The organism is Streptomyces solicavernae, assembly GCF_029968095.1.
Classification (GTDB): domain Bacteria; phylum Actinomycetota; class Actinomycetes; order Streptomycetales; family Streptomycetaceae; genus Streptomyces; species Streptomyces solicavernae.
In genome coordinates, this window is sequence record NZ_JASCIR010000001.1 from 1 (window position 1) to 57,671 (window position 57,671).

The 57,671-nt window shown below is 69.3% G+C and carries 47 protein-coding genes, 1 tRNA gene and 3 pseudogenes (1 of these 51 running past the window's edge); 24 read left to right on the plus strand and 27 right to left on the minus strand.

All coding sequences use genetic code 11. From position 1 onward, the window contains the following. Nucleotides 1–374: 374 nt before the first annotated feature. Together QIS99_RS00005 and QIS99_RS00010 are read left to right on the plus strand one after the other, a co-directional pair. Nucleotides 375–614, plus strand: coding sequence for a hypothetical protein (locus QIS99_RS00005; protein ID WP_282509055.1), 240 nt, complete (start codon nt 375–377; stop codon nt 612–614). A 328-nt stretch (nt 615–942) separates the two neighbouring features. Then, a tRNA-Met gene (locus QIS99_RS00010) sits at nt 943–1,016 on the plus strand. A 47-nt stretch (nt 1,017–1,063) separates the two neighbouring features. Here QIS99_RS00010 and QIS99_RS00015 read toward each other — a convergent pair. Continuing rightward, the gene (locus QIS99_RS00015; RefSeq protein ID WP_282509056.1) at nt 1,064–2,053 is read right to left on the minus strand and encodes a restriction endonuclease subunit S domain-containing protein; all 990 of its coding nucleotides are present in this window, start codon (nt 2,051–2,053) and stop codon (nt 1,064–1,066) included. Further along, entirely contained in the window at nt 2,053–3,723 is a 1,671-nt protein-coding gene (locus QIS99_RS00020) for a restriction endonuclease subunit M (RefSeq protein WP_282509058.1), read from the minus strand. Before QIS99_RS00020 ends, QIS99_RS00015 begins: the two co-directional genes overlap by 1 nt. A gap of 1,134 nt (nt 3,724–4,857) precedes the next feature. On the opposite strand from QIS99_RS00020, the gene QIS99_RS00025 reads away from it, so the two are divergent. The 3 genes from QIS99_RS00025 to QIS99_RS00035 are packed head-to-tail and all read left to right on the plus strand — an operon-like array spanning nt 4,858 to nt 12,107. After that, the gene (locus QIS99_RS00025; protein ID WP_282509060.1) at nt 4,858–6,024 is read left to right on the plus strand and encodes a pPIWI_RE_Y domain-containing protein; all 1,167 of its coding nucleotides are present in this window, start codon (nt 4,858–4,860) and stop codon (nt 6,022–6,024) included. Next, entirely contained in the window at nt 6,014–9,352 is a 3,339-nt protein-coding gene (locus QIS99_RS00030; protein WP_282509062.1) for a pPIWI_RE_Z domain-containing protein, read from the plus strand. The genes QIS99_RS00025 and QIS99_RS00030 overlap by 11 nt, the downstream gene beginning before the upstream one ends. After that, nucleotides 9,339–12,107, plus strand: a complete 2,769-nt coding sequence (locus tag QIS99_RS00035) for an RNaseH domain-containing protein (protein WP_282509064.1) — start codon at nt 9,339–9,341, stop codon at nt 12,105–12,107. Before QIS99_RS00030 ends, QIS99_RS00035 begins: the two co-directional genes overlap by 14 nt. A gap of 734 nt (nt 12,108–12,841) precedes the next feature. Here QIS99_RS00035 and QIS99_RS00040 read toward each other — a convergent pair. After that, entirely contained in the window at nt 12,842–13,378 is a 537-nt protein-coding gene (locus tag QIS99_RS00040) for a hypothetical protein (RefSeq protein ID WP_282509066.1), read from the minus strand. A 77-nt stretch (nt 13,379–13,455) separates the two neighbouring features. Between QIS99_RS00040 and QIS99_RS00045 the strand changes: the two genes are divergently transcribed. Further along, complete coding sequence (locus tag QIS99_RS00045) at nt 13,456–14,736, plus strand: HEPN-associated N-terminal domain-containing protein (protein ID WP_282509068.1); 1,281 nt, start codon at nt 13,456–13,458, stop codon at nt 14,734–14,736. 714 nt (nt 14,737–15,450) lie between these two features. Here the strand turns inward: QIS99_RS00045 and QIS99_RS00050 are convergent. The 5 genes and pseudogenes from QIS99_RS00050 to QIS99_RS00070 all read right to left on the minus strand — a co-directional run. Continuing rightward, nucleotides 15,451–15,664: pseudogene (locus tag QIS99_RS00050) on the minus strand (YnfA family protein); the annotation flags it as partial. Nucleotides 15,665–15,832: 168 nt separating this feature from the next. Next, complete coding sequence (locus QIS99_RS00055) at nt 15,833–17,041, minus strand: MFS transporter (RefSeq protein WP_282509070.1); 1,209 nt, start codon at nt 17,039–17,041, stop codon at nt 15,833–15,835. A gap of 66 nt (nt 17,042–17,107) precedes the next feature. Next, nucleotides 17,108–17,518 carry a MerR family transcriptional regulator gene (locus tag QIS99_RS00060; protein ID WP_282509073.1) on the minus strand — a complete coding sequence of 137 codons (411 nt, stop codon included), beginning with the start codon at nt 17,516–17,518 and terminating at the stop codon, nt 17,108–17,110. Nucleotides 17,519–17,582: 64 nt separating this feature from the next. Beyond that, nucleotides 17,583–17,954, minus strand: a pseudogene (locus tag QIS99_RS00065) (helix-turn-helix domain-containing protein); the annotation flags it as partial. Nucleotides 17,955–18,051: 97 nt separating this feature from the next. After that, on the minus strand, nt 18,052–19,194 hold the full coding sequence (locus QIS99_RS00070; RefSeq protein WP_282509075.1) for an acyltransferase family protein: 1,143 nt from the start codon (nt 19,192–19,194) through the stop codon (nt 18,052–18,054). A gap of 667 nt (nt 19,195–19,861) precedes the next feature. On the opposite strand from QIS99_RS00070, the gene QIS99_RS00075 reads away from it, so the two are divergent. From QIS99_RS00075 to QIS99_RS00085, 3 genes are all read left to right on the plus strand, one after another. Further along, entirely contained in the window at nt 19,862–20,029 is a 168-nt protein-coding gene (locus QIS99_RS00075) for a hypothetical protein (protein ID WP_282509076.1), read from the plus strand. 424 nt (nt 20,030–20,453) lie between these two features. Beyond that, nucleotides 20,454–22,316, plus strand: a complete 1,863-nt coding sequence (locus QIS99_RS00080; RefSeq protein ID WP_282509077.1) for a S9 family peptidase — start codon at nt 20,454–20,456, stop codon at nt 22,314–22,316. Between the two features lie 261 nt (nt 22,317–22,577). Then, a complete protein-coding gene (locus QIS99_RS00085) occupies nt 22,578–23,456 on the plus strand; it encodes an SURF1 family protein (RefSeq protein WP_282509079.1) in 879 nt (292 codons plus the stop codon). Nucleotides 23,457–23,633: 177 nt separating this feature from the next. Here the strand turns inward: QIS99_RS00085 and QIS99_RS00090 are convergent, their stop codons facing one another. Further along, nucleotides 23,634–24,878 (minus strand): hypothetical protein, encoded by a 1,245-nt coding sequence (locus QIS99_RS00090; RefSeq protein ID WP_282509080.1) that lies wholly within the window; start codon nt 24,876–24,878, stop codon nt 23,634–23,636. A gap of 15 nt (nt 24,879–24,893) precedes the next feature. Here QIS99_RS00090 and QIS99_RS00095 point away from each other — a divergent pair, with 15 nt between their 5' ends. Continuing rightward, the gene (locus tag QIS99_RS00095) at nt 24,894–25,154 is read left to right on the plus strand and encodes a hypothetical protein (RefSeq protein ID WP_282509081.1); all 261 of its coding nucleotides are present in this window, start codon (nt 24,894–24,896) and stop codon (nt 25,152–25,154) included. Here the strand turns inward: QIS99_RS00095 and QIS99_RS00100 are convergent. The 6 genes from QIS99_RS00100 to QIS99_RS00125 form a co-directional block, all read right to left on the minus strand. Then, nucleotides 25,100–25,675, minus strand: a complete 576-nt coding sequence (locus QIS99_RS00100; protein WP_408909463.1) for a SigE family RNA polymerase sigma factor — start codon at nt 25,673–25,675, stop codon at nt 25,100–25,102. The genes QIS99_RS00095 and QIS99_RS00100 overlap by 55 nt on opposite strands. 502 nt (nt 25,676–26,177) lie before the next feature. Further along, nucleotides 26,178–27,257 (minus strand): aspartate-semialdehyde dehydrogenase, encoded by a 1,080-nt coding sequence (locus tag QIS99_RS00105; RefSeq protein ID WP_282509082.1) that lies wholly within the window; start codon nt 27,255–27,257, stop codon nt 26,178–26,180. Then, a complete protein-coding gene (locus QIS99_RS00110) occupies nt 27,257–28,549 on the minus strand; it encodes an aspartate kinase (protein WP_282509084.1) in 1,293 nt (430 codons plus the stop codon). Before QIS99_RS00110 ends, QIS99_RS00105 begins: the two co-directional genes overlap by 1 nt. Before the next feature lie 283 nt (nt 28,550–28,832). Beyond that, nucleotides 28,833–29,537 carry a DUF5063 domain-containing protein gene (locus QIS99_RS00115; RefSeq protein WP_282509086.1) on the minus strand — a complete coding sequence of 235 codons (705 nt, stop codon included), beginning with the start codon at nt 29,535–29,537 and terminating at the stop codon, nt 28,833–28,835. Then, on the minus strand, nt 29,530–30,129 hold the full coding sequence (gene recR, locus QIS99_RS00120) for a recombination mediator RecR (RefSeq protein WP_282509087.1): 600 nt from the start codon (nt 30,127–30,129) through the stop codon (nt 29,530–29,532). Before recR ends, QIS99_RS00115 begins: the two co-directional genes overlap by 8 nt. 154 nt (nt 30,130–30,283) lie before the next feature. After that, nucleotides 30,284–30,628 (minus strand): YbaB/EbfC family nucleoid-associated protein, encoded by a 345-nt coding sequence (locus QIS99_RS00125; RefSeq protein WP_282509851.1) that lies wholly within the window; start codon nt 30,626–30,628, stop codon nt 30,284–30,286. 303 nt (nt 30,629–30,931) lie between these two features. Here QIS99_RS00125 and QIS99_RS00130 point away from each other — a divergent pair, with 303 nt between their 5' ends. From QIS99_RS00130 to QIS99_RS00150, 5 genes are all read left to right on the plus strand, one after another. Further along, nucleotides 30,932–31,720 (plus strand): SLATT domain-containing protein, encoded by a 789-nt coding sequence (locus QIS99_RS00130; protein WP_282509088.1) that lies wholly within the window; start codon nt 30,932–30,934, stop codon nt 31,718–31,720. Between the two features lie 206 nt (nt 31,721–31,926). After that, nucleotides 31,927–32,247, plus strand: coding sequence for an ArsR/SmtB family transcription factor (locus QIS99_RS00135; RefSeq protein WP_282509090.1), 321 nt, complete (start codon nt 31,927–31,929; stop codon nt 32,245–32,247). Between the two features lie 38 nt (nt 32,248–32,285). Further along, nucleotides 32,286–32,951, plus strand: a complete 666-nt coding sequence (locus QIS99_RS00140) for a GntR family transcriptional regulator (RefSeq protein WP_282509092.1) — start codon at nt 32,286–32,288, stop codon at nt 32,949–32,951. Next, complete coding sequence (locus tag QIS99_RS00145) at nt 32,948–35,428, plus strand: glycosyltransferase (RefSeq protein WP_408909453.1); 2,481 nt, start codon at nt 32,948–32,950, stop codon at nt 35,426–35,428. The genes QIS99_RS00140 and QIS99_RS00145 overlap by 4 nt, the downstream gene beginning before the upstream one ends. 77 nt (nt 35,429–35,505) lie before the next feature. Further along, entirely contained in the window at nt 35,506–36,156 is a 651-nt protein-coding gene (locus QIS99_RS00150) for a hypothetical protein (protein WP_282509094.1), read from the plus strand. 93 nt (nt 36,157–36,249) lie between these two features. Here the strand turns inward: QIS99_RS00150 and QIS99_RS00155 are convergent, their stop codons facing one another. After that, a complete protein-coding gene (locus QIS99_RS00155; RefSeq protein ID WP_282509096.1) occupies nt 36,250–37,641 on the minus strand; it encodes an aspartate aminotransferase family protein in 1,392 nt (463 codons plus the stop codon). 100 nt (nt 37,642–37,741) lie between these two features. Beyond that, entirely contained in the window at nt 37,742–38,275 is a 534-nt protein-coding gene (locus QIS99_RS00160; RefSeq protein ID WP_282509098.1) for a hypothetical protein, read from the minus strand. A gap of 362 nt (nt 38,276–38,637) precedes the next feature. Here QIS99_RS00160 and QIS99_RS00165 point away from each other — a divergent pair, with 362 nt between their 5' ends. Both QIS99_RS00165 and QIS99_RS00170 read left to right on the plus strand, forming a co-directional pair. Further along, nucleotides 38,638–39,339, plus strand: coding sequence for a response regulator transcription factor (locus tag QIS99_RS00165; protein ID WP_282509099.1), 702 nt, complete (start codon nt 38,638–38,640; stop codon nt 39,337–39,339). Further along, nucleotides 39,339–40,637, plus strand: coding sequence for a HAMP domain-containing sensor histidine kinase (locus tag QIS99_RS00170; RefSeq protein ID WP_282509100.1), 1,299 nt, complete (start codon nt 39,339–39,341; stop codon nt 40,635–40,637). The genes QIS99_RS00165 and QIS99_RS00170 overlap by 1 nt, the downstream gene beginning before the upstream one ends. Before the next feature lie 25 nt (nt 40,638–40,662). Here QIS99_RS00170 and QIS99_RS00175 read toward each other — a convergent pair whose 3' ends face one another. Together QIS99_RS00175 and QIS99_RS00180 are read right to left on the minus strand one after the other, a co-directional pair. Beyond that, nucleotides 40,663–41,511, minus strand: coding sequence for a VTC domain-containing protein (locus QIS99_RS00175; RefSeq protein ID WP_282509101.1), 849 nt, complete (start codon nt 41,509–41,511; stop codon nt 40,663–40,665). Continuing rightward, nucleotides 41,508–42,179: a DUF4956 domain-containing protein gene (locus QIS99_RS00180; protein ID WP_282509103.1), complete on the minus strand. Its 672-nt coding sequence runs from the start codon at nt 42,177–42,179 to the stop codon at nt 41,508–41,510. The genes QIS99_RS00175 and QIS99_RS00180 overlap by 4 nt, the downstream gene beginning before the upstream one ends. Before the next feature lie 155 nt (nt 42,180–42,334). Here QIS99_RS00180 and QIS99_RS00185 point away from each other — a divergent pair, with 155 nt between their 5' ends. The 4 genes from QIS99_RS00185 to QIS99_RS00200 all read left to right on the plus strand — a co-directional run bounded on the left by QIS99_RS00185 (nt 42,335) and on the right by QIS99_RS00200 (nt 47,098). Continuing rightward, nucleotides 42,335–42,967, plus strand: a complete 633-nt coding sequence (locus QIS99_RS00185) for a DJ-1/PfpI family protein (protein ID WP_282509105.1) — start codon at nt 42,335–42,337, stop codon at nt 42,965–42,967. A gap of 29 nt (nt 42,968–42,996) precedes the next feature. Continuing rightward, on the plus strand, nt 42,997–43,470 hold the full coding sequence (locus tag QIS99_RS00190; RefSeq protein ID WP_282509855.1) for a MarR family winged helix-turn-helix transcriptional regulator: 474 nt from the start codon (nt 42,997–42,999) through the stop codon (nt 43,468–43,470). A gap of 25 nt (nt 43,471–43,495) precedes the next feature. Continuing rightward, nucleotides 43,496–45,490: a protein kinase domain-containing protein gene (locus QIS99_RS00195; RefSeq protein WP_282509107.1), complete on the plus strand. Its 1,995-nt coding sequence runs from the start codon at nt 43,496–43,498 to the stop codon at nt 45,488–45,490. A 63-nt stretch (nt 45,491–45,553) separates the two neighbouring features. Further along, nucleotides 45,554–47,098 carry a PstS family phosphate ABC transporter substrate-binding protein gene (locus tag QIS99_RS00200; protein WP_282509109.1) on the plus strand — a complete coding sequence of 515 codons (1,545 nt, stop codon included), beginning with the start codon at nt 45,554–45,556 and terminating at the stop codon, nt 47,096–47,098. Nucleotides 47,099–47,173: 75 nt separating this feature from the next. Here QIS99_RS00200 and QIS99_RS00205 read toward each other — a convergent pair whose 3' ends face one another. Further along, on the minus strand, nt 47,174–47,761 hold the full coding sequence (locus QIS99_RS00205; protein ID WP_282509111.1) for a Uma2 family endonuclease: 588 nt from the start codon (nt 47,759–47,761) through the stop codon (nt 47,174–47,176). Between the two features lie 127 nt (nt 47,762–47,888). Beyond that, nucleotides 47,889–49,172, minus strand: a complete 1,284-nt coding sequence (locus QIS99_RS00210) for an adenylosuccinate synthase (RefSeq protein ID WP_282509115.1) — start codon at nt 49,170–49,172, stop codon at nt 47,889–47,891. Nucleotides 49,173–49,357: 185 nt separating this feature from the next. Between QIS99_RS00210 and QIS99_RS00215 the strand changes: the two genes are divergently transcribed. Then, complete coding sequence (locus tag QIS99_RS00215; RefSeq protein WP_282509117.1) at nt 49,358–50,413, plus strand: diacylglycerol kinase family protein; 1,056 nt, start codon at nt 49,358–49,360, stop codon at nt 50,411–50,413. Nucleotides 50,414–50,428: 15 nt separating this feature from the next. Here the strand turns inward: QIS99_RS00215 and QIS99_RS00220 are convergent, their stop codons facing one another. Further along, a complete protein-coding gene (locus QIS99_RS00220; RefSeq protein ID WP_282509119.1) occupies nt 50,429–50,935 on the minus strand; it encodes a GbsR/MarR family transcriptional regulator in 507 nt (168 codons plus the stop codon). Nucleotides 50,936–51,027: 92 nt separating this feature from the next. Between QIS99_RS00220 and QIS99_RS00225 the strand changes: the two genes are divergently transcribed. Both QIS99_RS00225 and QIS99_RS00230 read left to right on the plus strand, forming a co-directional pair. After that, entirely contained in the window at nt 51,028–52,077 is a 1,050-nt protein-coding gene (locus QIS99_RS00225) for an ABC transporter ATP-binding protein (protein WP_282509121.1), read from the plus strand. Next, nucleotides 52,074–53,735 (plus strand): ABC transporter permease, encoded by a 1,662-nt coding sequence (locus tag QIS99_RS00230; protein ID WP_282509123.1) that lies wholly within the window; start codon nt 52,074–52,076, stop codon nt 53,733–53,735. The genes QIS99_RS00225 and QIS99_RS00230 overlap by 4 nt, the downstream gene beginning before the upstream one ends. 54 nt (nt 53,736–53,789) lie before the next feature. Here the strand turns inward: QIS99_RS00230 and QIS99_RS00235 are convergent, their stop codons facing one another. The 5 genes and pseudogenes from QIS99_RS00235 to QIS99_RS00255 all read right to left on the minus strand — a co-directional run. Beyond that, nucleotides 53,790–54,386, minus strand: coding sequence for a Uma2 family endonuclease (locus QIS99_RS00235; protein ID WP_282509126.1), 597 nt, complete (start codon nt 54,384–54,386; stop codon nt 53,790–53,792). Nucleotides 54,387–54,502: 116 nt separating this feature from the next. Beyond that, complete coding sequence (locus tag QIS99_RS00240; RefSeq protein ID WP_282509128.1) at nt 54,503–55,195, minus strand: response regulator; 693 nt, start codon at nt 55,193–55,195, stop codon at nt 54,503–54,505. Next, nucleotides 55,192–56,566, minus strand: a pseudogene (locus QIS99_RS00245) (sensor histidine kinase). Before QIS99_RS00245 ends, QIS99_RS00240 begins: the two are co-directional and overlap by 4 nt. 108 nt (nt 56,567–56,674) lie before the next feature. Then, nucleotides 56,675–57,280: a Uma2 family endonuclease gene (locus QIS99_RS00250; protein ID WP_282509857.1), complete on the minus strand. Its 606-nt coding sequence runs from the start codon at nt 57,278–57,280 to the stop codon at nt 56,675–56,677. A 116-nt stretch (nt 57,281–57,396) separates the two neighbouring features. Next, on the minus strand, nt 57,397–57,671 hold the 3' portion of the coding sequence (locus QIS99_RS00255; RefSeq protein ID WP_282509129.1) for a cytochrome P450. It continues 964 nt past the right edge of the window; only the last 275 of its 1,239 coding nucleotides appear in the window; its start codon lies off the right edge, out of view; it ends in the stop codon at nt 57,397–57,399.

Consider the following 57,671-nt stretch of genomic DNA (forward strand, 5'->3'; position numbering starts at 1 on the left):
GAAGCTCCGCCCGGACCATCTGCACTGCAGGTCAGAACGCTCCCGCGCACCCCAGAACCCTCGGACGAAGACTTGGAGGGCGTGTTGGGGGGCAACCCCTCATGAGTTCGAATCTCGTATCCTCCGCCAGTGCCTTACCGGGCACGATGTCGAAGGGCCCCACCGTTCGTGGTGGGGCCCTTCCACGTGTGTGGTCTCACTTGCGCGGGGCGGACAGCCGTGCACGTCCACGGACAGACTTCGGCCAGCTGCCTCCGTCGAGGCTGGCCTAGACGCGGCTGTCCAGGCGAGCCTGGACACGCTGGACCAATCGCCGCTGATTCCAGGTGCGGCCCGGCAGCTGACGGCAGACGCGCTTGCCGATCAGTGGCCTTTTGGACCGCAGGTACGGCACGCGGTTGCCACAGCCGCACCTGGAGCTGACTGGTCGGCGAGGTTATCCGCCGGGTATCCGGCCGCACGCCAGCCACATCTTCGCCGATGAGGTCGCCGCTCCCCGCGGTCTGGCCCTCTTCATCGGGCTGCCAACGAGCAAACGCAAGCGGGTCATCAAGATGGCCTACCAGCAGCCCGAGATCGGCTTCACCACTGTGCCCGAAGAGGCAGTCCACTAGGAACTTCGCGCGTAGGTCGCCGCTTGGCGCGACCGCGAACTCCTTTGGCAACAGGGTCTTACACGTGACCGACCCGGTTGACATCGGCCTCAACTTCCCTGCGCAGGCTGCGGAACTCCTCGCCTCCATCGGTACCACCCGTGGTTGCCACGCATGTACGCCGCTCTGGTCGGGAGGTGGACGGCATACGACTGCCCGAGCCAAGCAACCCTCGCATCGGCAAGAAGGTAACGCTCGCTCCGGTTCACTGACGCGCAGCATGTGCGAACGTTCGCTGCCGTGGTCGGCTCAGTGCACGGATGAGGTGCTGTAGTGTTGCGCTCAACGGCGCGGGGTGGAGCAGCTCGGTAGCTCGCTGGGCTCATAACCCAGAGGTCGCAGGTTCAAATCCTGTCCCCGCTACTAAAATTGAGTCGCCCGACAATTTTGTCGGGCGACTCAATTTTCTTCTAGGCTGATTCTTCTTCCTCTTGCGTTTCGATATCACCCTCAGAGTCCGACACGAAGAAGTGGTGATCACCGGAATCAGCTAGATACTGCCCTAGGTTTGTCCGGGCCTTCGCCACTGTCTGATAGTAGCTACGGAACTGCTGCGACACCGAAGCCGCCGTCTCTGGATCGTTGGGCACCGGGATTTCGATCTCTCGGAAGCGATCCCCGACGTCCTCACGGTTAGTCTGCATGAAGATGACGCGCTTCCACTGCTCGCGCACAATCTTCAACGTCATTGCCCAGAGCAGATAGAAGGAGTCAAAATCTGCTCGTGCACCTGGGCGAATCACGATGATCTCCTTGGTCAGGAGCAACTGCTCCTGACCAGGCATCAAGACACAGAAGTCACCGATGTTCTTGCTGGTGCGCTCCGGACAAAGAATGTCGAAAGCTTGGAGCTGGGAGCTGGGTCCCTTCCAGAACGCTTCGGCGATCGACCGTGGCACTCGGTTCGTGGGGTTGATGTTCACGAATCCAGCCCGCAGATCGGAAACTTTGATATAGGGCACATTTCCGATTCGCTGGCCAGACGAGGGGGACCCATGGCCGCCACGAATGCTGATGACTCCACTCTCTGCCAGTTCGGCAAGAGTCGCACTACGGAACCCCTGGAAGCGTTCCGTTTGCATCTCAGAGATGAAATGCTCGTGATAACGACGGTCATAATAAACTGGAACGCGAGTTCGCGGCAGTACTTTTGAAGCCGGAATGTCACGCATGGTACTGGTTCGCTCTCCGCGCTGGAGAGCGAGTGCGTCACTGAGGAGGATGTCGTTGATGGCGGTCACCGACTGACCTGTATCAGGGTCGGTCGTCATGACGCGCGCCCCAGTCCTGGGGTTGAGGAGCGGCAAGAGCCGCCCGCCCTTAGTGAGCCCGCATGTCGGTGCTGTTGAGACTGTGACCGTTTCCTCGGAGAACCAGGACGGCGCGTTGATCGCGGGCATCAGACTTCCACTCCCTCTGTCAGTTCCTCCTGCACCATTCCTTCCGGGCCATTGCCAATCTTCTCGAACACATAGAAGTTGGTCTTGGCCCGACAGAACTCTTCGAAGGCTTCCATCGCGATGTTGAACATGCCGCGGAGCTCGAACCTTCCCTCCATCCAGGAGGGCAGCCATCGGTACTTGTAGGAGAAGAAATAGGTCTCCGGCAGGACGATTCCAACTCGGCCACCCACCTGCAGGAGGCGATGAGCCAGCTCCAAATACATCAGACCGATTTCCAGGTCGACATACTCCTTGCGGCCGCTCGCCGCCGCCCGGGAAATCGTGTATCCGGCAGCTCGGGCATCTGATGCCCTTACCTTCAGGTCCTCACCAAAGGGCGGATTGGTTAGGACAACAGTGAATGACTCCGCTACGAGATCATCGCCATTTCCCCCCAGCTCTTCTTTCAAGCGAGGGAACTTGGCCGGCCACGTGTGCTGGCGAACTGCGTCGCCCAAGAGAACGTGCGTGGAGCCGTCGCGCATGGCGATCATCATGGCCCGTGCCAACTTGACGCTGAGCTGGTCCAGATCCACGCCATACAGGTTATCGTTGGCGAACTTGACCAATCGCCACGTTTCGTCGTCGCCGGGGAACTCTCGCTCTTGAACCTGCCGCAGAGCTTCGACGATAAATCCGCCGGTGCCGCATGCCGGATCGATCACCTTATCGCGAGAGGTAATCTCCATGATGGAGACACATGGGCGAATTACACGCTGCGGCGTGAGGAACTGGCCCTCTCCTGACTTTAGCGCGTTAGTCCGGAAGATTTGGAAAGCCTTTGACAGCAGGTCGACCTGATCACCCAGGATTCGCCACGGAGACAGTATGTCAACCACGGCAAAGATGGTTTCCTCCCTGAGGAGGATCTCATCGCGATCGTCCGGGTTGAAGACTCGGTTCTTCTGCCGTGCGAAATAGCTCTTGAACTGCTGCCGAATCTGATCCGCTGTCACATGGATCATCGACGCCTTGTCGCCATAGATCCTGAAAGGCACCGGCTGGTGCTGATTCGCCGAGCTCGACGACCAGGCGTCGGACTCAACCTTAACCAGGACAACGTGCAGCAGCTCCCGCAGCTGATCCTCACGGCGGGTCGAGCGCGAGTCACCTACAACCACAGTGGCCACGAGGCGGCGCAAGGCAGCCGACAGCTGGGCCTCGGTGGGGACCACCAAGTCCTTCCACGTGGGCGGCGTGGCCGGCGGAGCGGTCAGGTCATCGCCCGGGTGCGGGAGATGCGCGTTCTTGACCTCAAGCCAGTCATTGGTGTGCGACTTATAGACCGCCAGGCTCTCATTGCCGTTGGTCCAGTACCCCATGCGGACAACTGGCTCCGATGCCAGATAGCGCATGAGCTGTTCCTTGCCCTCGGAGATCGAGGGTGCCTTGAACTCGAACAGCACCTGAAGTGCGTGCGATTCGCCGGAGTCGTCTGCGAAGGCAGCCAGGTCGGCTCGACCGCAGGCTTCAAACGACTGCCCGCGTTCGCGCTTCGTCAGCTCATGCGGGGTGGCCGGCACGCGCCACTCCTTCTTCAGCTGGGTGTCCTTCCAACCCAACTTCTTGAGGTCGGCCTGCACCCGTTGGCGCACGACCTCCTCTGGGGCGCTGCTCTTGGCGCTCAAGATAGAGATGTCCTTTCTGTACCGCAATGCCCGGCATCAAGGGCGAGTACCGCAACCCTAGCGCAAAACGAGTAGCTCTTTTTCTCGCGTGGGTGGTCGTGGAGGTCCCTGCGCTCGACGGCCCAAAGTCCGGGAGGCGGAGGCCAGCCGGTGCCTCTCACCACAGGAACCGGCGCCCGCGGCACTACCATCCGAGCACGCACCAGCGACCGCAGAGCCGCGACGATGCATCGTCTGGGCCTCGCACACGGAGCGGGACCTGGCAACCGCGGCGTCCCCATCGCATCGCATAAGTCCTCCGTCGGTACACGCTGATTCCGGTGGGTTAGCCGTGCGACTCCACCGTCGCCTGCATCGAAGCGAGCTACCTCGTCGACTGACGAATACGCAGAGGCCCGGCATCCTGTAGCGGTTGCCGGGCCTCGTCGCGCTGTTCGGGCCCTGGTCCATCGGAGGACCACACCCCTGGCAGGGGTCGAGGTCTCCGTGTCTTCCCGGGGCCCGCGCCCGACCTCAGAGTGCGTACTAGGTGCGGGCCTCGGCTGCGCCTTGCGGTACACGAGCACCGGTTCCTGCCAGGACCGGAGGCAACGCTGCACGCAGCGCTGGGGGCCAGGATCTGCCATGACCAGCCAACACGCCTGCCTAGCTTCGCGAGTCCGACCGTTCAGAAGGAGTGGCGCATGCCCAAAAGACACAAGCTGAAGAAGCTCATGCGTCAGCGCAAGGCCGAAACAGGAGAGAAGTTCACGCGGGCCCTTGACGCTGTCCCGGTGGAAGAGGCAGGGCTCAAGGGTTCCGGATCCGGACAGCCACTGCCACTGCCACTGCCACCAGGACACGTCGTCGCCCCCACCCGCCTCACCTCTTGAGAAGAAGCACTGGGCCAGTAGATCTGTAGGCGCGACCCTGCGCAGCGGGCGATCGTCGCCCGTGGCTTCGAACGCCCGGCTGCAGAACCAATTGCAAGAATGGCGGCGGACCAAAACGCCCGTTCATAATTTCCACATTCAACAAATCCCGGGTAAATGAGCCCTCCGTGGAGTTACCTCACCTTCCTTCGATTAGGTGAAGGAATCCTTGACGAATCGGTACTGCAACTCTCGGCTGGGCAAGCGGCCCTAGCTTGTCCGCATGATCACGGACACGCTCCCCGAGTTCGTCAAGCGAGGCAGTCCTGAGCGCGATTCCGAGCTGATTCTCAGCCTCGTGGCTTCCGGCCTCGTCGGGATGGTCCATTGGCGTGGTGACGTCGATCGGCGCCGTCCGTACGACGGGCGACTCCAGTTGGGACTGGATCGTCTGGCCGTGGCGTGTTCCCGAGAAGGGCTGAAGCCGCCGACCGGCGTTGCCGACCTGGTGTGGGACTGGAGCGCCGAAAGGTCAGTACGGCAGTGGCCGTTGCGCTTGGACGAGGACGCCGAGGTCGGTGACGAACGGCTCCTGGTGGGGGGCGAGCCCAGCGAGTTCTGCCGTGAGTGGGTCTGCGCTGCATCCGATGTGATGGCCGAGATCCATGAGAGCGCACTTGTCGAGCACGTGAAGGACGTCGCTCGGGCCCTGGGGAGACCGGAGTTGTACGCGCAGTGGCGGCTGATCCTCACGGAGCACTCAGTGCTATCAGCGACGGAACTCCTTCAGTGGAAGAACGCCCACCTGGACGTAGCCCCCTGGCCCCTGTGGCTGGACGACTCGTACGAGCCGATCCCCGTAGAGGCAACAGTGGACGGGCAGAACGCCATCTGCCGCGGCTGTCACCAATCGATGACGCCGAATGTCACCACGCGGCGGTGGAGTTGCCCGAGCTGGCGGTGCGACGTACGCCAGGACTTGCGCGACCCGGTCTTCAAGCCTTCGGACGGGATGTTCAGGCTGCGTTCGGACCTGGTGCGCTTCGTGGCCCTACCGGGACAGCCCGAGCTCGGGCTGGCGAGGGCATTGGCCCGCAGGGGCGCCCGCGTCGTGCTCTATCCGGGGCTCGATGCATTGGATCTGTTGGCCACATGGCCTGACGGCTACGCGATCGGCGTGGACCTCAAGGACTGGCGCTTCTCCTCGCTCCTCGCCAAGAAGATCAAGCAGTTCCCGAGGTGGCCCAAGGGGCACCCATATGCGTACAGCGACGGCTTCGTAGCCATCCCCAACGATCGCACGCGCGGTCACCCGGAGTACCTGAAGACCCTTCGCAAAAGGAGCACGGCGCTCAGGGCACAACCGCATGTCCACGCCATCACAGATGCGCAACTGATCAGCCAGTGTCCAAACGTTGCACCCCCAGGTGAGGTGACCTGTGGCCCGTAGTCGCGTCGATTGGCGGCGCTCACTGATCAAGCAGCTGAAGAAGCCGGCACGTCAGGCCGGGATCAGCTTGGAGTCGCTGCGCCGAGCCATCGCGGTGGAGTTCGGGCTTTACGCCTTGTCGATGTGGGCTCCCGAGACCGCCGCACGGGATGGTTGGGCGCTGCTCAAGGGGTACGACTTCCGTCCTCACAGTGCTCTGGGATTCCGGACCAACAGTTCGGTCCGCTGGCTCATCGGCGAGCTCAAGAAGGACCAGGACTGGCATGAGGCCCTGGAACAGTACGAGGCGTTCCCCGAGCACTTGCGCCTGTACACGATCAAGGATTCAGCGCGGCCTGCAGTGCGCCGTGAACTCACCCACGCGCGAGACCGAGTCGATGCTTACGCCAAGGCCCTCTCCGGGCCACCGAAGCACCAGCTCCAGTCGATCGACCTCGCAGAACCGGATGTCGTCTACCGGTTCACCGTCAACGGGGAGGAACACCGACTGCAGATTCCCCGATGGCTGATCCCTGAAGTCCAACGTGGGCACGGCGAGGGCCGCAAACGCCGCGGGATCACGCTCACCTGGTCTGCGCTGATGAAGACCGCGGCCTCCATGGACAGCTCGGACGCGTCCCAGGGGCGGAGCAACAACTGGCACGGCCGCGTCTGCGACCTTCAACTGCGCCTGCGCAAGTCGGGAAGACTACGGCCAGCGCGGCGGCTGACGATCGAAGACATGGTCCATCTGGTCGGCATGCCTGCGGTCGGCAAGACGACTCTGTTGACCGTGTTCGCGGTGTGGGCCGCAAGGCGGCGCCACACGTTGACGCTGGTACTCGGCGACGTCATCGCGGTACTGAACATGGTCGAGGACCTGAACCGCTACGTCGCGGACTCGGCAGCGCCAATCCTGGGAGCGTCCACCCGGGGCCAGCACCTTCGCCAGTTGCACCGGCCGCCGGACGTTCGAACACGTGGGCTTCAGCTGCTGCAAGACGACCGGTTGCGCTGGGTATCGACGGCTTGCCCGGCACAAGGGCTGCTCGCCGACCTCTCCTCCCCGCTGCCGCTGGGGGCGGCGCCGTGCCACGGGCAACTGGAGCTCGTGGCACAGCCGAAGGAGAAGCCCGACTCGGGTCAGCCCAAGGAGCCGGCCAAGAGCGGCTGCCCGCTGTTCTTCTCCTGTGGTCGGCACGAGGCGGCACGGGCTCTGGTCAAGGCTCCCATCTGGGTCGCGACCGCGCAGAGCCTTCTTCACTGTCGCGTGCCTCCCCAGTTGACGGACAAGTCACAGCGCTACCTCGAACTGGCCTGGGGACGCAGCGATGCTTTCGCCTTCGACGAAGCGGACCGGGTACAGATCCAACTCGACCAGATCTTCAGCCCTTCGCAGACCCTTGCCGGACCGAGCAAGGACGCATGGCTGGACGAGGTCCGACCGCTGTTCGAACAACACAACCGGTCCACGCACGGCAAGCACCTGACGACGAGTGCCACGGTTCGTGGGTGGTCGATCGACATCAACTCCGCTGGGATGCTGGTGGCTCGGCTACGCAACCTCCTGGCCGAATACCGCCACGTACGGGAATGGCTACGCGAGGGCTACTTCAACGAGTGGCAGCTCGCCATCCGCCTGGCCGGCGAGATCGCGAGGCGTCCACACAGCAACAACGGCGAGGCTGCGTCGCAGGACGAAGCATCTCGTTGGAGGCGGGACGAGGACGTCTATAGCCGCTGGCGCGAAGTGTTCCGAGAGTGGCTGCAAGACCCCGCTGGCCGATACAAGGGCGACAAGACGCAGGTGGCCTTCCTGCGAGACGTCGCAGCTCGCGGATACGACGATCCCACCAGGATCAACCGAGATCTCATGCACTGGCTGGACGACGAGCCGGACGTCATCGCCCAAGACACCGAAGTCCGTCGACGCATGGCCGTTCGGCTTCAAGTCACCATCACCGTCGCCCTGCTGGCGCAGAACCTTGCGCGTCTGACCAGGTATTGCTGGGAAGTCGAAAGCGAGATCGGCGCGGAGTCCATGTCCTCCAGCCTCGTTCACCGACCCCCGACCGAATACCTGCCGCTCGTACCCGAGAGCCCCATGGGCAATCTCCTGGGCTTTCAGTACCGCGAGGACGACAACGGGCCGGCCGACCGCCTTGGTGCCCTGAGCTTCTTCCGGTGCTCTGGGATCGGAAGGTGGCTTCTCCTCAATCTCCCGCACCTGTACGCAGGTTCGGAGCCGAAGCAACAGCCTGGCCCCGGTGTCCTGTTGCTGTCGGCCACGAGCTGGGCGGGAAACTCGCCACGCTATGACGTGCAGGTTCCCGTGACAGGAATCCTCTCGTCACGAGCTGCCGACAAGGTTCCGATCGACCAGCGCATCGTCTGCGAGTACCTGCCGTCCAGGGTCGTGGGACCCGATGGCAAGACTCACGACCGCATCGTCTCCGGCCTGTACGGCGACCGAAGGTCCGAAGCGTTGTCTGACGTGCTCGCTGACCTCTGCACTGCCCAGCCGGGCCTGCGCGGGGCACGGCCCAGCACCTTGGAGCGCATTCGGGGCGACCTCGAACCGGGCCGTAGACGTCTGTTGCTGCTGGTGGGCAACTACCAGGAGGCGAAGCTGGCACATCGCAAGCTCGTCGAGCTGCGTCCCGAGTGGGCCGATCAGATCCTTCATATGGTGCCCGACGACGAACGCGGCACTCATCACTGGGCATCGGGTTCGCTAGCCCGCAGCCGCGTCTCGACCTTGGCTCAACACGAGGACGTCTGGATCCTGATCACCCCGATGCTGGCCATCGAACGCGGGCACAACATCCTCAACGACGACCACGTGGCCGCGCTCGGTGCCGCCCTGTACCTCGTGCGACCGCACCTACACCCCGAAGACCTCAGCTACCACATCGAAAACATGAACCGCTGGGCCGTCGAGCAGATCCTCGCCGGCCTCCCGACGGCGGGACTGCCCGACGCGTCTCTCGGTGAACGAGCCGGAATGTTCTCCCGAATCGCCCACCGCCGCTGGACGGACCTGCTCGAAGATCCGCTGCGGTACGCGTACACCGAAACCGACTCAGCCGAACGCCGGGCCATGGACTGGACGAACATCGCTCCGCTGAACCAGATCGTCGGCCGGCTGCTGCGCGGAGCAGCAACCGCACGCATCTACTTCTGCGACGGCGCCTTCGCTCCCACCAATGACGACAGCACGCTCCTCGGTATGTACCGGGCGATGGATGAAGCCATGTCCGGCCGGCAATCCGACATCGCGATCCCCCTCTACGAACCCCTCAAGTACGGCCTGCACACCCTCTTGGAGAAGTTCCGTGGCGACGTATGACCGCCTTCAGCGCCTGTCCCTCGCCATGAGGGCCACCGGCACAACACCTCTATGTACCTACAGGGCGTACGAATTCCCGCGAACGTGGGCCCAAGCGCTCAAGCAAGTCTTCCGCCGCAAGAATCAAGACGGCGAAGACACGGATGAGCCCTACGGCCTGCCGCTCTGGGCGGTGAGCACCGCCATCGCGGCGCTCCTGCCGCAGTTGCTCGTCACCAACAGCTCGGGCCGCGCCGATACCGTGTGGCTGGCCTGGAACACACAGGAGGGGACGCCTGAACCCGACGAGGAAGTCCTCCTCGAACTTGTTCGCTCCGGTTTGATCGTCGCGGCCCAGTCCAGGAACGACAAGGCGCGTCGACGTAATCGCCCTGATCCCGTTGACATGCAGCGGCTCGCCTCCATCCTCAAGTGCTTCAGGACGGACCACCTGCGCAGCGAAATCCGCCAGTTGCACATCACGGCAGGCGAGCCGCTCTGCCCGGAGGGATACCGACTCCTTCCCCACGTCATCGCCAACCACCTGGTCTCCACAGGCTGGGAGCTACAGCACGCCGGCAAAAAGTGGGTGTGGAACGAAAAGGCACAGGAGAAGGAAGAAGTGCCAGGCAAGGACATCACCGTCTACGGCATCTCCCGCTGGCGTCGTTGCGCCAGTGACGAAGGAGCCGAACTCCTCTCCTGGCCGCCGCACCAGTACGTGAGCAGCAACGGAACGGTCTATCCGTGGTCGTACACCATGCGTCTCACCGCGCAGAACCACGGGCACGACAGCGCTCCTCTGATCCACGTCACGCTCGGCACACGTCGCTGGGCCCGGGGGAACGTCTGGGACGGAAAGCGCGGCATCACCGCCTACCTCTTTGCTGCATCGCCCTGGTGTGACGACACCTGCCCGTTCGGAAAGGCCCGGATGAAGTGGCGCCCGGGGCCGAAGGGAAAGAAGGGAGGGAAGATGGTCTGGGACGACGTGCTCGCCGAAACCCTTGCCCGGGTCACCTCCCACGATGCGCTACCGTCCGCTCCCGCCCTCGCAGCCGACCCCCGTGCCTTCCTGGAGCCCGATAAGGGCACGCCACAGGCAGGCGTTCCCTTCCGGGACGGCCTGGGTGAGTACGCCAACCACTCCGTCGGCAAGGGCATCTCAGCGCGCGACCGCTGGCAGATCTTTCACCAACTCCAGGAAGCTGTGAAGGACTTCGCCGAACCGGAGCAACCGCTCGAACGCCTCTACGTTCCGGTACGCCCCCGTCCCTCTGCCTCGGACCTGCTGAAGGTCGACCAGGCCGCCCTCGCCCGAGCAACGGCACGGCGTATCGCAGTGGACGTGGCCTGGGACACCACGGTCATCCGCGATGAACTCGTCGGCGCCCTCCACGAAATGCTCGGTCTTTGCCTGCCCACCGCCATCGAGGACGACTCCCCTCCCCGATTGAGGGAGACCGTTCTCCGAGGGGAGGACATTGAGATCGTGCTGCGCAGTTACCCAGTGGGTGATCTGGCCGCCCCCCTACCCGTCAACAGCTCGATCAACAACCGCAAGGACCGTCTCGCTGACGCGTCTGAGTCGCGGCGCACCAAGGTGATCCAGAAGCTGCGGGCGCCGGAGCTCTGGGACGTGCCGCGCTTCGCGCTTGTCGAAATGGCCAACGCCGGCGCGTTCGCCAGTGCCGAGCACGACCCGAAGCAGACAGTGAAAGGAGCCGCTGGCTCCGTCGGTGTTCTCGTCCAGAACATCACCCCGCCGAAGGAGACCGGGGAGGGCTCTGGGGAGGAAAGTACAACGACGCGTCGCGAGCGCGCTCGTAAGTCCGCCATGGACCTTTTGACTCGACAGAGCGGAATGCTGTCTCGTCCCGACCACCTCGGGACGAAGGACAACCCGCTGAACGAAGTGACAACCGTGGGCCTGTGGGTCGTGCGCCGCAACGGCGACCAGAGAGCAACGCTGCCGCTCGCCGTCGCGCAGCTGCCCGACGAACCCTTCGTCCGGCTGCGGATGCCGCACACGAACACCTGGCTGCCCTACCGCGAAGGGCTGCTCACGCTCACCGACTACGAGACGGAGCGCCGCTTCGATCACTCGCACGCCCAGCAGTTCTTCGGGGAGGTCGTCGAGGAGGTGTGCGACGGCAGCGACGTAGTACTGCTGACATTGGCCCAGAACATCCGCTCCTGCTGCCCAGGGCTCAGCAACGCACACCTCACGCCCGATGTCCTTGCCTTCGATCCCGAGACCCCCATCCAGCCAGACGCTCGCAAGGGGCTGCGGCACGTCCGCCTCCGGACCAATCTGCGTGATGAAACCAGCCAGCACTTCGCCTTCAAGGAAGGGACCGATGCCGGCGATGTCGGCGTCGGCTCCAGCCTCTGGCAGGACCCGCTGCGCCCGTGCCACTTCTTCAGTACGGCCAGGAAGCCCGCCACCGCCGGCAGCGGATCGCCTCAAGGCTCTCGCATCGAGAAGCACTGGGGCAGCATGGGCAAGGACGAGCAGGGACGAAAGAAGTACGGCATGAGGCACGACGTCCTCCAGGACGTCTGGAACCCCCAACTACTGGAGATCCTCGTCAACTGCCACGACGAAAGCGACGACCCACGCTCATGGGCCGCGATCCCACACCAACAGCGTTACGCAGCAGCGCACTTCGCTGATCCTCTGGCCCTGCCCGCCGTGCTTCACCTCGCCCAAGGTGTGGGCGAACAGATCCTCCCGCCGTACCTGCTCGCTCCGATCGACCAGACCGACGGCTAGTCGTGGCTGGCGCCGATGGACTGCCGGAGGCCCCTACGGGAAAGGGAGCCTCCGGCCCGGGACTTCAGCGGTGGCAAGAGCTCAACGAGCGTCAACGCCACTACCTGAGCGTCTTCTACGACCTTGACCAAGAAGCCCAGCGAGAGCAACGTCGGCGCTGGCGACTAGGTCTCAAACGGGATCCCGCAGAAATCTGGCGCTGGATCCCATACGACACCCGACACCCCCGCGCCGCGCCAACTCCTGCCCAGGAAAGACTGGACGCGACGGGGCTGAGGGACTCCGGCACGGGGGCGACTCTCGGAGCGCTCGCTCGGCGCGGACTCGTCGAGACCCGTCAGCAACCCATCGAGACTCCGTCCGGAGCCGCGGTCCAGATCCAACTGAGGCTCACCCCACTGGGGCGGGCAAGCGCCCGCAGCGTCGCACCTACCCCAACACCCGAGCCTCAACGAACCCTGCCCGATTGGCTCTATGACGCCCTGCTCGAGGTCGACCGAGCAGGGAGTCACGGGCTGCCCAAGTACGAACTCGGACGCTCCGCAGTGCGTCGGCTCGGCCCGCGCGGCGACCGATTCATCGAGGAGGCACACCCCTGGTCCTATCGACTCACCGCGGCAGGACGAGCTGAACTGGAGCGGCGGCACAACGGGGCTTGAACGCGGGAGCTACTGACGAGATTGCACCCGCTGACGACGGCCCAAGAAAGGTGAGACCAGACAATACGGCCTCGGTCATTCGGCATCGACGACTCCCAGATCACTCCTCATCCGGTGCCGTACCTGCCGCAACAGATCCCACGACGCATCAGCGCTCGCCTGGACTGCGTCGAGGGAGTCGCCAGGACGCGGAGTTCCGTTGTCGAGCCGCTTGATCATGCCGTACGTGGCGTTGAGCGATTTGTTGACCCTGCCTGCCAGGTCGAGCACGGGGTCCGGCACGATCAGCTGCGCCTCGGCGTAACAATCCCGATGCACCGATCGCGCCTCGTCGAGTTGTGCACGGGCATCTTGTCGGTCTTCGCCCCGCAAAAGGACGTGGAGGTGATCAGTGAGCGCCGTCTGGTACTGCCGCGCTGCCTTGTTGAGCATCACGTATGCCGCGCGCCGCTGCTCCTTCACCGTCTCGTGCCGTTGGGCAGCCAAATCCTCCAGACGTTGCCGTTCAGCCTGCTCCAGTTCATAACGCCTGGAGCGATCCGAGGCCCGCTGGGTCAGCAGCGCCGACAGCAAGGTGCCGAGAACACCGACCACAGCGACCCCCAGAGCCACGTAACTACCTGTACTCATGACTTCTGTGCCCGCCCCTCTGATGCCACCACACCCGCAGCATCACACAGAATGAAAACGTGACCGATGCTGGCAATGGCCCCACACCACCTGATGATTTTGCGGACAGCGTGTGCCGCCGATGCGTGAGCGACGACGCCTTGGAGGCGCTGCTCGACGAGGCCGCCGAGGCAGGCCGCGTCTGCTCCTTCTGCGCAGGCGACCAAGCCGCCGACTTCGACACCTTCCTGGAGGCGTTCCTTCGCGGGCTCCACCACGAATTCAACGACGTCGACGACGAGGGCGTCTCCTACGAGTCTCGCGAGGGTGGCTACCAATGGTCCGAGATCACGGACACTTGGGACCTGATCAGCGATGAGTTCGGTGATGTCCTGACAGGGGACGGACTCGTCGAGGCCGTGCAGCGCCACGTGGAAGACCGTCTCTGGGCCAGACGGAACTTCATCGAACCACGCCGCGACGAAGCCCTGATGGCCAGTTGGCAAGACTTTCGCTACGCAATCCGGCACAAGACACGCTACGTCTTTTGGCAACGCCCACGCTCACGAGACGACGACCTACGTGGAGCCGGCGAGATCCCGCCGGAGCAGATCCTCCAGGAGGTCGGCGAACTGATCAGCAAGCTCGGCTTGGTACGCCGCGTCGGCACTTCGGAGTTCTTGTGGCGCGCCCGTATCCACGACCGAGCCGAGCGGGTCGGTTCCGCCGCCAGCCTTGGCACCATCCCCTTGAGCCTCTGCAAGCAATCCAACCGCATGAGCCCTGCGGGCATCCCCATGTTCTACGGTGCTCTGTCCGCGGAGACAGCCCTAAAAGAAGCCTTGGTCCGACCAGGACACACTGCAGTCGCATCAGTCGGCGCCTTCACCTGCTCTCGTGAGATCGACGTCGTCGACTTCACTGATCTGCCAGCAGTGCCGACAATCTTCCACCCCGAGCTGGGCAGCCTGAGACGGCCGATCCAGTTCCTGCACGCGTTCGTGTACGAACTCGCACAAGACGTGCGCCCCACGTACGAGGAAATCGACTACGTGCCCACTCAGGTCATCACCGAGTACCTGCTCCATGCCTGGGACGCCGGAAGGCCAATCTCCGGGCTGAAGTACCCGTCCGCACGGACCGGAACGCCTTGCGTCGTGCTGAACATACCGTCCGAACACTGTCTTGAGCTCGGTTCTGCTGTCACGGACAAGGAGGCCCTTCACCTGCTGCTTCACCCCGGCACCGTCAGCCGACAACCACTGCCAGCGTCCCGTAGGCCGCTCAGGGAGCGGTATCTGCACTCACCTCGTCGCTGGGTTCGTCAGTCGCGTACAGATGGCCGTGACGACCGTCATTAACAACTTGAACTAGCGACACTCACAGCGCTTCCATCCTCGGCTTCGTCTTCTCTCACATCCTCGACTTCAAGCTGACCCCAGCCTGAAGAGCATCGGAGCGGGGCCGCGGTCACAGCAGAAGTTCCCCCAGCGCGGCTGCGGTTCGGAGCCGTGGGGGCTCCACCCCGTAAGGTACGGCTTCAGCTCATCCGGCTTTACGGAGTTGGCTCTCCCCAGCAGGTGGAGAAGCGGACCAATCATGCCGATCGTTCAAGGGGGACCAGCGATGCATGGCCCCAGCTCACACGCCCTGCCTCGAACAGACAATCACTCATTCGGGTCGGGCCGCACACACAGCAAATATGCGGAGGCAACCCCCGTACGCGGCGGTTCCAGGAGAGCCGGTTCACCTGCCTGGGAGAAATCTGGGAGATGATCTTCTCCCATAGGCCCATCGAGGCCACGCCAGCCCACCCCACTCCAAGCCTCTGACCAGGCAAGATTCCGATCCAGCCTGTTAACGATCATGCTCGTCCCTCATTCGGGACGAAGAGGTCGTGGGTTCAAATCCCGCCACCCCGACAGAGAAACACCAGGTCAGGCCCGGTACTGAGAGATCAGTACCGGGCCTGATTTGCGTTGGGGGGCCGATTTGGGAGCCATTAGGAAGCCGACTTCGGGATCCGGCTCCCTGCCGGCCCGGTCCCAAGGACCCGAAGGCTCCCCGTTGTTCGGCTACGGGCTGCGCGGCACGTACATGATCACAGCCATGCCCGCCAGGCAGATCAGGTCCGATGACGTCGAAGCGGTCCGGGCGGTAGCCGTCGGCGACCATGCCCCAGGCGATAGAACCTGCTACGAAGGTCCCGCCGTAGGCGGCGAGGATCCGTCCGAAGTTCGCGTCGCTCTGGAAGGTGGCGACGACTCCGTAGAGGGCGAGAGCGATGGAGCGGGTGACGGCCCAAGAGCAGCGGCTTCGCCTCGCGCAGTGGGTCCTGCCGACAGCCGTTGGCGCAATGGCCTGCGCCGCAAGCACAAACCGCTGTATATCGGCGGTCGTCAGCGTGCTCACCAGACATCACGGATCCTGGCGCTGCCACTGCCTGAAAGGACGTCCTCACGCAGTCACCGAGGTCGAGTCGGGAGTCTGCGTCGCCGCACGCTGTGCGCGGGGAGCGGCGGGCGACAAGAGGAAGGCGAGCGTCATCAATACGGCGGCGGCCACCGGAACGTATGCAACGCCGAGCGTGCCGACTGCCGCGCCGCCGACGGCGGCGGCGACGCCCGTACCCAGGTAGAGGCCGGATATGTTCAGGGACAGAGCGGTCATTCCGGAGACCGGGCCGACGGCGGCCAGGACGCTGCCCTGTACCGGTGGGGTGAGGGCCCAGGCGAAGGCGGCCCAGCAGGCGATGACGGCGGTCAGCAGGTACCGGTTGCCGATGCCGCTGGAAACGAGGCCCGCAGCCAGGGCGAGTGCGATCGCATGCCCGGCGAGGACACGGCGCAGGCTTCGCTGCGGGCCCCAGGAATCCACCGCCCGTCCCGACAGCAGTGCCCCCACGAGCCCGGCAGCGCCTACCAGGAACAGCACGAACGACAGCAGGCCGTACGAACCTCCCGCGACCTCGGCCGTATACGGACCGAGGTAGGTGTAGAACATCAGCCCACCACTCGCGGCGAGGAACGTCACCGTCACCAGACGCAGCACGGCACGCTCCCGAAGCGGCGCAAGGCGCTCCCGCAGGGGTGCCGGGGCGCCGCCGGGCACGGCCGGAGCCGTGGCCAGCAGACCCAGTGCCGCGACCGCCGCGACCGCCGCAATCAGCCAGAACGTCACACGCCAGCCGAAGGCCCCGCTCAGCCACGAGCCCAGCGGCACTCCGCTGAACAACGCTGCGGTCATCCCGGCCGTCACCACACCCAGGTACCGGCCCTGCGCGCCCTCGGGTGCCCCGGCCGCCGCCGTGGCGAAGGCCGCGGAGGCCACCACCGCCGCACACAGCGCAGCCGCCGCGCGGACGCCCATCAGGAACCAATATCCGGGCGCGAGGGCGGCTGCCACGTTCGCCATGACGAACAGCAGGAGCCCGACGAGCAGCACCGTCCGCTTCGCGAAGCGTTCGCAGATCACGGACAGTGTGGGTGCGCCGACCGCATAGACAACGGCGAACACCGTCACCAACTGCCCGGCGGCGGATACGCTCACCTCCAGGTCGTCCGCGAGAGCGGGCAGCACACCCGCGATGACGAACTCGTCGGTGGCCGTGGCCAGCAGCGTCAGGAACAGGATGTACAGCCAGCCCGGCAGGGCAGCTTTTCTCATCGGTCTACTACCTCCGTGGAACGCGATGCGTCCGTCGCACGCTAGGTAGTGACACCGGTGTCAGGGTCAAGGGCCGGAGCGCAGCAGCTCCGCGAAGCCCTCCGTATCGGCCGCGTCAGCGCGCAGGCGGGCAATGCGTTCCACGAGTTCGGCCCGGTGCCGCTGCAACTCCGCCGCCTTGGCCTCGACAACGGAAAGCCGCTGCTCGTACATGGCGAGCACCTCGTCCGGGCCGCTGTCACACGCCAGGAACTCCTCGGTCTTCATGTCCAGACAGGGCGCCACCACCCGGATGTCTTCCGCTGTGAGGCCCGCGCCGAGCAACTCCCGGACATTCAGAACCCGGTGCACCGCCCGCTCGTCGTACTCCCGCCACCCCTTGCTGGTCCGTGCCGCGTCCAAGAGCCCCTGCTGCTCGTAGTAGCGGATTGAGCGGCGACTCGCACCTGTGATCTCGGACAGCTCGCCGATCTGCATGCCCCCTCCTTGCGCATCAGCGCCCACGGTACGCCGCTGTCGCAGCCCGTAGTCCTCGGTCGGATCACCGCTGGGAGTCCACCCGGCCCGGCCGAAGGTCAGCCGCCCGGGTTTCGCTGAAGGTCTGTCGGTAGGCGCCGGGTGTGGTGCCGAGATGGTCCCGGAATCGGCGGCGCAGGTTGAGTGCCGAAGTGAGGCCGACCCGCGTGGCGACGGCCTCGACCGGCAAGTCGGTCTGCTCCAGCAGGATCCGGGCCGCATCGAGGCGCCGGCCGAGCAGCCACTGCCCCGGGCTGGTGCCGAGCTGTTCGGTGAAACGTCGGGCGAGGGTCCGGCTGGACAGCCCGGTGCGTTCGGCGAGCCGGTCGAGGGTCAGAGGAGTGTCCAGGTGGGAGGTGGCCCACTCCAGCAGAGGCGCCAGTGACTCGTCCGCCTTGGGATCAGGGAGAGCAGGTCACGTCCGGAGCGGTGAAGCGGAAGCGCACCGCTCCGGACGGGTGTGGGGCGTCGATTGGCCCGTACCCATAGGCCACTTACCTGCTGGTCCTGCTGTCCAGGGCTGCCGAGTCTCTGCGGAATGCCCAGTCCATCTTCGGTTCCATGGCCCAGCGGAACATGCGTTGGACCGGTGGCGTGCACAGGGCTGTGATGAGGGCGCCGGCGAAGAGGGTGAGGGCGATTGCGCCGAGGGGTGTGTGGACCCAGTCCACCTCGTACCAGTCCCAGAAGCGGGAGCCCTTGGCGAGAAAGCCGTGGAGGAGGTAGCCGTAGAGGGTGCCCGCGCCGAGGGCCGTGACCCACAAGTGGCGGCCAGGGACCCACGCGAAGAAGCACGCCACCAGGATCAGCGAGCAGGCGAACATGCCGAGGGTCATCGGCAGGCCGACCCAGCCGGGCACGCCCAGTTCCTGCGCGCTGTCGCGACGGTAGAACCAGGCGGCGTTCATGCGCGGGACCGCCCAGTAGGCGAAGAGCAGGGCGCAGGCGAAGACCGGAACGGCCAGGATGCGGGCCTCGCGGCGGCGGACCAGGCGGAAGTGCTCGGGCTTCAGGCAGAGGCCGAGGACGAAGAACGGCAGGAACTGCAGGACCCGTTGGAGGTCCAGGTCGTTGCCGATGTCCGGCGAGACCGACGCCAGGACCGCGATCGCCAACGCCACTGGGATCGGCCGGCGGATCAGCTTCCACAGGGGTGTGGTCAGGCGCCAGATGAAGAGCGCCGCGAGGAACCACACCAGGTACCAGGGGTCGAGCAGGCTGATCGGGTGGGTCGGGTCGTCGTTCGCCCAGCGCTTGAACAGCGAGTACGCGAACTCGAAGATCACGTACGGCACGGCGACGCCCGTGACCAGACGTTTCAGGCGGTTCGGGCTCGCGTCAAAACTGCGCGAGAAGTAGCCGGAGATGATGATGAACGCCGGCATGTGGAACGTGTAAACGGCGATGTAGAGCGCGGCCGCGGCTCGGCTGTCCTCGCGCAAGGGCTCCCAGGCGTGGCCCATCGCGACCAGGACGATCGCCATGTACTTCGCATTGTCGAAGAACGCGTCCCGTTGTTGGCCCCGCTTCGGGGCAGCAGTAGCGGTGGTTCTTCGGGAAGTCTCGCTCTCCTGGGCCGTCCGGGCCGACGGCAGCGGGGCCGCGGTCCGGTGGGGTGTGCGCAGCGTCTCACTCATGGGGCCTCCCGGAGGCAACCAAGAGCAGTGATTCTGCGTCTTGCTGGAATTGGGGGATGGATTCGGCGCGAGACATCCCCGGCACCATAGCCAGCGGCGCCAACTCCCGTACATCCCACGGCCATGTGGGCTACGACACGAATGTAGAAGTAGGGAGTCGGTACGGGGCGTCGGTACGGGGCGTCGGTGCGGGGACTCAGAGCAGGGGACTTCAGAGCAGCGGACTCAGTGCAGGGACTGCCGCACGAGATCCGGCCGTTGTCGCGCCACTGGACCTCGGCCTTCGCGCTGGCCGCGAGCAGGTTCCGGCTGGTGGGAGCGGGCGGAAGCAGGCCAGGGACGGAGCCGACGCAGGCCGTGGTGAAGCGGTGGCCCTCGCGCGTCTGCGCGTCGGGTTACCGCGCCACAGGCTCCGGCCGGACAGGAAGGCGTACTCAAGCGAGGCCCGCGCCAGGTCCTTCGATGCCGCCCCGCTGCGGCAGGGCGTCGAGCACGCGCTCCCAGGGGACGGCGGCGACTCCGGCCGCACAGACGACGACGTACAGGAAGCATACGTGCAGGTCAGAGTGGCCTTACGCGGCTTCGGGCAAGGTCGAGATGCCGACAGGGGCGGTCGGGGGGACAGTGGATTACGTATGGCGCTCCGAGGTGAGGAGGAGAGTGGACCATGCGCAAGAACGTCCACGGTCAGGATCATCCGAAGGACCCCCAGCACTCGAAGCTCTCCGCGCAGCAGGCACGGGAGAAGGGCACGCGGCCCGAGATCCAGTCGGTCTCGGCGAAGACGCGGGGGATGCAGCAGAAGTCGCAGGCCCGGCGCCAGGGCAACCGCTGAGAGAGCGGGGCTGCCGCCGGACCGAACCACAGTCGTCGCGAATGATCACGTCAGGGGCCTGACCCGCACGCCGGGTCGGGCCCCTGGCCGTTCGCCGTCGCCGGCGCGCCGGGGCTGTCGGGCGTGAGGTGGTGCGTGAACTCGGGGAGGGCACTCGTGCATGACGTCCGGAGGGCACTCGTGCATGAAGTCGCGTGGCAAGTCGTGTGTGAGGTCGCGTGGCAAGTCGTGTGTGAGGTCGCGTGGCAAGTCGTGTGTGAGGTCGCGTGGGAAGTCGCGTATGAGGTCGTGTGTGAAGTCATGCCGTGAGTCTGCACCCTCGCGCCGACAACCCCGGAAGTTATCCACAGGCGGCAGTCCGAAGTTATCCACAGGCTGAGGGCCTCGACGACGGAATGTCGGTCGGGCCAGGCAGTATGGGGCCATGACTGCGGAGATGCCGAACTGGCCGGACTGGGAGAAGCGCTTCAGGGCGCCACGTGTGTCGCTGCCCGAGTGGGCGGAGGACGCACCGGACCGCTCGCTGTTCGTGTCGAACGCGACGGGGACCTTCGAGCTGTACGCCCGGGACCGCGCAACCGGCGAGCAACGCCAGGTGACGGACCGGCCGAACGGCACGACGGACGGCGCCCTGAGCCCGGACGGCCAGTGGATCTGGTGGTTCTCGGACACGGACGGGGACGAGTTCGGGGTGTGGATGCGGCAGCCCTTCGCGGTCGGCGCGGACCGGCGGGCGGAAGGCGGGGCCACGGATGCCGGCGTGGCTGATGCCGACGGAGCGGACGAGCCGGCCACACCGGGCCTCGACCCCTCGTATCCGGCGGGGCTCGCCATCGGCCGGGACGGCAGAACCGCGGTCGTGGGGCGTTCCACGGACGAGGACGGCTCGACGATCCATTTCGTGCGCGCGGGCGAGGAGCCCGTGGAGATCTACCGCCACCGTGAGTCGGCGGGCGTGGGCGACCTGTCGTACGACGGCACGCTGATCGCCGTGGAGCACACCGAGCACGGCGACGCGATGCACGCCGCGCTGCGTGTGATCCGGCTCGACGGCAGCACGGTCGCCGAGCTGGACGACTCCAAGGGCGGCGCGGAGGAGCTGGGCCTGGAGGTGCTCGGCTTCGCCCCGGTCGAGGGGGACACCCGGCTGCTCGTCGGGCATCAGCGGCGCGGGCGGTGGGAGCCGATGGTCTGGGACGTCGCCACGGGCGCGGAGCTCGACCTGGCCCTGGAGCTGCCGGGAGACGTCGGCGCGGAGTGGTATCCGGACGGCTCGGCGCTGCTCGTCGTGCACAGCTTCGAGGCCCGCAGCGAACTGTTCCGGTTCGACCTGGCGGCACGCGAGCTGATCGAGGTGCCCACGCCGAAGGGCACGGTGTCGGGGGCGACAGCGCGGCCCGACGGCACGGTGGAGTACCTGTGGTCCTCCGCTGCGGAGCAGCCGCAGGTGCGGTCGACGACGGGCGCGGTCGTCCTCGATCCGCCCGGCATGAAGGCCCCGGGTTCGGTGCCGGTGGAGGACGTGTGGGTGGAGGGGCCCGGCGGCCGGGTGCACGCGCTGGTGCAGCGGCCCTCCGGTGCGGGCCCGTTCCCGACGGTCTTCGAGATCCACGGCGGTCCGACCTGGCACGACAGCGACGCCTTCGCGGCGGGCCCGGCGGCCTGGGTGGACCACGGGTACGCGGTGGTGCGGGTCAACTACCGCGGCTCCACGGGATACGGCAGAGAGTGGACGGACGCGCTCAAGCACCGCGTCGGGCTCATCGAGTTGGAGGACATCGGGGTCGTCCGGGAGTGGGCCGTCTCCTCCGGCCTCGCCGACCCGGCGAAGCTGGTGCTCTCCGGAGGGTCGTGGGGCGGCTACCTCACGCTCCTCGGGCTCGGCACCCAGCCCGAGTCCTGGTCGCTCGGCCTCTCGGCGGTGCCCGTCGCGGACTACGTCACGGCGTACAACGACGAGATGGAGGCCCTGAAGTCGATGGACCGCACGCTGCTCGGCGGCACACCGGAGGAGGTCCCGGAGCGCTACGAGGCCTCCTCGCCGCTGACGTACGTGGACCGGGTGCGGGCACCCCTCTACATCTCGGCGGGCGTGAACGATCCACGGTGCCCGATCCGCCAGGTCGAGAACTATGTGGACCGGCTGGCGGCGAGGGACGCGGTGCATGAGGTGTACCGGTACGACGCGGGGCACGGTTCGCTGGTCGTGGAGGAGCGGATCAAACAGGTCCGACTTGAGCTGGACTTCGCGGCACGGCACTTGGAGGCGAGCCCGTACAGAGCGTGAGGCCCCGGGGTCGGGCCCGGTGATCCTGCGCGGCCGAGGCTGGGCCGGGGATGGGCTAGGTCGGGGTGATCCGGGGCCAGGCCAGCCCCGGGCCGAGGCTGCGGCGGGGGCAGGGGCCAGGGCCGAGTCCGCTGACAGGCCGAGTCGGAGTGTGTAGGCGGGAGGGTGTAGGTGGGAGGGAGGATGTGGGGTGTTCGGTCGGGGGCGGTTACGCGGCACCCTGAGGCCGGGGGCGAAGGGGCGCACCGTACGGTGGTAGGCGTGTATCGGTTTCTGCTGACTCCGCGATGGTGGGGGATCAACCTCTTCCTGGTGCTGGCCATCCCCTTCTGCGTGTTCATGGGGTCCTGGCAGCTCGGGCGGTTCGAGGACCGGGTGGAGAGCCATCAGGCGGCCGAGAAGCGCCAAGACCAGGTGGGCAAGGGTCCGGCGCGACCGCTGGCCGAGCTGTTGCCCGTCGACAAGGTGACCTCCGGCAAGCGGGCCACGGCCACCGGCCACTGGGACCGTCAACTGATCGTTCCGGAGCGGCAGTTGGACGGCAGGCAGGGGTACTACGTTCTGGGGCTGCTGCGTACGGACGGGGGCAAGGCACTGCCCGTGGTGCGCGGGTGGATGCCCGGTTCGGCGAGCAAGGCCAAGGCGCCCGAGCTGCCGTCCGGCGAGGTCACGGTGACCGGGGCGCTCCAGGCCTCGGAGAACTCCGGCACCGACGGGGTGCACAAGGAGGGCGGCCTGCCCAAGGGCCAGTTGGGCATGATCAGCGCCGCGTCGCTGGTGAACCTGGTGCCGTACGAGGTGTACGACGCCTGGGTCACCGTCGACGGAGACGTGGACGGGATGACCGCTGTACCGCCGAGCGCGCCGGAGGGCAGCGGGCTCGATCTGAAGGCGTTCCAGAACCTCGGCTATACCGGGGAATGGTTCATCTTCGCGGGGTTCGTGCTGTTCATGTGGTTCCGGTTGCTCCGGCGCGAGCTGGAGTTCGCGAAGGACGCCGAGCTGGGGCTCGTGCCGAGGGCCGACAGCGAGACCGAGACAAAAACCGAAACCAGGACCGAAGCCGAAACCGAAGCCGAAACCGAAACCGAGAACGAAACCGAGAACGAAACCGAGACCGTGGCCAAGGCCAAGGCCTAGCAACCGGATAGCCCCAGGCAGCCCCAGGCAGCCCCAGGCAGCCCCAGGCAGCCCCAGGCAGCCCCGGGCAGTCCCCGACAGCTCCAGGCTGTCCCCGGAGGTCCCGGGCACAGCCCCAGGCAGCCCCCGGCACCCGTGTGCCGCCCGTCGTCGTTCAGGGGCGGTGGCGCAACGGCCTTACGGAGCCGTCAGGACGCCCGTGCGGTAGATCGTGCCGGCGCAGCCCGCGAGGGTGGTGGCCGCGCTGGGGCCGCCCGGTTCCGCGGTGTGGGTGACCGAGACGGTTCCGTCGGACGGGCCTTCCTCGGCGCCGAGTTGGGTCGACGTGCCGCCCTGCTCCGTGCCCCCGCTGGCGCCGTCGCCCGTGGGCGTCGGGTCCGGGGAGGCGCCGGGGCCGGGACAGTTCTCGGACGGCACCCAGGCGAAGCGGACCTCGTAGGCCGTGCCCGGCTTGAGGACGACCGAGGTCGGGTTGGTGGCCGGGTCCGGGAGGCGGGTGGCGGCGTCGCCGGCGGCGTGGTCCACCACGTTGATCTTCGCCGGGTCGGCCGCGCCCTGGGCGGCGAAGACGACGCTGCCCGCGCCACCGACCGTGCACTCGGAGTCGGAGGTGTTGGCGACGCGGAAGGCGCCGTAGACCGTGCCCTCGGCGTCCGGCGGCTCGACGGTCGCGGTGGCGCTGCCCAGCTGGACGGCGTCGCAGGTGACGGCGGTGATGGCCTCGGTGGCCGTCGGGTCGGCGCCCGCCGTGGCGCCCTCGCCGGGCTCGGCGTCGCCCTGGCCGTTGCCCTTCTCGCCCGCGTCGTCCTTGTCGTTGCCGCCCGTGTCGCCCCCGCCAGAGGGCCTGTCGCGGCCCTGCTCACCGCCGCCGGTGACCCGGGCGGAGTCGTTGCCGCCGGGTACCTCGGAGCTGTGGCCGACGGCGGAAGGGTGGTCGTCGTCGGCGCTCGGCGAACCGGTGACGTGGACGAGGGCGGGGACCGCGGTGCCGAAGAACAGCGCGGCGGCGGCCACGCCCACGACGGCCTGACGCTTGCGGGCCCGGCGGGCGGGCACGGCCCGGCGCAGGTGGTCCAGGGCGTGGTCGGAGGGTTCGAGTTCCTGGACGGCGCCCTGCAGGAGGTCGCGGACCAGCAGCTCGTCGGCGTCCAGCCCGGCCGCGCCGTCAAAGCCGTCGGGGCGGTCAGGACTCCCGGGCCTCTCGTGGCTCCCCGGCCTCTCGTGGCTCCCCGGCCGGTCGGGGCTCCCGGGCCGGTCGGGGCTCCCGGGCCGGTCGGGGCTCCCAGAACCCCCTGCGGCCTCGGAATTCCCCCGGGCTACCGGACCCCCGGAGGCTACGGGCCCCCCGGAGGCTTCGGGCCCCCCAGGGCGTCCGGGACCCCCATGGCCCTCGTCGTCGTGCGTGCTGGGGCCGCTGTTCACCGGTTCGTTCCCGCCGTGCTGTTTGTGCTGAGCTTCGCTGCCGCCGTACTGGCCCTCGTACCGGACGTCGTACTGGCCCTCGCGCTGGCCCTCGTACCGGACGTCGTACTGGCCCTCGTACCGACCCTGACCCTGACCCTGACCCTGGCCCTGATCCTGACCCTGCCCCTGGCCCTGCCTCTGCCCCTGATCCCCGACCTCACCCTGCCGGTCGAACTCGCTCATGCCGGCGCCTCCATGGCGACGCGCAGGGCGGCTATGCCGCGCGAGCCGTAGGCCTTGACCGAGCCGAGCGAGATGCCGAGGGTCTCGGCGACCTGGGCCTCCGTCATGTCCGCGAAGTACCGAAGGACCAGCACCTCGCGCTGGCGGCGCTGGAGGCCGCGCATCGCCTTGATCAGGGCGTCGCGCTCCAGCTGGTCGTACGCGCCCTCCTCCGCGCTCGCCATGTCCGGCATCGGCTTCGACAGCAGCTTGAGGCCGAGGATGCGGCGGCGCAGGGCGGAGCGGGAGAGGTTGACGACGGTCTGGCGGAGATACGCCAGCGTCTTCTCCGGGTCGCGGACCCGCTTGCGCGCCGAGTGCACGCGGATGAAGGCCTCCTGGACGACGTCCTCGCAGGACGCGGTGTCGTCGAGGAGCAGCGCCGCGAGGCCGAGCAGCGAGCGGTAGTGGGCGCGGTAGGTCTCGGTGAGGTGGTCGACGGTGGTGCCGGAGGCCATGGCTTCGTCAGCGCCCTCGCGCTGGCCGGGCATACGCGTGGGCCGTGGCGCGGGCATGGGGGCGATCACCGGCATGCCGCCGCGCTGCGGCCGCACGGCTGCGCTGCGGGCGCCGCGGGCCATGGGGAATTCGAGTACCTCTGCCACGCTTGTTGGACACGCTTCCCCCCGTCAGGGTTGTACGCACCGCGCCGGGTATTCGCCGCGGGCGCCAGCGGCGCCGCGTACCGCGCGTGTGGCGATGCACCCCATGCCGTCATGCGTACCAGCTCTTCCCCTATGCCCCGATACCCCGATACCCCGATACCCCAATGCCCCGATGTGCCCCGTTTCAGTGCGGCGCCTTTGGAAGGCCGACCGCAAAGACGCCCCCCGACCGTGCGCGGTTGCAGAAAACCCGCGGAACACGCGGACGACAAGGAGGAAATCTTCGTACGGGACCCTGGCCCGGCTCAAGTGGCCTGGACCATCAAGTCGGACACATAACTTACACAGATCGCACAAGGACTCCGGCCGGGATGCGAACCGAACAACCGAACAAACCGAACAAACCGAACACCCCAGCAAACAGGGCGAATTACGACAACTCCGCCGCAATCAGCTCCGCGATCTGTGCAGTGTTCAACGCGCCACCCTTGCGCAGATTGTCCCCGCAGACGAAGAGTTCGAGCGCGGTCGGGTCGTCGAGGGCGCGGCGTACGCGGCCGACCCAGGTGGGGTCCGTGCCCACCACGTCCGCGGGGGTGGGGAATTCGCCGGCCGCGGGGTTGTCGAAGAGGACGACGCCGGGCGCCGTGGAGAGGATCTCGTGGGCGTGGTCCACGGTCACCTCGTTCTCGAAGCGGGCGTGGACGGTCAGCGAATGGGTCGTGACGACCGGTACGCGGACACAGGTGACGCTCACCCGCAGATCGGGCACGCCCAGGATCTTCCGGGACTCGTTACGGACCTTCAGCTCCTCGGACGACCAGCCGTCGTCCTGCAGCGAACCGGCCCAGGGGATGACGTTGAGCGCGATCGGCTCACGGAAGGGACCGGTGTCGTCGCCGACGGCACGGCGGACGTCGCCCGGCTTGGTGCCGAGGTCGGTACCGGCGACCAGGTTCAACTGCCCGCGCAACGACTCCACTCCGGCCAGCCCGGCCCCGCTCACCGCCTGGTACGAGGAGACCACCAGCTCGCGCAGACCGAACTCGGCGTGCAGCGCGCCCATCGCGACGATCATGGAGAGCGTCGTGCAGTTCGGGTTGGCGACGATCCCGCGCGGGCGGACCCGGGCGGCGTGCGGATTGACCTCGGGGACGACCAGAGGGACGTCCGGGTCCATCCGGAAAGCCGCCGAATTGTCCACGACCACCGCGCCCTTGGCGGCGGCGATCGGCGCCCACTGCGCGGAGACGTCGTCGGGTACGTCGAACATCGCGATGTCGACGCCCTCGAAGGCCTCTTCGGTGAGCGCGACGACCTCGACCTCCTCGCCGCGCACGGCCAGCTTGCGACCGGCCGAGCGTGGGGAGGCGATCAGGCGGATCTCGCCCCAGATGTCGGCGTGCTGGGACAGGATCGAGAGCATGACCGTGCCGACGGCCCCGGTCGCCCCGACGACCGCGAGTGTGGGTCGGGTGGGGGCGTCCGGGGCCGTCGGCGCAGGGGTCATCAGCGGCCGGTGCCTCCGTAGACCACGGCCTCTTCGGAGTCGCTGTCGAGGCCGAAGGAGGTGTGCACGGCCTGCACCGCCTCCTTGACATCGTCCGCGCGGGTAACGACCGAGATGCGGATCTCGGAGGTCGAGATGAGCTCGATGTTCACGCCCGCGTCGGAGAGCGCCTCGAAGAACTGGGCGGTGACGCCCGGGTTGGTCTTCATGCCGGCGCCGACCAGGGAGATCTTGGCGATCTGGTCGTCGTAGCGCAGGGAGTCGTACCCCACGGCCGGCTTGATCTTCTCCAGGGCGGCGGTGGCCTTCTTGCCCTCGGCCTTCGGCAGCGTGAAGGAGATGTCCGTCAGGCCGGTGGAGGCCGCCGAGACGTTCTGCACGACCATGTCGATGTTGATCTCCGCGTCCGCGACGGCACGGAAGATCGATGCGGCCTCGCCCGGCTTGTCCGGGACGCCGACGACGGTGACCTTGGCCTCGGAGACGTCGTGGGCGACTCCGGAAATGAGGGCGTGCTCCACCTGCTCGGCTCCCTGTGCAGATTGTGCAGATTGCGGTCGTTCGTTGCTGACCCAGGTGCCCGGAAGCCCCGAGAAGGACGACCGTACGTGGATCGGGATGTTGTAGCGACGGGCGTACTCCACACAGCGGTGGAGCAGCACCTTCGAGCCGGAGGCGGCCAGCTCCAGCATGTCCTCGAAGGAGATCCAGTCGATCTTGCGGGCCTTCTTCACGACCCGCGGGTCGGCGGTGAAGACGCCGTCCACGTCGGTGTAGATCTCGCACACGTCGGCGTCGAGGGCGGCCGCGAGGGCCACCGCCGTGGTGTCACTGCCACCGCGGCCGAGCGTGGTGATGTCCTTGCTGTCCTGGCTGACGCCCTGGAAGCCGGCGACGATGGCGATGTTGCCCTCGTCGACGGAGGTGCGGATCCGGCCCGGCGTGACATCGATGATGCGCGCTTTGTTGTGAACCGAGTCGGTGATGACACCTGCCTGGCTGCCGGTGAACGACTGGGCCTCGTGGCCCAGGTTTTTGATCGCCATGGCCAGCAGGGCCATGGAGATCCGCTCTCCTGCGGTCAACAGCATGTCGAGCTCACGTCCGGCAGGGATCGGGGATACCTGCTCGGCGAGATCGATCAGCTCGTCCGTCGTGTCGCCCATCGCGGAGACCACGGCTACCACCTGGTTGCCGTTCTTCTTGGCCTCGACGATTCGCTTGGCGACCCGCTTGATGCCTTCGGCATCGGCTACGGAGGAGCCTCCGTACTTCTGCACGACAAGGCTCACGTGCGCTCCTCGCTCAATTCATGGTGCGGTCGGCTCAGTTTAACGAGCGGCCGGTTGTCGCCCCTCATATATCGCATCGTGAGATGTCCCGCTCACGAAGTGATCATCGGGGCCCCTGTCACGCCCGGCCGCTCCAGAACGGCACATGCCCGCTGAGCTCCGAGACAGTCCGGAAAGTGGGGCGGGTCACAGCGGGGCGGGTGTCCTGGGGACGCGTTCCGGCCATCCGCCCGCCCACCGGGCACCGTCCGCCTGTCACCGTCCATCGGTCACCGGTCACCGGTCACCTCCCCTGACGCAACCCCAGCGGACCCGCGATCTCCTCGGCCATGATCTTGCCTGTCTCCTCGGCCAGCTCGTCCTCCTCGCCCAGCTCCTGGTCGGTGTCCAGGCCGTCCAGCTCCTGCAGCGGCTGGTCCAGACGGACGTGGGCGACCAGGGACTGCAGGGCGCGCAGGGAGGCGGAGGCCGTGGAGCCCCAGTTGGAGAAGTACGAGAACTGCCACCACCACAGCGCCTCGACCGTACGGCCCGCGCGGTAGTGGGCGAGGCCGTGGCGCAGGTCGGTGACGACGTCCGCGAGGTCGTCCGAGATACGGCAGGCCACCGGGGCCTTGCGGGGTTCGTACGGGTCGAAGACCTCGGAGTAGACGTCGACCGGGTCGAGGAGGGAGGCGAGGCGCTCGCGGAGCTCGTCCGCCTCTTCGACGCCCTGCTCGGGGCCCAGGTCGGGTTCGTACCGCTCGTCCGGGACGATGTCCTCGTGGGCGCCCAACCGGCCGCCGGCGAGCAGGAGTTGGGAGACCTCCAGGAGGAGGTACGGGACGGCGGAGTCCGGCTCGTCGCCCTTGGCGACCTCGGTCACCGTGAGGATGAAGCTCTCGACCTGGTCGGCGATCTGCACCGCGAAGTCGGACGGATCGGGCGGCGTCGGCGCGGCGGACGTGCTCTCCGGGGCACCGTTCTTGACCTGCGTGGCGTCAGACATCGAGCAGTCGTCTCCCTTCGAAGGCGCGGCCCAGGGTGACCTCGTCCGCGTACTCAAGGTCTCCCCCGACGGGAAGGCCGCTGGCCAGCCGGGTGACCTTCAGCCCCATCGGCTTGATCATCCGGGCGAGGTACGTGGCCGTGGCCTCGCCCTCCAGGTTGGGGTCCGTGGCGAGGATCAGCTCGTTGACCGTGCCGTCCGCGAGCCGGGCGAGGAGTTCCCTGATCCGCAGGTCGTCCGGGCCGACGCCCTCGATGGGGCTGATCGCGCCGCCCAGGACGTGGTAGCGGCCGCGGAACTCGCGGGTGCGCTCGATCGCCACGACGTCCTTGGGCTCCTCGACGACGCAGATGACCGCCGGGTCGCGCCGCTGGTCGCGGCAGACGGCGCACTGCTCCTCCTGCGCCACGTTCCCGCAGACGCTGCAGAAGCGGACCTTCTCCTTCACTTCCAGGAGGGCGTGCGCGAGGCGGCGCACATCGGTCGGCTCGGCCTGCAGGATGTGGAAGGCGATCCGCTGCGCGCTCTTGGGACCGACGCCGGGCAGCCTGCCCAACTCGTCGATGAGGTCCTGGACCACGCCTTCGTACAACGGACTGCCTTCCTGGTGCTTTCTGTCTTCTGTTCTGGCTTCTGTTCTGGCTTCTGTTCTGGCTTGGTACGTACGGTAGTTGGTGGACCGGGACCTCAGATAGAGGAGATCCCGGCGTCACCCTTCCGTGACGGACCGGGGGCCGGGGCCGCCGCTAGAACGGCAGGCCGGGGATGCCGCCGCCACCGCCGAGGCCCTGGGCGAGCGGGCCGAGCTTCTGCTGCTGCAGCGCCTGCGCGTTCTCGTTGGCCGCCTGCACCGCGGCGAGGATCAGGTCGGACAGCGTCTCGGTGTCCTGAGGGTCCACCGCCTTCGGGTCGATGACCAGGCCGCGCAGCTCGCCGGAACCGTTGACGGTGGCCTTCACCAGGCCGCCGCCCGCCTGCCCGTCGACCTCGGTCTGCGCCAGCTCCTCCTGCGCCTTGGCGAGGTCCTGCTGCATCTTCTGGGCCTGCTGCAGCAGCTGCTGCATATTGGGCTGGCCACCACCGGGAATCACGATCAGCTCCTGGCTTTCGACTGGTCCGGACGGCACGTCCGTACGGGCGTACGCGGCGGGGTTTTCCGCCTGGCACGAGCCTACGTGTTCAAGGGACGGATCGCCCCAGCACTCTTTCGAGTGAGGCGCGGGGCCGCGGACCAGGGCCCTATACCTGATCAAGGCCCACGTCCAGGCGTAAATCCCTCGAAAAAGGGCTCACGGCCACCCATTGGGAGGTAGTAAAGGTGCTTGCACGTCAGCCACACCCGTCCCGGCAGGGGCGGTTCGTACCGCAGTCCGCAGGAGTCGAGGGAGTGCCGGGTGAGCCAGCCGGAGATGCAGCCCGAGGTGCCACCGGGCGGCGGTGCGCACGGGCGGCGCGACAGTGCGGACCCCCGCGCCGACGCTCGTACGGAGCGGGCGGCCGGGGCGCGCGGCGGCGGGCGGGATCTCACGGGACGGCCGTTCCCGTCCGGCGACTGGGGTGAGCCCGCGGAGCGCCTGGACGAGCTGTACCGCTGGGTGGAGGCGGGCGCGCTGCACACCGCCGCCTGGTACCTGGCCGACCGCACCTGGAAGCGGCGGGGCGCGCGGCTGCTGAGGCTCGGGACGGCGCTCGGTGCCCTTGCCGGGGCGGCGCTGCCGCTGCTCGACGTGACGGGCGCGGTCGGCGGGGCGGCGCCCTGGGGGTATCTGGCGCTGCTGCTCGCGGTGGCGTGCGTGGCCTGCGACCGGTACTTCGGGCTGACCTCCGGCTGGATAAGGGACATGGCCACGGCGCAGGCGGTGCAGCGGCGGCTGCAGGTGCTGCAGTTCGACTGGGCCTCGGAGAGCGTGCGCGAGGTGCTTGGTCCCGCGGAGGGAACGGCGAGCGAGGCGGCGGAGCGGTGTCTCGGGGTGCTGCGGAGGTTCTCCGAGGACATCACGGAGCTGGTGCGGTCGGAGACCGCGGACTGGATGGTGGAGTTCCGCTCCGGGCCCGCGCCGCTGGGGCTGCAGGCGGCGGTGCCGGGCGGTACGCGGCCCGAGCCGTCGCCTCCGGGGCGGTTTCCGCTGCCGCCGGGGGCGGCCCGGCCGAACATGCCGCGCCAGCGGCCGCCGGAGTTCTGACCGCGTTTCGCGCTCGTCCCCGGACGCCGGACGGACCGAAGAACGCGCTCGCCGAAGAGCACGCTCGTCCCCGGACCCCGGACGGACCGAAGAACGCGCTCGCCGAAGAGCACGCTCGTCCCCCGAACGCCGGACGGACCGAAGAACGCACTCGTCCCCGAACGCCGGACAGGCCGAACAGCGCAGGCGAAAGCTAAGCTTCTTGCGTGGACGCGCAACAACTGACCGCCCGGCGGGACGATGCCGTGGCCGTGCTCAAGGCCGTGGCCGATCCGACGCGGTTCACCGTGCTGTGGGAGCTGAGCCGGGGCGAGCGGGCCGTGGGGGAGCTGGCCGAGCTGACCGGGGCGCAGGTCGCCGCCGTCTCCCAGCACCTGGCCCGGCTGCGTACCGCCGGACTCGTCACGACCCGTCGCGACGGCACCCGCGTCTACTACCGCGCCGCCGGAGACCACGTGAGGGCGCTCCTCGACGACGCGTTCCTGGTCGCCGGGGCCGTGGCGGACGGGGCGCGGCGACTAAGGTGACCAGCTCCGACGGGCCTTCGAGAGGGACAGCCACGACCATGCGCAGCACCGCGGTCACCCGCAGCACCCTGCGCCAGCAGATCGCCGACGCCCTGCGCGACGAGGTCCTGGCCGGACGGCTCGCGCCCGGCCAGGAGTTCAGCGTCAAGGAGATCGCCGACCAGTACGGGGTCTCCGCCACCCCCGTCCGCGAGGCCCTGGTCGACCTGTCCGCGCAGGGGCTGCTCGACTCCGTGCAGCACCGCGGCTTCAAGGTGCACGAGTTCAGCGTCGCCGACTACCGCGGCATGGTCGAGGCCCGCAGCATCGTCGCCGAGGCGATCTTCCGGGGCATCGCCGAGCGCGGCACCGAGGGGATCCGCGTCGACCTCGTCTCCGTGCGCCGCCGGGCCGAGGAGGCGCAACGGGCCGCCGGCGCCGGCGACCTGAACGTGCTGATCGGCTACGACCTGCGGTTCTGGCGCGAGCTCAGCGGGCTCTTCGGCAACCCGTACCTCAGCGACTTCCTGCACCGCCTCCGCGTGCAGTCCTGGGTGTTCGTCGTCCCGCTGCTGCGCCGGGCGCCCGACCTGCGCGGCACGCTGTGGCGGGGCCACGTCGAGCTGGTCGAGGCGGTGGCGCGACGCGACGCGGCCGGGGCGTACGCCCTGGTGGCCGCGTACAACGCGCACTCCCTCGCGCTGGTCGAGAACCTCGCACGGTGACCGTGTCCCGCCCGACGCCACCGGCGACCGAGCTGTCCGTCGTCGTGCCCGCCTACAACGAGGAGCGGCGGCTCGGGCCGACCCTCGACGCGGTGCGGCGGCATCTGGCCGAGGGGCCGTGGGAGAGCTGGGAGATCGTCGTCGTCGACGACGGGTCGACGGACCGCACCCGCGCCGTCGCCGAGGACGCGGCCGCCGTCGAGGCCCGCATCCAGGTCGTCGCGTACGACCGCAACCGCGGCAAGGGATACGCGCTGCGCCAGGGCGTCGCGCACACGCGCGGGCGGCGGGTCCTGGTCACGGACGCCGATCTGGCCACGCCCGTCGAGGAGCTGGAGCATCTGGAGAAGGAGCTCGGCGAGGGCTGCGCGGCCGCCGTCGGCTCCCGTGCCCGGCCCGGCTCGACCATCGAGACGCATCAGAGCCGCACCCGCGAACTCCTCGGCCGCGGCGGCAACTTCCTGATACGCGCGGTCGCGGTGCCCGGTATCCGCGACACCCAGTGCGGCTTCAAGCTGTTCGACGGTGAATCCGCCCGCGCCGCGTTCGCCGCCGCCCGCACCGACGGCTGGGCCATCGACGTCGAGGTGCTGCGGTACCTGCGCGGGCGCGGTCTGCGGATCGCGGAGGTGCCGGTGCGCTGGGCCCACCAGGAGGGCTCGAAGGTCCGCCCCCTCGACTACCTGCGGGTCCTCGGCGAGCTTGCGGTGATGAAGGCGCGCACCATCAGGCCCGCGCAGCTCGCCGTCCTCCGCGTGTTCGGCGTGTTCGGCGTGTTCCTGCTTGCGTCGCTCCTGCTGCACCAGGGGCGCTGGCCCGACCCGTCGAGCCGCTACCTGCCGGACTCGCTGCAGGACCAGAACCAGTGGGAGTGGTTCTTCGCCGTCACCGCCGAGAACGTCCTCCACCTGCGGAACCCGCTCTTCACCGACCTCCAGGGCTTTCCCGACGGCGTGAACCTGATGGCCAACACCGCGATGCTCGGCCTGTCCGTGCCGCTCGCGCCGGTCACCGCCGCCTTCGGGCCCGCCGTCTCGCTCGCCCTCGTGATGACGCTCGGCCTCGCCGCGACCGGGCTCGCCTGGTACTGGCTGATCCGCAAGCGGCTGGGCGTCGGGCGGTGCGCGGCGGTCGTCGGCGGGCTGCTCGCCGCGTTCGCGCCGCCGATGGTGAGCCACGCCAACGCGCACCCCAACTTCGTCGTCCTGTTCATGATCCCGCTGATCGTCGACCGCGCCCTCAGGCTGTGCGCGCCGGATGCGCGGGCGGTACGGGACGGGGTCGTGCTCGGCCTTCTCTGCGCGTACCAGATCTTCCTCGGCGAGGAGTCGCTGCTGCTCGCGGTCCTCGGGATGCTGCTGTTCGCCGTGGCCTACGCGGTCGTACGGCGGGATGTGGCGCGGGCGGCGTGGCGGCCGCTCGGCAAGGGGCTCGCGGTCGGCGCGGGGGTGGCGCTCGTACTGGTCGCGTACCCGCTGTACTGGCAGTTCTTCGGGCCGCAGAGCTACCGCTCGGTGCTGCACGGCGAGGGCACGGGCAACAGTCCGCTCGCGCTGCTGTCCTTCGCCGAGCGCTCGCTCGCCGGGAGCCGCGAGGCCGCCGAGCCGCTCGCCCTCAACATCACCGAGCAGAACGCCTTCTACGGCTGGCCGCTGGTCGCCCTGGCTGCGGCGATCACGGCGGGGCTGTGGGAGCGGGCGGCCGTGCGGGCCCTCGCGTTCACCGCGCTCGCGGCGGCGTTCCTGTCGCTCGGGCCGGAGTTCCGCATTCCGCTGACGGATGTCGTCCTGCCGGGTCCGTGGCGGCCGCTCGCGCACGCGCCGCTCTTCGAGTCCGTCATCGAGTCAAGGGTCGCGATGGTGTGCGCGCCCGCGCTCGGGATGCTCGTCGCGCTCGCCGTGGACCGGTTGCGCGGGGCGCGGCCCTCGCGGCGTGCGCTCGGGCTCGCGGCCGTGGCCGCCGCGCTGGTGCCGATCGTGCCGATGCCGCTGACCACGGTCGAGCGGATCGCCGTCCCGCCGTTCATCACCGACGGCACCTGGCGGCGTTACGTCGACACCGCGCGCGGCGAGACGCTGGTGCCGGTGCCGCTGCCCGACCCCGGCAACGCGGAGGGCCTGCACTGGCAGACCGCGGCCGGCCTCGGCTTCAAGCTGCCCGGCGGGTACTTCAACGGGCCCTGGGGCGAGGAGCGCATCGGCATCTACGGCGCCGCGCCCCGCCACACCTCGAACCTGCTGCGCGACGTCCGCTACTCGGGCCGCGCCCCACGGCTGAGCGAGGCATGGCGACGGCAGGCGGCTGAGGACCTCGCGTACTGGAACGCGGGCGCCCTGGTCCTCGCCCCGCAGCCAGGGGCGGAGGCGCTGCGGTCGACGGTGCGCCAACTTCTCGGGCAGGAGGGACAGTTGGTCGGCGGGGTGTGGGTGTGGGACCTGGATGGGCAGAACGCAGAGAACCCCGCCGTACGGGAGTGAGCGCCGTACGGGGGGTGAGCGCCGTGCAGGGCGCGCACTACCCTGCCGGCACGTACGCCGACCCGAGGAGTTCTCTCTTGGCCTGTGACCTGTGGCTCGTCCCCCTCGTCGATGTGCTGTGCCACAGCCCCGACAACCCGTTCGCGGAAGAACTCGCCCGCTACGACCGCGCCCTCGGCGACGCCGGGCTGCCGCCGGTGCCGGTCTTCGCGTACATGCCGGGGCTCTCCGGGGACGTGGCGCCGGTGGCCGGGTTCGACTACGACGCGCTGCACTTCCTGCGCCGCGCGTATCTGCTGAAGCTGTGCGGGCTTGAGGTCACGCCGGTCGACGAGCTGGGCGGGGACTACGAACAGCTCCTGGAGATGTTCGAGGCCACGGCCAAGGAGTCGCACCTGGTGTGGCACTACGACCACGCCGGGGCGTATGTGCCGGTGGACTTCGCGGCGCCGCTGGCCGATGAGGAGCTGCTTGCGGGGGGTGGGCCGCTGGGGTCGGTGCAGGCGTTGCTGCGTGAGCTGGAGTTCGTGGCTCCGTCGATCGGCATCGACCCGGCGAACCCGCCCCCGGCTCCGGCGCCGCCCCCGGCCCCCACAGCGCTGGCGGAGCCTGCGGCTCCGGTTGCTTACGGGGCTGATCCGTTCGCCCGGGAGCGGCATGTGTGGCTGGGGTTGCACGCGGCGGCGACGCGGAGTCTGGGGCAGGGGTCGATGATCGTGTTCAGCTGACGGCTGGGGCAGGTGCGGCACCCCCTGGGCCCCGGGGGGCTCCGCAGCCGAACGACAGAGCACCGGGTCCGGGGGCTCCGGCCCCCGGACCGCTCAGCCCTCCACGTGCTCGTCGGCGACGGAAAGCGCCTCGTCCAGGATCGCCAGGCCCTCCTTGGCCTCGGACTCCGTGACGTTGCACGCCGGCACCGCATGCGTGCGGTTCATGTTCACGAACGGCCACAGGCCCGACTTCTTGCAGGCCGCCGCGAACGCCGCCATCGGGGCGTTCGCCTCGCCCGTCGCGTTGTACGGGACCAGGGGCTCGCGGGTCTCCCGGTTGCGTACGAGGTCCAGGGCCCAGAAGACGCCGAGGCCGCGCACCTCGCCCACCGACGGGTGCCGCTCGGCGAGCTCGCGCAGGCCGGGGCCGAGGACGTCCTCGCCGATCCGGGCCGCGTGCTCGACGATCCGCTCCTCCTCCATGACCTCGATCGTCGCGACCGCCGCCGCGCAGGCCAGCGGGTGACCGGAGTACGTGAGACCACCCGGGTACGGCTTCTTGGCGAAGGTCTCCGCGATGGCCGACGAGATCGCGACGCCGCCCAGCGGGACGTAGCCGGAGTTGACGCCCTTGGCGAAGGTCAGCAGGTCCGGCACCACGTCGTACTGGTCCGCCGCGAACCACGCGCCCGTACGGCCGAAGCCCGCCATGACCTCGTCGAGGACGAAGACGATGCCGTACCGGTCGCAGATCTCGCGGACGCCCGCGAGGTAGCCGGGCGGCGGGGTCATGATGCCGGCCGTGCCCGGGACCGTCTCCAGGACGATCGCGGCGATCGAGTTCGGGTTCTCGAACGCGATGGTGTCCTCAAGGTGCTGCAGCGCCCGCGCGCACTCCTCCGCCTCGGTCTCGGCGTAGAACGGCGAGCGGTACAGGAACGGCGCCCAGAAGTGCACCACGCCCGCCGTGCCGGTGTCGGAGGCCCAGCGGCGCGGGTCGCCGGTCAGGTTGATCGCGGCTGCGGTGGCGCCGTGGTACGAGCGGTAGGCGCTCATGATCTTCGGGCGGCCGGTGTGCAGCCGGGCCATGCGGACCGCGTTCTCGACGGCCTCGGCACCACCGTTGGTGAAGAAGATCTTGTCGAGGTCGCCGGGCGTGCGCTGCGCGATGAGGCGTGCGGCCTCGGAGCGCACGTCGACGGCGAAGGCGGGCGCGAACGTCGTCATCCGCCCGGCCTGCTCCTGCACCGCGGCGACGACCTTGGGGTGCTGGTAGCCGATGTTGGTGTAGACGAGGCCGCTGGTGAAGTCGAGGTAGCGGTTGCCGTCGTAGTCCCAGAAGTACGAGCCCTCCGCGCCGGCGACGGCGAGCGGGTCGATCAGCTCCTGCGCCGACCAGGAGTGGAACACGTGCGCACGGTCGGCGGCCTTGACGGCTGCGCCCTTCGCGGGGTCGGCCTGAGGGATGACAGGGGAGGTGCCATGAGGGGCATGAGGGGTCATGGGCCGAGAGTAAATGTCCGGGATGCGGACGGACCATCGGCGTCGTGTTAGGTGCGTACGGGGTGGGCCCGACACTCTGTCGACCTCCGGATCGGCACCCTCAGCCGTCGTCCTCCGGGGCCGGGGCCGCCTGCGCCTTTCCGGTGGGCCCGCAGGAGATCACGTACGCGGTGTCGTCGGCGTTGTCGGTGTCGTCGGTGTCGCCGTTGTCGCCGTTGTCGCCGCTGCCCCCGGCGTCTTCCGCGCTCGGCTCCAGCTCCAGGCGGGCGGTCCTCGCCGGGCCGCGGGCGTACTCCTCGACGTGGTACCCGTCGGCCGGGCTCCACGAGGTCAGATAGACCGTGCCGTCGGCGCGGCACTCGGCGGTGGCGGTGCCGCCGGTGAAGCGGAGGGTGGAGCGGCGGGGCGGGGCGGGCGCGGTCGTGGTGTCCTCGGCGGGCTGCGGCTCCCGGCTTGCGGACGGGGACGGAGGCGGAGGCGGGGCGGAGGCCGGGGGCGGTGACGCGAGGGCGCGGCGGACCGCCGCGTCGTCCAGGGGCCGGCCGCGCTCGCCCGCCGCCCCGTCGAAGCCCGCGAGGGTCCAGGCACCGAGCCCGCCCGCCACGGCCGCGACCGCCGCCCAGGCCACGGTCACCGCCGCACTCCGCCCCTTCACCGTCGTCCCCCTGTCCATGCGAAGCCGTACGCGTCCCTACGAAGCCGTACGAGTGTCCATGCGAAGCCGTACGAGCGCATACGGAGCCGTACGAGTGTCCATGCGAAGCCGTACGAGCGCATACGGAGCCGTACGAGTGTCCATGCGAAGCCGTACGAGCGCATACGGAGCCGTACGAGTCCCTACGGAGCCGCACGAGTCCCTGCGAAGCCATACGGGACCAGCCTCCCCCACCCTTGCCTAACGCCCGGTTAAAGCCCGCCCAAAGAACCCCCGCGGCCGGGGCGCGGCCCCGCGTACCCCCTTGTCAGCGGCCCGAACTGGCGTCCTACCGTGGCCGGATGCCTCACCTCCTGGTCATCGAGGACGATCCGCAGCTGCGCGGCGCGCTGGTGCGCGCCCTGCGCGACAAGGGGCACGCCGTGGCGACCGCGCCCACCGGGATGAGCGGGCTGGACGCGGCCGTCACGGACCGGCCCGACCTCGTCGTGCTCGACCTGGGCCTGCCGGACGTCGACGGGGCGCAGGTGCTGCGGATGCTGCGGGCGGTCAGCGAGATACCCGTGATCGTGGCCACCGCGCGCGACGAGGAGCCCGACATGGTGGCGCTGCTCGACGCGGGCGCCGACGACTACATCGTGAAGCCGTTCGGGGCCGCCCAGCTGGACGCCCGGATCAAGGCGGTGCTGCGGCGCCTCGGCGGGCCCCAGGAGGCGGAGCCGCTGCGCGTCGGCGGCCTGCGGGTGGACCTCGCCGGGCGCAAGGTGGCCCTGGACGGGCGGACCCTGGACCTCACGCCCCGTGAGTTCGACCTGCTCGCCCATCTCGCGCGCCGGGCCGGACAGGTGGTGTCGCGGCGCGAACTTCTCGCCGAGGTGTGGCAGCAGCCGCTGGGCGGGGCCGACAAGACGGTCGACGTCCATCTGTCGTGGCTGCGGCGGAAGCTGGGCGAGACGGCGCAGCGGCCGCGCTATCTGCACACGGTCCGCACGGTGGGGGTCAAACTCGCGCCGCCGGAGAGCACGGAAGGCTCCGACGGCTGATGCGGCGCTGGCTGCTCGTCCTCACCGCCGCGACCACCGCCCTCGTCCTGGCCGCGCTGCTCGTGCCGCTCGCGCTCCTCACCCGTACGCACGCCGCCGAGCGCGCCACCGCCGAGGCGACCGCGCGGGCGCAGTACGTGGCCTCCGGCGCGGGCGCCGTGCTCGGCACCGGCGCGGCCGAGTCGTTCGTCGACGGCGCCAACTCGGCCTCGGGCCCGGCGACCTCGGTGATCCTCGCCGACGGCCGGGTGCTCGGCGCGCCCGCCCGGGTGAGCGACGCGGTACGCCTGGCCCGGCGCGGCCGCGCCTTCACCTACGCGGCACCGGACGGCGGCCGCCTCGTCCTGGTCCCGGTGCAGGGGCCGCGGGAGGGCACGGCGGTCGTCCAGGTCGCCCTGACCAAGGGCCAGTTGTACGAGGGCATGCTGGCGTCCTGGCTGATCCTCGCCGGGATCGGGCTCGGACTCGTGCTCGTCGGGCTGCTGATCGCCGACCGGCTCGGCGCCCGCCTGGTCGGCTCCGCGCGCCGCCTCGCCGGGGTCGCGGAGCGGCTGTCCGACGGTGACCTGACGGCCCGCGCCGCGCCCTCGGGCCCGCCCGAACTCCAGCTCGTGGCGGCCGAGTTGAATCATCTGGCGGCCCGTATCGACGACCTGCTCACCGCCGAACGCGAGAACGCAGCCGACCTCGCGCACCGCCTGCGCACCCCGATGGCCGCGCTGCGCCTGGACGCGGAGGGGCTGCGCGACCCGGCGGAGGGCGAGCGGATCACGGCGAGCGCGGCAGCGCTTGAGCAGCAGGTCGACGAGGTGATCCGGCGCGCCCGCAAGCCCCTGCGCACCCGTCCCGAGCGGTCCGACCTGGCCCGGGTCGCCCGCGAACGGGCCGCGTTCTGGCTGCCGCTGGCGGAGGACCAGGGGAGGGAGCTGACCGTCTCGACGGGGGGCGTGGGGCTGTGGGTGGCGGTGGCGGAGGACGACCTCGGGGCGGCGTTGGACGCGCTGATCGGGAATGTGCTGGATCACACTCCGCAGGGGACGGCATTTCGGGTCATGGCCGGGCCCGGGCCTCAGGGCTCCGTCCGGCTCGAAGTTGCCGATGAAGGACCGGGGTTCGGGGGCGCGGCACCGGAACGCGGAGCGAGTGGAGCGGGCTCGACGGGTCTCGGCCTGGACATCGTTCGGCGTACGGCAAAGGAGGCGGGGGGCCGGTGCGCGGTGGACGGTGCGGGTGGTGCCCGGGTGACGCTGTTCTTTCCCCGTACGGCTCAGATGTTTCCCCGTACGGCTCAGAATTGACCCCCTCTGGGGGCACCTCCCAGCGCTAGCTGGGGGAGCTGGAAAAGGCCCGTCCGGCAAGGACATTCGGGAAGGGGCGGGGTGAGGAAGAGAAAACCTCCCGCACCGGCCGCACCCACCGATTCACCCCCAACTCCGGCCGCAGCGCGGCGAACCCGCACGCGTACTTCGTGAACTCCGACGCGCGCAGGCCGAAGCGGTGCAGGAGCCGGTCGGCCTCGGTCAGGTGGCCGCTCGTCTTCGTCTCGACCAGGACCAGGCCCCCGTCGGCCCGCGCGCCGCGCCCCCGCTCCCCCGCCTCCCGTACGACCAGCCCCGCGTCGCACGTCACCCGCTGCCCGTCGGCGACGAACGTGGCCCGCCGGTAGTCGGTGGTCAGCGCGGGCCGCAGGCCGTCCGGCGCCTCGATCCCGTACGCGGACCGCAGCACTCCGCCGAGGAAGGCGTGGCGGTCGGCGTCGAGGGCGCGGTCGGTGCCGGTCAGCCGTTCGCGGTGCTTGACGGTCTCGCCGCGCGGCCCCTTCAGCTTGACCTCGAACTGCCGCTCCCCGCTGTCCCGGTACAGCCGCTCCCGCACCCGGAACCGCAGCCTCCGCCCTTGCCGGTGGTCGTGGAACGTCCGCAGGGCGGGGGTGTCGTAGTACACCGAGTGGTACGAGAACCAGCGCTTGCCGCCGATCGACAGGGCCCGGAACGGCCCGCTGGGCCGCCGCGGATCGGTCAGCAGGGCGGCGAACTCCTCGAACACCTCGACCGGCACCAGATAGCTCCGGTCGAACCGGGCCAGCAGCTCCGCCCGGGCGAGCACATCGGCGAGCGGGATCGGATGAGCGGCGAGCGCGGCACGCCCGACGGCGCGCAGGGCGGGGTTCACACGGTCTCCTTGCGTGAGGGACGAGCGGCGATCGTGCGGGCGCGGGCAGGGGATGCGGTCGCACGGGGTGGACGTGTGGCGGGGCCCGAAGGTTCCCGGACTTCCGGCTCCCGGAAGCGGACTTCCACGACCATCAGGTCGCGTACGTAGTCCACCTCACGGACCGTCCAGCCGAGGGGTTCACCGAGGCGGTCGGCCAGATCCGCGCGGAGTGCGGCCGGTTCGCGGTGCACGGCGTCGAGGGTGACGAGCGCGCGGCGGTCGCGGCGGTAGAGGCGCGGGTGGTCCGCCGCGTACATCACGAGCAGCAGCACCGCGGCGAGCGCGGCGGCCGTGCCGAGGCCGAGGCCGGGGAGGCCGCAGAGGAGGCCGAGGACGAGGGTCGTGAAGTAGTACGCGACCTCCTGGTGCTGGACCGTGTCGGAGCGCAGCCGGATGATCGAGAGCACCCCGAAGAGCCCGAAGCCGAGCGCCAGCCCGCCACCCGTGCCGCCGCGCGCGAGGGCCGCGACGACGGCGAACAGGGCGACGTTCAGGGCGAGATACGCGGGCACCAGCTCCCGCCGGCGGTGCCGGGGATAGAAGACGCCGAAGGTCAGGGCGGTCACGGCGGCGAGGTCGAGGCCGAGGTGGGCGCCGAGGCTCGGCAGGCTCTGCAGGTTCTCCATGGCCCGGACGGTAGGGATGGGCGGTTTAAGCCCGCCTCCCGGAGCGGTTAAGCCCCTCCTCCTTGAGCTCCTCCTCTCACATGACTATTGACAGCATCCTGTCGATTTGACAGACTGCTGTCAGGTTCACAGGATCCGAGCATCCGGGAGCAGCCATGACCGCCACGACAAGCACCGCCCGCAAGCCCGTGCACGTCGCCGTCTACGACGGATACGCCGACTGGGAGTCCGGCCACGCCACGGCCTGGCTGGCCCGCGGCGGCTTCAAGATCCGGTACGTCGGGGCGAGCCTCGACCCGGTCACCACCATCGGCGGCCTGCGCATCACGCCCGACCTCGCGCTCTCCGATGTACGCCCCGAGGACAGCGCGCTCCTCATCCTCACCGGCGGCGACCTGTGGGACGAGGGCGACCGGCTCGCACCGTTCGCCCGCGCCGCCCGCGCGTTCCTCGACGCCGGAGTGCCGGTCGCCGCGATCTGCGGCGCCACCGCCGGCCTGGCCCGCGAGGGCCTGCTCGACGACCGCGCGCACACCAGCAACGTCTCGTTCTACCTCCAGGCCACCGGCTACCGGGGCGCCGAGCACTACGTCGACGGCCCCGCCACCACCGCCGTCACCGACCGCGACCTGATCACCGCGAGCAGCACCGACCCTGAAGGCTTCGCGCGCGAGATCCTCGGCCGCCTCGGCGTGTACGAGGGCGCGCAACTCGACGCCTGGTACCGGCTGTTCCGGCACTCCGACCCGGCCGCGTACGAGGTGCTGACCGCCGGGGAGGAGCAGTGAGGGAGACCGAGGCGCTCAGCCGGACGGCGATGGGCGTGTTCCGGCTGAACGGCCAGTTCCTCGCCGTGTCCGAGCAGTTGGCGCGGCCCGCCGGGCTCACCGCCGCCTGGTGGCAGGTGCTCGGCGCCGTGCTGGCGGAGCCGCTGCCGGTCGCCGCGATCGCCCGCCGTATGGGCATCACCCGGCAGAGCGTGCAGCGGGTCGCCGACCGGCTCGTCGCCGACGGCCTCGCGCGGTACGAGCCCAACCCCGCCCACCGCAGGGCCAAGCTCGTCACGCCCACCGAGCGGGGCCGCGCCGCCGTCGACCGGGTCCGGCCCGGCCACGCCCGCCTCGCCGCACAGCTCGCCGAACGCCTCGGGGAGGCCGAACTCACCGAGACCGTACGGGCGTTGGAGCGGCTGGCCGAGGTGATGGACGGACTGGAAACGGTTCCCCAACTCCCGGCCGCGGCACCGGACCGGAACTTATCCTCGGACCGTCGGGCTGCTGCGAGCCGGTGAATCCGGTACGGGGAGGGCACGGGCCATGGACGAGCTTGGCGCTTCGGATCCGCGGACGATCGGCGCGTACCGGCTGCTCGGGCGCCTCGGCTCGGGCGGCATGGGCCAGGTGTTCCTCGCCCGGTCGGCCTCCGGGCGCACCGTCGCCGTGAAGCTGGTGCGCGAGGAGCTGGCCGGGCAGGAGGAGTTCCGCCGCAGGTTCCGGCAGGAGATCGACACGGCACGGCAGGTCGGCGGGGCGTGGACCGCGCCCGTCCTGGACGCCGACCCCGAGGCCGACCGGCCCTGGCTGGCCAGCGGGTACGTCGCCGGGCCCTCCCTGCACACCGTCGTGGCCCGCGAGCACGGGCCGCTGCCGGAGCGCTCCGTGCGCATCCTCGCCGCCGGACTCGCGCACGCGCTGCGCGACATCCACGCCGCCGGGGTCGTCCACCGCGACCTCAAGCCGTCCAACGTCCTGCTCACCATCGACGGCCCGCGCGTCATCGACTTCGGCATCGCCCGCGCCCTGGAGACGGTCACCGACGGCGGCCTCACCCGGGCGGGCGCGCTCGTCGGCTCGCCCGCCTTCATGGCGCCCGAGCAGCTGCGCGGCGACCCGGTCACCCCGGCCTGCGACGTGTTCTGCCTCGGCTCGGTCCTCGCGTACGCAGCCACCGGCAGGCTCCCGTTCGGCGCGGAGGGCAGCGGGGCGCACGCGCTGATGTTCCGCATCGCCCAGGAGGAGCCCGACCTGCGGGCGCTGCCGAAGCCGCTGCGCGAGCTGGTCCACGCCTGCCTCGCGAAGGCACCCGAGCACCGCCCCTCCCTGGACGCGGTCCTGCGGCACAGCGGGGCCCACGACACGGTGGCCGACGGCCGCGCCCGCGAACCCTGGCTCCCCGGCACGCTCATCGCCCAGCTCGGGCGGCACGCGGCGCGGTTGCTGGACGTGGAGGACCCGGGGGCGGGGCCTGCGGTGCGCGTGCCGGAGCCCCGGTCGCCGGTGGACGACGAGGAGGCGGGGGTGGGGTTGGGGTTGGGGTTGGGGTTGGGGACGGGGTTGGGGACGGGGATGGGGATGGGCCGGGGCGGACCCTGTTCCGGCCACCCCTCGATATCCGGTCCCGGTCCCGGTACCGGTACCGGTCCTGGTCCTGGTCCTGGTCCCCGTCCGGAGGCGGACGCCGACGCCGACGCCGACGCCGAGGGCGACCTCGGCGTCGCCGGAGCCGAACCCGCACCCGGAGCCGAACCCGAACCCGAAGCCGAAGCCGGACCCGGACCCGCCGAACCGCACACCCAGGCCCTGCCCACCCCTCCCCACCCCGTCGGCTTCGGGCACCCGGCGACCGGCGGCGCCTCCGCCGCGCTGCCCGGCACCGGGGACGTACCCGCCACTCCCGGGGGCGGGCCGGAGACGCATCCGGAAACCGATCCCGAGACCGAGCCCGAGCCCGAGCCCGAGACCAATCCGGAGACCGATCTGGAGCCCCATCCGGAGACCGATCCGGAAACCGAGCCGGAAACCGAGCCGCGGGCGCAGCGCAACGGCCGGACCACCGCCTTCCTCGTGGCCGCCGCCGTGACCGTGGCGATCGGTGCGGGCGGTTCGGTGTACGCGGTGATGAACGGCGAGGGCACCGGCCGTACGGAACAGCGCCGGAAGGCCCCGCCCACCGCGCCCGCCACACCCGCGGCGGTCCCCGAGTCGTTCCTCGGGACCTGGCAGCACAGGACCCGGGGCCCCGGCGGCCCCGGCACCCGCACCCTGACCCTCACCCAGGGAACGCGCGGCGAGCGGGTCATGCGCCTGCGCGAGCAAGGCCCGCACCACGACTGCGCCTCGACCGCACGCCTCCGCTCGGCCGACCCGACCACGGTGACCCTCGGCCCGGCCACGCTCACGTACGACAAGGGGCAGAGCTGCCGCCCGGGCGCGGCGCGTGAACTGACCCTGCCCGACGAGCACACCCTCGTCGTCCGCCGCCTCGACGGCAACGGGCCCAGCAAGACGTACACCCGTACGACCGGGCGGTGAACAGCAGGCGAAACCAAGGGAGTTGAGCGTCCGGGGCGGGGCTCGCGCTCGTAGCGTGCACCCGTGGATGACTGGTTCAGCGCCGAGAACGTGATCGCCGTGGGCACCGCCCTGCTCGGCGTCCTCGCGTCGATGGCCGCCCTCTGGTACGAGCGCCGGGTGCCGCGCCGCAAGCGCATCGGCTACCGCGTGCAGATGGACACGCCCATCGGCAGCGACGGGGGCGCGGGCCGCACCAACGTACGCCTCGGCCTGTTCCTCGAAGACCCCTCGATGTCGGACGCGACGCTCGTCCTGCTCCGCGTCGAGAACGACGGCGCCGAGAGCATCGCAGGCGACGACTACACGGGGCGCGAACTGCACGGCCTCACCGCCGAGTTCAGCGGCCGCAGGATCCGCGGCATAGCGGTCACCCAGCCCGGCGAGTCCGGGCACCTCATGGAGCACTTCGCGCCCGCGCTCGGCATGGGGCACAGCGGGTCGACGCTGCGCATCCCGCGCGTACCACTCAACCGCGGCGAGCACTTCAAGCTGCTCGTGCTGCTCACCGGCGGCCACGTCGGCGACGGCATCCGCATCGTCGGCGGCATCCGCGACGGGGAGGTCCGCCCCAACCGCAGTACGACGCCCGACGACACCCCGCCGCTGCTCAGCCGGCCCGCGAAGCTGCTCGCCGGGCTGCTCACGCTGTGCGTGATCGCGCTGTCCACGCTGATCGTGGCCGGCGGCGACCGGCCGCCGATGGGCTGCGCGCAGGGCAAGCTGACCGTTGTCGGCTCCACCGCGTTCAAGCCGGTCGCCGAGGAGCTGGCCGACAAGTACGAGAAGGACTGCCCCGGTTCGGAGATCACCGTCGACGCGCACGGCAGCGCGCCCGGCATCAACGAGCTCGACGAGGCGGGCGCCGCGTCCTCCTCGTCGCCCGCGCTCGTCGCGTTCTCCGACGGGCCCAAGCCGAGCGGGCATCCGCGGCTGCGCGAGAACCGCGTCGCCGTGTCGTCGTTCGCGATGGTCCTCAACGACCGCGTCCCGCTGAAGAACCTGTCCCTCGCCGACCTGCGCCGCCTCTACCGCGGCGAGTTCCGCACCTGGCGCGAGCTCGACCGCTCCCTGCCGGACATCCCCGTCGTCCTGGTCAGCCGCAACTCCAACTCCGGTACCCGCGCGGTGTTCCAGCGCCGCATCCTGCGCGGCTTCGAGGACGCCCCGTCGTCCGCGGACTGCCGCCGCAAGGACGACCCGAAGGCGCCGCTCATCCGCTGCGAGTCCGACAGCACCGAACAGCTCCTCGACTCCGTCGCGGACATCCCGGGCGCCATCGGGTACGCGGAGCTGCGCTCCACCTCCGCGCCGAAGGGCCTGCACCGGCTCAGCCTGGACGGGGCGGCGCCGACGATCGAGGACGTCGCGGACTCCGCGTACCCGTTCCGCGAGATCGAGCACGCCTACACGTACGGCCGGCCGCCCGCGGACTCCCTCGTCTCCAGCTTCCTCAACTACACGATGCGCGGCAGCGGCCAGGACGTCATCCGCACCCACGGCCACGTCCCGTGCGCCTCGCCGGAGGGGCTGCGGGCCTGCGACGACGGCCCGGAACTCGACCCGTGACGCGGCGCCCTGCGTGCGGTGTCCAGGCTGCGGTTGCCCGGAGTCGATCGCGGTGCGGCTGACCCGGGTGGTGAGTCAGCGGACGTACTTCTTCAGGGGTTCGGTGTCGAGGGGGATGCCGACGGGATCGGGCAGGGTCGTCTTCTCGCCGAACGGAACGATGTCCACGTGCAGGTACTGGCCGTGGTCGACGTCCGGACCGGTATGGACGGCGAGCGCCTGCCGGTCCCGGTCGACGAGCAGGTGGACCGGAATGCCTGCGGCCGCGTATGCGGCGGGCTTCTCCCGGCGGTCGCGACTTTCGGTGTCGGAGTCGTACGAGGTGACCTCTACGGCCATCAGTACGCCTTCGGGGTCGGCCCAGTCGCTTTCCTGGTCAACGAGATGGTCGATCGGCACGAGTGTCCCGTCCGGGACAGCACGGCCCTTGCGGTAACGCTCGACCTTCAGCTGCTGGGTTGTGACCAGATCGAGCTCCGGGCGAGCCTGCATACATTGCCTGACCAGCCACGCAACGAGCGCCGCATGCTTATTGTCCGTCACAGGCTTCACCTCAAGCCGACCGTTGATGAACTCCAACGTGACGGTCTCGGGGGCGGCGGCGGCCAGTTCCTCGAAGTCCTCCACCGGCATCTGAGACGTGCGCTCTGCCATAACCGTCATGCTGCACTCCCTTCCTTATGGACGCCAGTGTCGCCGAACACGACAAAGGGGCGGACCGCTTCGGAAGCAGTCCACCCCTTCGAGTGAATGTGCGAAGAACTACGGACAACCGCAGGTCAACCGGGGCTCAGAGGAACGAGTTGATCTCGATCGTCTCGTCCCGGCCCGGGCCCACGCCGATCGCGGAGATCGGCGCCCCGGACATCTCCTCCAGCGCCTTCACGTACGCCTGCGCGTTCTTCGGCAGGTCGGCGAAGGACTTGGCCTTGGTGATGTCCTCGGACCAGCCCGGCAGGCACTCGTACACCGGCTTCGCATGGTGGAAGTCGGTCTGGCTGTACGGGAGTTCCTCGACGCGCTTGCCGTCGATCTCGTACGCCACGCAGACCGGGATCTGCTCCCAGCCGGTGAGGACGTCGAGCTTCGTGAGGAAGAAGTCCGTCAGGCCGTTCACGCGGGTCGCGTAGCGGGCGATGACCGCGTCGAACCAGCCGCAGCGGCGGTCACGGCCGGTGGTGACACCGCGCTCGCCGCCGATGCGGCGCAGGTCCTCGCCGTCCTGGTCGAACAGCTCGGTCGGGAACGGTCCGGCGCCCACACGCGTGGTGTACGCCTTCAGGATGCCGATGACCCGGTTGATCTTCGTGGGGCCGACGCCCGCACCCGTGCACGCGCCACCCGAGGTCGGGTTGGAGGACGTGACGAAGGGGTACGTGCCGTGGTCCACGTCGAGCAGCGTGCCCTGGCCGCCCTCGAAGAGGACGACCTTGCCGTCGTCGATGGCGTTGTTCAGGATCAGCGTGGTGTCCGCGACGTACGGCTTCAGCTGGTCCGCGAACGTCAGCATCTCCTCGACGATCTTGTCCGTCTCGATCGCGCGACGGTTGAAGACCTTCGTGAGCAGCTGGTTCTTCGTGTCGAGGGCCGCCTCGACCTTCTGCGTCAGGATCGACTCGTCGTAGAGGTCCTGGACGCGGATGCCGACACGGTTGATCTTGTCCGCGTAGGTCGGGCCGATGCCACGCCCGGTGGTGCCGATCTTCCGCTTGCCGAGGAAGCGCTCCGTCACCTTGTCGACGGTGACGTTGTACGGCGTGATCAGGTGGGCGTTGCCGCTGATCAGGAGCTTGGAGGTGTCGACACCGCGCTCGTTCAGGCCGCTCAGCTCGGAGAGCAGCACCGCCGGGTCGACGACGACTCCATTGCCGATGACGGGCGTACACCCCGGCGAGAGGATTCCGGAGGGGAGGAGGTGGAGCGCGTACTTCTGGTCGCCTACGACAACCGTGTGGCCGGCGTTGTTGCCGCCCTGGTAGCGCACCACATAGTCAACGGAGCCACCGAGCAGGTCGGTGGCCTTTCCCTTGCCCTCGTCACCCCACTGAGCACCGAGCAGCACAAGTGCGGGCACAGGCGTACACCCCTTCCGGGCGGGGCATGTCCAAGGTCAGGGGCGTACGCGAACGCTTGTCGTACGCGCACACCGCGACCCTCGTTGGCCGCACCCGTCGGACCGGTGCCCCGGAATAGACGAAGCCCCTGGCGCAATAGCGCAAGGGGCTCTTGCACAAAGATGCTACCCGAGGAAGGACCGAGGTGTCGGCTCCAGAGCCCGCCGGACAGAGCGCGCAGCCGCTTCAGCCGCCCAATCCGCTCCTGGTGGTGATCGATCCGACGGCCCGCGCGGTCGACGGGGAGTCGGTCCGGATCGCGAAGGACGTGCTCTGCGCGGGCGCTTCCGGGGGCCCGGCCAAGGTCTGCCTGCCGGACGGCCCGGAGGAGTTCACGCGCGCCCTGACCAGGCGCGGCTCCCGCCGTCCGGTGGTGGTGGGCGACGACGGGGCGCTGCTCCGTGCGGTCGGTGCGCTGCATCGCGAGCGGGAGCTGTCGGAGGCGGCCCTCTCCGTGGTCCCGGTGGGTATGGCGACGGGGCTCGCGCACGCGCTCGGGGTGCCGTCGGGCGCGGTGGCCGCGGCCCGCGCGGTCCTCGACGGCTCGCCCCGCCGCCTCGACCTGCTCGTCGACGACAGCGACGGGGTGGTGCTCGGGCGGCTCGCGATCCCGGCGGCGGTGGCGCCTGCGGGGCCCGACTCGGTGACTGGCCTGGGCTCTGGCTCCGGACCCGGCTCCGGCTCTGGTTCCGGTTCCGGTTCTGATCTCGGGTCCGGCTCCGGCTCCGGTTCTGGTTCTGGTTCCGGCTGCGGTTCTGGTTCCGGTTCCGGTTCCGTTTCCGGTTCTGGTTCCGGTTCCGGTCCTGGTTCCGGTTCCGGTTCCGGTTCCGGTTCCGGTTCCGGTTCCGGTTCCGGGAGGTTGTTGCGTACGTGCCAGTCGCTGGTGCGGACCCTGGTCCGACCGATGCCCGCGGTACGGCCCGCTCCCGGTCCGGCGCGGCTGCGGGTGGAGGCGGACGGGGTGACGCTTGTCGATCTGGACCAGCCGGTCGTCGGGGTCTCGGTGCGGCCGCTGCGGGACGGGATCGCGCGGGTCGAGGTGTGGGCCGTGGGCACGGAGTCGCCGGTACGGGCGCACGCGCGGACGGTCACGGTCTCGGGCCCCGACTTCCGCTACCGCGCGGACGCGGTGACCTCGGGCCCGGTCCGGGCCAGGACATGGACGGTACGACCGGAGGCGTGGGCACTGACGTTGCCCTGAGGGCGCTGCGGTCCCTCAGCGGTCCCCGTACAGCTCCTCGCGCCGTTCGCGCCAGCGCTCCAGGAGGAGGGGCAGTTCCTGGCCCACGAACTCGAAGAACGCCTGCGTCTCCGCCATCCGCCGCCCGGCCGGTGTTTCGGAACCGAGGCTGCTGACCCCCTCGCGCAGCGCCTCCTCCCAGCGCTTCATGATCTGGTCGCGGTTGGCGAGCGCCTCGTACCACTGGTTGTTGTGGACGCGGTAGCGCTCACGGCGGGTGCCGGGCTCGCGTTCGCGGGAGACCATGTGCTGCTGCGAGAGGTAGCGCACCGCTCCGGACACGGCGGCCGGGCTGACCTGAAGCTGTTCGCCCAGCTCCGCCGACGACATGGCGCCGGCGTCGGAGGAGAGCAGGGCGGCGAAGACCCGGGCCGGCATGCGCTGGATGCCCGCGTCGACGAACACGGCCGCGAAGTTCTCCACGAAGCGTGCGACCGCGTCTTCGTCCCGTTCCGTCCGTCCCTCACCGGCCGACTGGCCCATGCTCCGATCATCTCCCCTGCTCATCGCGTCCTGGCGAGTTTATACGGTTCCTTAACTTCACAAATTTGTGAAACTACCGTACGTTCAAAAGCATGACGAAGGCAATTACCGTCTCCGGACTGCACAAGTCCTTCGGGCGGACACACGCGCTCGACGGCCTCGACCTGGACGTCGAGACCGGTGAGGTCCACGGCTTCCTCGGGCCCAACGGCGCCGGGAAGTCCACCACCATCCGCGTACTGCTCGGCCTGCTCCGCGCCGATTCGGGCGCCGCCCAGCTCCTCGGCCGGGATCCGTGGAGCGACGCGGTCGCACTCCATCGGCACCTCGCCTACGTCCCCGGCGACGTGGAGCTGTGGCCCGGCCTGACCGGCGGTGAGGCCATCGACCTGCTTTCGCGGCTGCGCGGGGGCATCAACAGCCGGCGGCGGGACGAGCTGATCGAGCGCTTCGACCTCGACCCCACGAAGAAGGGCCGGGCGTACTCGAAGGGCAACCGCCAGAAGGTCGCCATCGTCGCCGCGCTCGCCTCCGACGCGGAGCTGCTGCTCCTCGACGAGCCGACGGCCGGACTCGACCCGCTGATGGAGGTCGTCTTCCAGGACGTCATCGCCGAGGCCAAGGCCGCGGGCAAGACCGTGCTGCTCTCCAGCCACATCCTGGCCCAGGTCGAGAAGCTCTGTGACCGGGTGAGCATCATCCGGCTCGGCAAGATCGTGCAGTCGGGAACGCTGAGCGAGATGCGGCACCTGACCCGCACCACCGTCGAGGCCGAGACCAAGTACCCGGCCACCGGGCTCGACACCCTGACCGGCGTGCACGGCCTGAGCACCGACGGCAACCGGGTCCGCTTCGCCGTGGACGGCCCTCAACTCAACTCCGCTCTCCGGCAGTTGACCGAGTTCGGGGTCCGCTCCCTGGTCAGCCACCCCCCGACCCTCGAAGAGCTGATGCTGCGCCACTACGGGGACGAGCTCGCCCACAACGGCTCGGCGAAGCCGCAGGCATCGGGCGCACCTGGCACTCCTGACACTCCTGCCACTCCTGGCACTCCTGGCACTCCTGGCACTCCTGGCACTGCTGGCACTCCTGGCACTCCTGGCACTCCTGGCACTGCTGGCAGCAAGGAAGAAGTGCGATGAGCACCGTCACCACCGCCGCCAAGAGCCCCGCACCCGCCCGTACGGTCACGGGCGGCAACGCGCTGGCCGGGACCCGCACCCTGATCCGGTTCGCGCTCCGCCGCGACCGGGTCCGGCTGCCCGTGTGGCTGCTCGCCCTGACCATCGGGACGATCGCCACGGCGGGCAACTTCCAGACGCTGTACGCGAGTACGGAACAGCGGGCGTCCGTCGTCAGGACCATGGACAGCCCAGCCGGGCTCGCCATGACCGGCCCTCGCCACTACCTCACCGACTACAACTTCGGCTCGATGATGGGCCACCAGATGCTCGGCTTCATGGCCGTCATGGTCGGCCTGATGAGCGTCCTGATCATCGCCCGGCACACCCGCGCCGAGGAGGAGACCGGCCGCGCCGAGCTGGTCCGCTCCACGGTCGTCGGCCGGCACGCGCATCTTGCGGCCGCGCTGACCGTGGCGGTCCTCGCGAACCTCGTCCTGGCGCTGCTGCTCGCGTTCGGACTCGGCGGCGCGGGCATCGAGGGCGTCGACACCGGCGGCTCGCTGCTCTACGGCTTCTCGCACGCCGCGATCGGCATCGTCTTCGCCGCCGTTGCCGCGGTCACCGTGCAGTTCACCGCGCACGCCCGCAGCGCCTCCGGCATGGCACTCGCCGTCATCGGTCTCGCCTACGTCCTGCGCGCCTCCGGCGACGCAGGCGGTGACGGCACCGTGTCCTGGCTCTCCCCGATCGGCTGGGTGCAGCGAACCTATGTCTACGTCGACGACCGCTGGTGGCCGCTGCTGCTCTGTCTGGCGCTCGCGGTGGTCTGCGGCGGGGCCGCGTTCGCCCTGTCCACCCGGCGGGACGTGGGGGCGGGTCTGCGCACCGAGCGGCTGGGCCGCCCGCACGCGTCCGATGCGCTCACCCGGCCGTTCGGCTTCGCGCTCCGGCTGCACCGCGGGATGCTCTTCGGCTTCGGCGCGGGTCTGTTCCTGATGGGCGCGATGTACGGCTCGATCCTCGGGGACGCCGAGGACATGCTGAAGAACATCGACCAGATCCAGGAAGCCCTCCAGCGCGTGGGCGGCGCCTCCATCGCCGAGTCGTTCGCGTCGATGGTCATGATCGTCCTCTCGGTCGTCGCGTCGGTGTACGTCGTCATGGCGGCCCTGCGCCCCCGCGCCGAGGAGACCGCGGGCCGTGCCGAACCTCTCCTCGCCACGGGCCTGTCCCGGAACCGCTGGGTCGGCAGCCACCTGGCCGTGGCCATGCTCGGCGGCACGCTGCTCCTCGTCCTGGCCGGCCTCGGCATCGGCATCGCGGGCGCGGCCTCGACCGGCGACGGCGGGCTCGTCCTGAAGCTCACCGGAGGGGCCATCGCGTACGCCCCCGCGCTGTGGGTGACCGTCGGTGTCGCGGTGGCGCTCTTCGGCTGGTTCCCTCGGGCGAGCACGGTGGCGTGGATCGTGCCGGTGTACGCCTTCGTGGTCGGCTACCTGGGCGAGCTGCTCCAATTCCCGTCCTGGATGGCCAACTTGTCTCCCTTCGGCCATGTCCCACAGCTCCCGGCCGCGGACATGTCCTGGCCACCGCTGCTGATCCTCACGGCCCTGGCCGTGGCCCTGACCCTGCTGGGTCTGGCGGGGTTCCGGCGCAGGGACCTGGAAACGAAGTAGCGCCCTTCGGACGCGCGGCACCCCGGGTCTGTAGCGGAGTCCGGGGTGCCGTACTCAGCGCACGTAGTTCTTCAGGATCTCCGTGTCGACCCTGAATCCCACCGGTGTGGGCAGGTGCACCGGCTCACCGAATTTCGTCGTGCGCGCGTCCCGGTACCGACCGCTCTCCGGGTCCGGATCGCTGTGCACCACCACCGTGCCGTCGTCGCGGTCGATCAGGAGGTACACCGGGATTCCCGCGCTCGCATAGCCGGTGGGCTTCTCCACTCGGTCCCTGCGATCGGTGTCCGCGTCGTACGAGGTGACCTCGACGACCATCAGCACCCCCGCAGGGTCAGCCCACTCTCCTTGCCCGGCGAAGGTGCCTCGCGGTGCGAGTGAGGCGTCGGGCCGGGCGCGCCCCGATCTGTACCGCTCGATGGCCAGGCCTTGGTCGCTGGGATAGAGCCCCAGCTCAGGCCGATGCTGCATGCAGACGCTCTGCAGCCACATGTAGATCTCGTTGTGGTCGCCGTCAGGCACGCCCTTGTCCTCGATCCGTCCGCCGATGAACTCCAGCCTGACGGCATCGGATTCCTTGGCCGCAATCTTGGCGATGCGCTCGAATTCCTCGACCGTCACCTGGGACGTGTGCCCTGTCATGACCGCCATGGTCCCCCCCTTCGCAGGCATGCACCAGTCTGTCGAGGCCCCGGTGGCGGAGGCGACAGTTCCGCGGGAGCGCCACCCGAACGAGTGATCGAACCCGCGAAGGGCCTACGAAGGACCTACGAAGGCGTCACCAGGCGGGCCTCGTAGGCGAACACCGCGGCCTGTGTGCGGTCTCGCAGGCCCAGCTTGACCAGGATCCGGCTGACATGGGTCTTGATCGTCGACTCGGCGACGACGAGGTGTGCGGCGATCTCCGCGTTGGAGCGGCCCTGGGCGATCAGGACCAGGACCTCCGTCTCGCGTTCCGTGAGGTCGCCGAGCTGGGTGACCGCCGGGGCCTTCGACTCGGCCGCGCCGAGCTTCGCGAACTCGGAGATCAGCCGCTTGGTGACCGTCGGCGCGAGCAGGGCCTCGCCGGAGGCCACGACCCTTACGCCGTCGGCGAGTTGGCGGGCCGAGGCGTCCTTGAGGAGGAAGCCGGAGGCGCCGGCACGGAGGGCCTCGTAGACGTACTCGTCGAGGTCGAAGGTGGTCAGGACAAGGACGCGGGTGTCGGTGTCGGCGGCGACGATCTCGCGGGTGGCCTCGATGCCGTTCAGCTCGGGCATCCGGATGTCCATGAGGACGACGTCGGGCCGCAGTCCGGCGACCTTCGCGACCGCCTCGCGGCCGTTCACCGCCTCTCCGACGACCTCGATCCCCGGCATCGCGCCGAGCAGTACGGAGAAGCCCTCGCGGACCATCATCTGGTCGTCGGCGATCAGCACGCGGATGGGATCGGTGCCCGTGCCCTCTTCGGTGCCGGTCATACGGAGCGCTCCTCGGCCTCGGCCCGTACCGGCAGGAAGACCGCCACCTCGTAGCCGCCGTCCTCCGTCGCCCCCGTCGTCATCTCGCCGTCGAGCATCGCGACCCGCTCTCGCATGCCGGTCAGCCCGTGCCCGGCGCCCATCGACTGGGGCGGGCGCAGCCCTCGTTGAGGGGTGGTGGCCGGGTGACGGGTGGGCTTCACCAAACCGGTCGGCGGGCCGTTGACGATGCGCAGGCCGAGGCCGCCGAGGACGTACGAGACCTCCACCTTGGCGGTGGCGCCGGGTGCGTGCCGCAGCGCGTTGCTGAGGGCCTCCTGCACGATGCGGTACGCGGACAGCTCCACGCCCTGCGGCAGCGCGCGGGCCGCGCCGGTGACGGTCTGGTCGACGGTCAGTCCGGCCTCGCGGACGTTGTCGAGGAGCGCGCCGAGGTCGGCGAGGGTGGGCTGGGGTGCGTCGGGGGCCTCGTAGTCCTCCGCGCGGACGACGCCGAGGACGCGGCGGAGTTCGGTGAGCGCGGCGACCGCGTTCTCCCGGATCGTGGCGAAGGCCTGGGCCAGCTCCGGCGGCGGGTTCTCCACCCGGTACGGGGCGGCCTCCGCCTGGATGGCGACTACGGACATGTGGTGGGCCACCACATCGTGCAGCTCGCGGGCGATGGTGGTGCGCTCTTCGAGCAGCGTCCGCCTGGACCGCTCGACGAGCGTCACCTCCTCCTTGGCGACGACCTCACGCTCCTTCGCGACGACCTCGCGGCGGGCGGAGGACCAGCCGCGTACGGAGGCGGCGACGGCGAGGGTCAGGCCGGAGAGCACGGTCATCACCAGGGTCGGCCCCGATTCGCCGATGAGCAGCCCGAGAATCGCGGCGAACGCGACGGTGAGCAGCCACATCTCCAGGGCCACACGCGGCCGGGACCGGCAGGTCACCAGGACGAGCACGAAGAGATGCGCCACGAAGCCGGGCACCGTCCACGGGAAGACCGGTTCGAGGGAGAGCGGCACCATGAGCACGGTCACCGCGAGCGACAGCCAGAAGGAGGCGACCGGCCGGAACAGCGTGAGCAGCACCGGCAGGGCGGAGCACGCCGCTGACGGAGCCCTCCAGGAACTTGTGGGGCAGGGTGGCGCCGACGAGGCAGACGAACACCGCCATCGCGACCACCGTGGCATGCGGCAGCCAGCGGGCGCGGGCCCGGCTCTTCTCCGGCATCCGGCGCAGCAGCCGGGAGGCACGGTCGCCCTCCTCGGCCAACGGCTCCACCGGCCGGAACGCGAACACGCCGGTCATCAGGTCGGTACGGATCGTCTGCAGCGCGGTCCGTATGAGGCTGGCTTCGGTGCGCAGGGGTGTGGTCGTCTGGGTCACGCAGCCAAGGTAGGCGCGCCACGGGTTCCCGTCGTCACCTAAGGTGCGGATCTGTCGGCGTCCTCCTCAAGGACTACGAGTCCGTCCCTGAGGCCTGAGGAGAGCGAGTCAGCGTACGTAGTTTCTGAGCTTCTCCGTTTCGAGGACGAAGCCCACGGGGTCGGGGAGGTGGACGGTGTCCCCGAACTTCGCGGTGTGAACGTCCCGGTACCGGCCTGCCTCGGTGTCCGGCGTGCTGTGGACGACCAGAGAGCCGTCCTCCCGGTCGATCAGCAGATACACGGGGATGCCCGCCTCGGCATAAGCAGGCGGTTTCTCCTTTCGGTCCCGACGGTCGGTGTCCGAGTCGTACGAGGTGACTTCCACTGTCATGAGGACACCGCTCGGGTCTCCCCACTCTCCCTGCCCCGCGAAATGGGCCTCGGGGGCGAGGGTGGCGTCGGGGCGAGCCCGTCCCTTGCGGTAGGCCTCGACTCTGAGTCCTTGCTCCGCGTACAGATCCAGCTCCGGTCGATGCTGCATGCATTGACGCATCAGCCAGGTCACGATGGTTCCGTGGTCTCCGTCCGGCACGCTCTTGGCCCCGATCCGTCCGTCGATGAACTCCAACTTGACGGTGTTGTCCGAGTCCTTGGCGGCGAAGTCCGCCAGCCGCTCGAACTCCTCCACTGACACCGGGGACGTATGAGACGTGCGCTCTGCCATAACAGTCATGGTGCCCTCCTTCCCAGGCATGGACCAGCCTGCCGAGCCCTCGACGCCGGACGCGACGGTTCCGCGATCACTCACTCGAACGAATGAGCGCACTCCGCGAACGTGCGCCCCCCGCCTCACACCTCGACGACCAGCTCCCGCAGCCCCCTGATCACCAACCCGTCCTTCCAGCGCGGCTCGGTCGACAGCCGCAGTCCAGGAGCACGCCTCACCAACTGTCCGTACGACGCGGCCAGTTCGAGGCGGGCCAGCGGGGCGCCCAGGCAGTAGTGGATGCCTCCGCCCAGGCTGACGTGGGGGTTGTCCGTTCGGGACAGGTCCAGGCGGTCCGGGTCCGCGAAGGCCTCCGGGTCGCGGTTTGCCGAGCCGAAGAGGAGGGCCACCTCCGAGC

Bases quoted from the DNA above. Each gene is read 5' to 3' on its own strand.
- QIS99_RS00015 (WP_282509056.1), bottom strand. From the start codon at position 2,053: ATGCCCGCGATCAACGCGCCGTCCTGGTTCTCCGAGGAAACGGTCACA.
- QIS99_RS00025 (WP_282509060.1), top strand. From the start codon at position 4,858: ATGATCACGGACACGCTCCCCGAGTTCGTCAAGCGAGGCAGTCCTGAG.
- QIS99_RS00055 (WP_282509070.1), bottom strand. From the start codon at position 17,041: ATGAGAAAAGCTGCCCTGCCGGGCTGGCTGTACATCCTGTTCCTGACG.
- QIS99_RS00060 (WP_282509073.1), bottom strand. From the start codon at position 17,518: ATGCAGATCGGCGAGCTGTCCGAGATCACAGGTGCGAGTCGCCGCTCA.
- QIS99_RS00070 (WP_282509075.1), bottom strand. From the start codon at position 19,194: ATGAGTGAGACGCTGCGCACACCCCACCGGACCGCGGCCCCGCTGCCG.
- QIS99_RS00075 (WP_282509076.1), top strand. From the start codon at position 19,862: ATGCGCAAGAACGTCCACGGTCAGGATCATCCGAAGGACCCCCAGCAC.
- QIS99_RS00080 (WP_282509077.1), top strand. From the start codon at position 20,454: ATGACTGCGGAGATGCCGAACTGGCCGGACTGGGAGAAGCGCTTCAGG.
- QIS99_RS00100 (WP_408909463.1), bottom strand. From the start codon at position 25,675: ATGCCGGTGATCGCCCCCATGCCCGCGCCACGGCCCACGCGTATGCCC.
- QIS99_RS00105 (WP_282509082.1), bottom strand. From the start codon at position 27,257: ATGACCCCTGCGCCGACGGCCCCGGACGCCCCCACCCGACCCACACTC.
- QIS99_RS00115 (WP_282509086.1), bottom strand. From the start codon at position 29,537: ATGTCTGACGCCACGCAGGTCAAGAACGGTGCCCCGGAGAGCACGTCC.
- QIS99_RS00140 (WP_282509092.1), top strand. From the start codon at position 32,286: ATGCGCAGCACCGCGGTCACCCGCAGCACCCTGCGCCAGCAGATCGCC.
- QIS99_RS00155 (WP_282509096.1), bottom strand. From the start codon at position 37,641: ATGACCCCTCATGCCCCTCATGGCACCTCCCCTGTCATCCCTCAGGCC.
- QIS99_RS00165 (WP_282509099.1), top strand. From the start codon at position 38,638: ATGCCTCACCTCCTGGTCATCGAGGACGATCCGCAGCTGCGCGGCGCG.
- QIS99_RS00170 (WP_282509100.1), top strand. From the start codon at position 39,339: ATGCGGCGCTGGCTGCTCGTCCTCACCGCCGCGACCACCGCCCTCGTC.
- QIS99_RS00180 (WP_282509103.1), bottom strand. From the start codon at position 42,179: ATGGAGAACCTGCAGAGCCTGCCGAGCCTCGGCGCCCACCTCGGCCTC.
- QIS99_RS00185 (WP_282509105.1), top strand. From the start codon at position 42,335: ATGACCGCCACGACAAGCACCGCCCGCAAGCCCGTGCACGTCGCCGTC.
- QIS99_RS00190 (WP_282509855.1), top strand. From the start codon at position 42,997: ATGGGCGTGTTCCGGCTGAACGGCCAGTTCCTCGCCGTGTCCGAGCAG.
- QIS99_RS00195 (WP_282509107.1), top strand. From the start codon at position 43,496: ATGGACGAGCTTGGCGCTTCGGATCCGCGGACGATCGGCGCGTACCGG.
- QIS99_RS00205 (WP_282509111.1), bottom strand. From the start codon at position 47,761: ATGACGGTTATGGCAGAGCGCACGTCTCAGATGCCGGTGGAGGACTTC.
- QIS99_RS00220 (WP_282509119.1), bottom strand. From the start codon at position 50,935: ATGGGCCAGTCGGCCGGTGAGGGACGGACGGAACGGGACGAAGACGCG.
- QIS99_RS00225 (WP_282509121.1), top strand. From the start codon at position 51,028: ATGACGAAGGCAATTACCGTCTCCGGACTGCACAAGTCCTTCGGGCGG.
- QIS99_RS00230 (WP_282509123.1), top strand. From the start codon at position 52,074: ATGAGCACCGTCACCACCGCCGCCAAGAGCCCCGCACCCGCCCGTACG.
- QIS99_RS00235 (WP_282509126.1), bottom strand. From the start codon at position 54,386: ATGGCGGTCATGACAGGGCACACGTCCCAGGTGACGGTCGAGGAATTC.
- QIS99_RS00240 (WP_282509128.1), bottom strand. From the start codon at position 55,195: ATGACCGGCACCGAAGAGGGCACGGGCACCGATCCCATCCGCGTGCTG.
- QIS99_RS00250 (WP_282509857.1), bottom strand. From the start codon at position 57,280: ATGACTGTTATGGCAGAGCGCACGTCTCATACGTCCCCGGTGTCAGTG.